This window comes from Acinetobacter tandoii DSM 14970 = CIP 107469, from assembly GCF_000400735.1.
GTDB classification, from domain to species: domain Bacteria; phylum Pseudomonadota; class Gammaproteobacteria; order Pseudomonadales; family Moraxellaceae; genus Acinetobacter; species Acinetobacter tandoii.
In genome coordinates this window covers 59,434-111,892 of record NZ_KE007376.1, presented here as the reverse complement: position 1 = coordinate 111,892, position 52,459 = coordinate 59,434, and the positions used below count along the sequence as shown (strand labels likewise).

53 protein-coding genes and 6 pseudogenes are annotated in these 52,459 nt (G+C 41.2%); 41 read left to right on the top strand and 18 right to left on the bottom strand.

Annotated elements, in window-relative coordinates:
• Window positions 1-391 (top strand): alkaline phosphatase (locus I593_RS19180; RefSeq protein ID WP_016165500.1); only part of this gene is annotated, 391 nt, incomplete at its 5' end.
• A 541-nt stretch (window positions 392-932) separates the two neighbouring features.
• Here I593_RS19180 and I593_RS19175 read toward each other — a convergent pair.
• The 5 genes from I593_RS19175 to I593_RS20230 form a co-directional block, all read right to left on the bottom strand.
• A complete protein-coding gene (locus I593_RS19175; RefSeq protein WP_016165499.1) occupies window positions 933-2,198 on the bottom strand; it encodes a type II toxin-antitoxin system HipA family toxin in 1,266 nt (421 codons plus the stop codon).
• Entirely contained in the window at window positions 2,198-2,503 is a 306-nt protein-coding gene (locus I593_RS19170) for a helix-turn-helix domain-containing protein (protein ID WP_000366814.1), read from the bottom strand. The genes I593_RS19175 and I593_RS19170 overlap by 1 nt, the downstream gene beginning before the upstream one ends.
• Before the next feature lie 919 nt (window positions 2,504-3,422).
• Window positions 3,423-3,680, bottom strand: a complete 258-nt coding sequence (locus I593_RS19165; RefSeq protein ID WP_004726728.1) for a hypothetical protein — start codon at window positions 3,678-3,680, stop codon at window positions 3,423-3,425.
• A 349-nt stretch (window positions 3,681-4,029) separates the two neighbouring features.
• Window positions 4,030-4,626 carry a putative adenosine monophosphate-protein transferase Fic gene (locus I593_RS19160; protein WP_004826955.1) on the bottom strand — a complete coding sequence of 199 codons (597 nt, stop codon included), beginning with the start codon at window positions 4,624-4,626 and terminating at the stop codon, window positions 4,030-4,032.
• A 12-nt stretch (window positions 4,627-4,638) separates the two neighbouring features.
• A complete protein-coding gene (locus I593_RS20230; RefSeq protein ID WP_002125865.1) occupies window positions 4,639-4,806 on the bottom strand; it encodes a YhfG family protein in 168 nt (55 codons plus the stop codon).
• 274 nt (window positions 4,807-5,080) lie between these two features.
• Between I593_RS20230 and I593_RS19155 the strand changes: the two genes are divergently transcribed.
• From I593_RS19155 to I593_RS19130, 7 genes and pseudogenes are all read left to right on the top strand, one after another.
• Window positions 5,081-5,545 (top strand): hypothetical protein, encoded by a 465-nt coding sequence (locus I593_RS19155; RefSeq protein ID WP_000911011.1) that lies wholly within the window; start codon window positions 5,081-5,083, stop codon window positions 5,543-5,545.
• 12 nt (window positions 5,546-5,557) lie between these two features.
• The gene (locus tag I593_RS19150) at window positions 5,558-7,897 is read left to right on the top strand and encodes a hypothetical protein (RefSeq protein WP_016165498.1); all 2,340 of its coding nucleotides are present in this window, start codon (window positions 5,558-5,560) and stop codon (window positions 7,895-7,897) included.
• Between the two features lie 4 nt (window positions 7,898-7,901).
• On the top strand, window positions 7,902-11,096 hold the full coding sequence (locus tag I593_RS19145) for a site-specific integrase (protein ID WP_016165497.1): 3,195 nt from the start codon (window positions 7,902-7,904) through the stop codon (window positions 11,094-11,096).
• A 454-nt stretch (window positions 11,097-11,550) separates the two neighbouring features.
• The gene (locus I593_RS19140) at window positions 11,551-16,707 is read left to right on the top strand and encodes a DUF4011 domain-containing protein (RefSeq protein ID WP_016165496.1); all 5,157 of its coding nucleotides are present in this window, start codon (window positions 11,551-11,553) and stop codon (window positions 16,705-16,707) included.
• A 213-nt stretch (window positions 16,708-16,920) separates the two neighbouring features.
• Window positions 16,921-17,022: pseudogene (locus I593_RS20950) on the top strand (TIGR02391 family protein); the annotation flags it as partial.
• A 3-nt stretch (window positions 17,023-17,025) separates the two neighbouring features.
• Window positions 17,026-17,121 (top strand): TIGR02391 family protein, encoded by a 96-nt coding sequence (locus I593_RS20945; protein ID WP_228130596.1) that lies wholly within the window; start codon window positions 17,026-17,028, stop codon window positions 17,119-17,121.
• Between the two features lie 13 nt (window positions 17,122-17,134).
• On the top strand, window positions 17,135-17,902 hold the full coding sequence (locus I593_RS19130) for a hypothetical protein (protein ID WP_016165495.1): 768 nt from the start codon (window positions 17,135-17,137) through the stop codon (window positions 17,900-17,902).
• A gap of 167 nt (window positions 17,903-18,069) precedes the next feature.
• On the opposite strand, the gene I593_RS20940 is transcribed toward I593_RS19130, so the two are convergent.
• The 3 genes from I593_RS20940 to I593_RS19120 form a co-directional block, all read right to left on the bottom strand.
• Complete coding sequence (locus tag I593_RS20940; RefSeq protein ID WP_228130595.1) at window positions 18,070-18,264, bottom strand: hypothetical protein; 195 nt, start codon at window positions 18,262-18,264, stop codon at window positions 18,070-18,072.
• A gap of 83 nt (window positions 18,265-18,347) precedes the next feature.
• Window positions 18,348-19,136: a hypothetical protein gene (locus tag I593_RS19125; protein WP_016165493.1), complete on the bottom strand. Its 789-nt coding sequence runs from the start codon at window positions 19,134-19,136 to the stop codon at window positions 18,348-18,350.
• Between the two features lie 6 nt (window positions 19,137-19,142).
• Window positions 19,143-20,045: a BrxR family helix-turn-helix transcriptional regulator gene (locus tag I593_RS19120; RefSeq protein WP_016165492.1), complete on the bottom strand. Its 903-nt coding sequence runs from the start codon at window positions 20,043-20,045 to the stop codon at window positions 19,143-19,145.
• Between the two features lie 89 nt (window positions 20,046-20,134).
• Here I593_RS19120 and I593_RS19115 point away from each other — a divergent pair, with 89 nt between their 5' ends.
• The 13 genes and pseudogenes from I593_RS19115 to I593_RS19055 all read left to right on the top strand — a co-directional run bounded on the left by I593_RS19115 (window position 20,135) and on the right by I593_RS19055 (window position 30,137).
• Window positions 20,135-21,328: a ComEC/Rec2 family competence protein gene (locus tag I593_RS19115; RefSeq protein ID WP_016165491.1), complete on the top strand. Its 1,194-nt coding sequence runs from the start codon at window positions 20,135-20,137 to the stop codon at window positions 21,326-21,328.
• On the top strand, window positions 21,325-23,580 hold the full coding sequence (locus I593_RS19110) for a ThiF family adenylyltransferase (protein WP_016165490.1): 2,256 nt from the start codon (window positions 21,325-21,327) through the stop codon (window positions 23,578-23,580). Before I593_RS19115 ends, I593_RS19110 begins: the two co-directional genes overlap by 4 nt.
• A 45-nt stretch (window positions 23,581-23,625) precedes the next feature.
• Window positions 23,626-24,696 carry a ComEC/Rec2 family competence protein gene (locus I593_RS19105; RefSeq protein WP_016165489.1) on the top strand — a complete coding sequence of 357 codons (1,071 nt, stop codon included), beginning with the start codon at window positions 23,626-23,628 and terminating at the stop codon, window positions 24,694-24,696.
• 8 nt (window positions 24,697-24,704) lie between these two features.
• Window positions 24,705-25,654: pseudogene (locus I593_RS21070) on the top strand (DUF6685 family protein).
• Between the two features lie 264 nt (window positions 25,655-25,918).
• Window positions 25,919-26,269 (top strand): helix-turn-helix domain-containing protein, encoded by a 351-nt coding sequence (locus I593_RS19090; RefSeq protein WP_016165486.1) that lies wholly within the window; start codon window positions 25,919-25,921, stop codon window positions 26,267-26,269.
• Window positions 26,270-26,272: 3 nt separating this feature from the next.
• Entirely contained in the window at window positions 26,273-26,806 is a 534-nt protein-coding gene (locus tag I593_RS19835) for an ImmA/IrrE family metallo-endopeptidase (protein ID WP_016165485.1), read from the top strand.
• A 155-nt stretch (window positions 26,807-26,961) separates the two neighbouring features.
• On the top strand, window positions 26,962-27,114 hold the full coding sequence (locus tag I593_RS20695; protein ID WP_016165484.1) for a hypothetical protein: 153 nt from the start codon (window positions 26,962-26,964) through the stop codon (window positions 27,112-27,114).
• Window positions 27,115-27,177: 63 nt separating this feature from the next.
• Entirely contained in the window at window positions 27,178-27,408 is a 231-nt protein-coding gene (locus I593_RS20225) for a hypothetical protein (protein WP_016165483.1), read from the top strand.
• 24 nt (window positions 27,409-27,432) lie between these two features.
• Window positions 27,433-27,678 (top strand): hypothetical protein, encoded by a 246-nt coding sequence (locus I593_RS19080; RefSeq protein WP_016165482.1) that lies wholly within the window; start codon window positions 27,433-27,435, stop codon window positions 27,676-27,678.
• 7 nt (window positions 27,679-27,685) lie between these two features.
• Complete coding sequence (locus I593_RS19075) at window positions 27,686-27,937, top strand: hypothetical protein (protein WP_016165481.1); 252 nt, start codon at window positions 27,686-27,688, stop codon at window positions 27,935-27,937.
• Window positions 27,938-27,970: 33 nt separating this feature from the next.
• Window positions 27,971-28,207, top strand: a complete 237-nt coding sequence (locus I593_RS19070; RefSeq protein WP_016165480.1) for a hypothetical protein — start codon at window positions 27,971-27,973, stop codon at window positions 28,205-28,207.
• A gap of 475 nt (window positions 28,208-28,682) precedes the next feature.
• The gene (locus tag I593_RS19060) at window positions 28,683-29,882 is read left to right on the top strand and encodes a tyrosine-type recombinase/integrase (protein WP_016165193.1); all 1,200 of its coding nucleotides are present in this window, start codon (window positions 28,683-28,685) and stop codon (window positions 29,880-29,882) included.
• Between the two features lie 33 nt (window positions 29,883-29,915).
• Window positions 29,916-30,137 carry a hypothetical protein gene (locus I593_RS19055; RefSeq protein WP_004758958.1) on the top strand — a complete coding sequence of 74 codons (222 nt, stop codon included), beginning with the start codon at window positions 29,916-29,918 and terminating at the stop codon, window positions 30,135-30,137.
• A gap of 269 nt (window positions 30,138-30,406) precedes the next feature.
• Here I593_RS19055 and I593_RS19050 read toward each other — a convergent pair whose 3' ends face one another.
• Complete coding sequence (locus tag I593_RS19050; RefSeq protein ID WP_004758991.1) at window positions 30,407-30,658, bottom strand: hypothetical protein; 252 nt, start codon at window positions 30,656-30,658, stop codon at window positions 30,407-30,409.
• Between the two features lie 194 nt (window positions 30,659-30,852).
• On the opposite strand from I593_RS19050, the gene I593_RS19045 reads away from it, so the two are divergent.
• The gene (locus I593_RS19045) at window positions 30,853-31,074 is read left to right on the top strand and encodes a helix-turn-helix domain-containing protein (RefSeq protein WP_004658364.1); all 222 of its coding nucleotides are present in this window, start codon (window positions 30,853-30,855) and stop codon (window positions 31,072-31,074) included.
• Between the two features lie 310 nt (window positions 31,075-31,384).
• Here the strand turns inward: I593_RS19045 and I593_RS19040 are convergent, their stop codons facing one another.
• The 3 genes from I593_RS19040 to I593_RS19025 form a co-directional block, all read right to left on the bottom strand.
• On the bottom strand, window positions 31,385-31,714 hold the full coding sequence (locus I593_RS19040) for a hypothetical protein (protein WP_016165192.1): 330 nt from the start codon (window positions 31,712-31,714) through the stop codon (window positions 31,385-31,387).
• 69 nt (window positions 31,715-31,783) lie between these two features.
• Window positions 31,784-32,948 (bottom strand): IS3-like element ISAba22 family transposase gene (locus I593_RS19035; protein WP_087537534.1). Its coding sequence is split into 2 segments (ribosomal slippage): window positions 31,784-32,687 and window positions 32,686-32,948, totalling 1,167 coding nucleotides; the frame shifts between segments, so codons are not numbered across the junction.
• 92 nt (window positions 32,949-33,040) lie between these two features.
• Window positions 33,041-33,352 carry an ArsR/SmtB family transcription factor gene (locus I593_RS19025; protein WP_016165477.1) on the bottom strand — a complete coding sequence of 104 codons (312 nt, stop codon included), beginning with the start codon at window positions 33,350-33,352 and terminating at the stop codon, window positions 33,041-33,043.
• Between the two features lie 122 nt (window positions 33,353-33,474).
• Here I593_RS19025 and I593_RS19020 point away from each other — a divergent pair, with 122 nt between their 5' ends.
• The 8 genes from I593_RS19020 (at window position 33,475) to I593_RS18985 (ending at window position 38,545) form a co-directional block, all read left to right on the top strand.
• Window positions 33,475-33,891, top strand: coding sequence for a YeeE/YedE family protein (locus I593_RS19020; protein WP_016165476.1), 417 nt, complete (start codon window positions 33,475-33,477; stop codon window positions 33,889-33,891).
• A gap of 1 nt (window position 33,892) precedes the next feature.
• Entirely contained in the window at window positions 33,893-34,309 is a 417-nt protein-coding gene (locus tag I593_RS19015) for a YeeE/YedE family protein (protein ID WP_016165475.1), read from the top strand.
• Window positions 34,310-34,311: 2 nt separating this feature from the next.
• Window positions 34,312-35,184: an MBL fold metallo-hydrolase gene (locus I593_RS19010; protein ID WP_016165474.1), complete on the top strand. Its 873-nt coding sequence runs from the start codon at window positions 34,312-34,314 to the stop codon at window positions 35,182-35,184.
• Window positions 35,185-35,255: 71 nt separating this feature from the next.
• Complete coding sequence (locus I593_RS19005) at window positions 35,256-36,038, top strand: sulfite exporter TauE/SafE family protein (RefSeq protein WP_016165473.1); 783 nt, start codon at window positions 35,256-35,258, stop codon at window positions 36,036-36,038.
• 264 nt (window positions 36,039-36,302) lie between these two features.
• Window positions 36,303-36,698: a rhodanese-like domain-containing protein gene (locus I593_RS19000; protein WP_026441234.1), complete on the top strand. Its 396-nt coding sequence runs from the start codon at window positions 36,303-36,305 to the stop codon at window positions 36,696-36,698.
• A gap of 50 nt (window positions 36,699-36,748) precedes the next feature.
• Window positions 36,749-37,084 (top strand): carboxymuconolactone decarboxylase family protein, encoded by a 336-nt coding sequence (locus I593_RS18995; protein ID WP_016165471.1) that lies wholly within the window; start codon window positions 36,749-36,751, stop codon window positions 37,082-37,084.
• Window positions 37,085-37,111: 27 nt separating this feature from the next.
• A complete protein-coding gene (locus I593_RS18990) occupies window positions 37,112-37,732 on the top strand; it encodes a class I SAM-dependent methyltransferase (RefSeq protein WP_016165470.1) in 621 nt (206 codons plus the stop codon).
• Between the two features lie 69 nt (window positions 37,733-37,801).
• Window positions 37,802-38,545: an SDR family NAD(P)-dependent oxidoreductase gene (locus I593_RS18985; protein WP_016165469.1), complete on the top strand. Its 744-nt coding sequence runs from the start codon at window positions 37,802-37,804 to the stop codon at window positions 38,543-38,545.
• Window positions 38,546-38,850: 305 nt separating this feature from the next.
• On the opposite strand, the gene I593_RS18980 is transcribed toward I593_RS18985, so the two are convergent.
• The 3 genes from I593_RS18980 to I593_RS18970 all read right to left on the bottom strand — a co-directional run bounded on the left by I593_RS18980 (window position 38,851) and on the right by I593_RS18970 (window position 40,231).
• Window positions 38,851-39,150: a NifB/NifX family molybdenum-iron cluster-binding protein gene (locus I593_RS18980; RefSeq protein WP_016165468.1), complete on the bottom strand. Its 300-nt coding sequence runs from the start codon at window positions 39,148-39,150 to the stop codon at window positions 38,851-38,853.
• Window positions 39,151-39,263: 113 nt separating this feature from the next.
• The gene (locus I593_RS18975; protein ID WP_026441235.1) at window positions 39,264-39,524 is read right to left on the bottom strand and encodes a helix-turn-helix domain-containing protein; all 261 of its coding nucleotides are present in this window, start codon (window positions 39,522-39,524) and stop codon (window positions 39,264-39,266) included.
• 254 nt (window positions 39,525-39,778) lie between these two features.
• A complete protein-coding gene (locus I593_RS18970; protein ID WP_016165466.1) occupies window positions 39,779-40,231 on the bottom strand; it encodes a hypothetical protein in 453 nt (150 codons plus the stop codon).
• 339 nt (window positions 40,232-40,570) lie between these two features.
• Between I593_RS18970 and I593_RS18965 the strand changes: the two genes are divergently transcribed.
• The 9 genes and pseudogenes from I593_RS18965 to I593_RS18930 form a co-directional block, all read left to right on the top strand.
• Window positions 40,571-40,918, top strand: a complete 348-nt coding sequence (locus tag I593_RS18965; RefSeq protein WP_016165465.1) for a rhodanese-like domain-containing protein — start codon at window positions 40,571-40,573, stop codon at window positions 40,916-40,918.
• 49 nt (window positions 40,919-40,967) lie between these two features.
• A pseudogene (locus I593_RS18960) lies at window positions 40,968-41,834 on the top strand (MBL fold metallo-hydrolase).
• Window positions 41,835-42,085: 251 nt separating this feature from the next.
• A complete protein-coding gene (locus I593_RS20220) occupies window positions 42,086-42,496 on the top strand; it encodes a DUF2946 family protein (RefSeq protein WP_081401333.1) in 411 nt (136 codons plus the stop codon).
• Between the two features lie 273 nt (window positions 42,497-42,769).
• The gene (locus I593_RS18955; RefSeq protein WP_016165460.1) at window positions 42,770-44,215 is read left to right on the top strand and encodes a cytochrome ubiquinol oxidase subunit I; all 1,446 of its coding nucleotides are present in this window, start codon (window positions 42,770-42,772) and stop codon (window positions 44,213-44,215) included.
• Window positions 44,212-45,216 carry a cytochrome d ubiquinol oxidase subunit II gene (gene cydB / locus I593_RS18950; RefSeq protein ID WP_016165459.1) on the top strand — a complete coding sequence of 335 codons (1,005 nt, stop codon included), beginning with the start codon at window positions 44,212-44,214 and terminating at the stop codon, window positions 45,214-45,216. Before I593_RS18955 ends, cydB begins: the two co-directional genes overlap by 4 nt.
• Before the next feature lie 253 nt (window positions 45,217-45,469).
• Window positions 45,470-45,787: a hypothetical protein gene (locus I593_RS18945; RefSeq protein WP_016165458.1), complete on the top strand. Its 318-nt coding sequence runs from the start codon at window positions 45,470-45,472 to the stop codon at window positions 45,785-45,787.
• Between the two features lie 343 nt (window positions 45,788-46,130).
• Window positions 46,131-46,385 (top strand): annotated as a pseudogene (locus I593_RS20215) (transposase); the annotation flags it as partial.
• Window positions 46,386-46,458: 73 nt separating this feature from the next.
• Window positions 46,459-47,618 (top strand): IS3 family transposase gene (locus I593_RS18935; RefSeq protein WP_154653758.1). Its coding sequence is split into 2 segments (ribosomal slippage): window positions 46,459-46,693 and window positions 46,693-47,618, totalling 1,161 coding nucleotides; the frame shifts between segments, so codons are not numbered across the junction.
• 5 nt (window positions 47,619-47,623) lie between these two features.
• Window positions 47,624-48,139: pseudogene (locus I593_RS18930) on the top strand (IS5-like element ISAba31 family transposase); the annotation flags it as partial.
• A gap of 43 nt (window positions 48,140-48,182) precedes the next feature.
• On the opposite strand, the gene I593_RS18925 reads toward I593_RS18930, so the two are convergent.
• From I593_RS18925 to I593_RS18915, 3 genes are read right to left on the bottom strand one after another with little or no spacing between them, the layout of a single operon-like run.
• Window positions 48,183-48,887 carry an ABC transporter ATP-binding protein gene (locus I593_RS18925; RefSeq protein ID WP_016165454.1) on the bottom strand — a complete coding sequence of 235 codons (705 nt, stop codon included), beginning with the start codon at window positions 48,885-48,887 and terminating at the stop codon, window positions 48,183-48,185.
• A gap of 3 nt (window positions 48,888-48,890) precedes the next feature.
• Complete coding sequence (locus I593_RS18920; protein WP_016165453.1) at window positions 48,891-50,099, bottom strand: ABC transporter permease; 1,209 nt, start codon at window positions 50,097-50,099, stop codon at window positions 48,891-48,893.
• The gene (locus I593_RS18915; protein ID WP_016165452.1) at window positions 50,096-51,247 is read right to left on the bottom strand and encodes an efflux RND transporter periplasmic adaptor subunit; all 1,152 of its coding nucleotides are present in this window, start codon (window positions 51,245-51,247) and stop codon (window positions 50,096-50,098) included. The genes I593_RS18920 and I593_RS18915 overlap by 4 nt, the downstream gene beginning before the upstream one ends.
• A 403-nt stretch (window positions 51,248-51,650) precedes the next feature.
• On the opposite strand from I593_RS18915, the pseudogene I593_RS20210 reads away from it, so the two are divergent.
• Window positions 51,651-51,837, top strand: a pseudogene (locus I593_RS20210) (beta-ketoacyl-ACP synthase I); the annotation flags it as partial.
• Between the two features lie 80 nt (window positions 51,838-51,917).
• Window positions 51,918-52,370, top strand: coding sequence for a protoporphyrinogen oxidase HemJ (gene hemJ / locus I593_RS18910; protein WP_016165450.1), 453 nt, complete (start codon window positions 51,918-51,920; stop codon window positions 52,368-52,370).
• The last annotated feature ends 89 nt before the right edge of the window (window positions 52,371-52,459 follow it).

Here is a 52,459-nt window from a genome sequence, read left to right as displayed (position 1 = left end):
AGTAAATAAAAAGATTGATAGTCAACCAAGCTTGGCGATGATGACCAGTAAGGCAATTGATGCCCTTGAAGCGCAAAACCAAGGGCAAGGATATTTCTTAATGGTTGAGGGCGGACGTATTGATCATGCCTTACATGGCAATAATGCCAAACGTGCCTTACAAGAAGCCAAGGCTTTTAATGACGCTATCCAGACAGCTCTGCATCAGGTGGATATCAGCAATACTTTAATTGTAGTGACCGCAGACCATGATCATGTCATGACCTTCAATGGTTATGCTGCACGTACAGGGCGCAGTACAGCAGACAATCCTGGGATTTTAGGTCTCAGCTATGATTACAACGTCGCAAAAGAGCAAATAACACTAAATATAAAAAAAATGGAAGAATAATTTACTAAGTTATTGTTTTTAAGTTGATCCTTGTTTTATATGGGGGTGATAATAACTTCTGATTACTAGTTTTTACCTTAAATATACCGATTGAAAGATTCATTTAAAGGCTATGAATATATGAGTTTTACAGTTTGGCTAGGTCAGCATGAGTACTTTTCACAAGATTTAAGATCGACCATGAACGTGATTAAGTTATAGGGGATTGATGAAATAGTTTTTATGAATTTCTGGCTTTCTGGGCTGATTTTATCAAATTCATGTCTATGCAAAATTGCGACATATTTCTCGTGCTGGTAGTTATCCAGAGTTTGGTCTGCATCTATCCATAGTGCAGACCTTTTTTTGGTGACAGTTTTTTCTTAGTGATTTTCGATCTGGATGTAGTGATTTCACGTTTGCAGAATATATCTTGGCGGTGATCCATCTAATATTCGTGATTATAAAGAGAGCTAATTCACAGGTTCTACAGATTATGTAGCGACTAACTATATCAAAGTCTATTTGCAGTTGATGGTTGGCGCTTAGTTTATATTTACGCTTAGGTTTCAGTTAAAAAATCAATATTCTGTTGAATCCGTGATTGAATCATCTGTAGGGTAGATTCTCGAATTTGATGGGGATACAGGCGCTGCGCAATTTGACTAAATTGAAGTGCAATTTCACGCATGGTCAAGATGATCTCATCGACTTCTAGAGTAGTCAGATTAGCTTCTGAAGTACCGAGTTTATGTATGTCATTTCGGGAAATATTGAGCGCTTCTCCCATAATGTCCATTTGATGATAACCACCTGGACCCTCGCAGAAGGTCACATCATAGGCTGGAGCCAATTTCCATTGACCATTTTTCTCCATGAGAAATGAAAAGTTCTTAGTATGGTCATCCCGATTATTGAAAAGCACATTAAACACAGCACGTTTAAAAGCATGCAATCTTTCTCGTACATCTTGCGTACACATCAAGGTTGCCCGGAGAAAATTGCGATAGTCTAGGCTACCTGGAACTTTATAGTCTGCTCCTGTATATGCAGCCAAACTCTGCATTGGAATCCGCATACCATTTTGACGATCGAATCGTTTAGAAGCAAAAGCCGTTAAACCATTGGGCAAATTAAAGAAATGGGTATCTGAAGTCTCAATTGCACAAAGTCGCAAACATTCTGCATAGACGGCTTCAATGGCGCAGACTTCAGGATGCTCTTGCTGAGCAGGAAACTTAATCAGCCAGGCTTCATGTTGATCAGAATCTTGAGTCGAAAACTCTAAATTGACAGGATCTCGGTAAACCAACGCTTTTGGTCTGGCACCTTGAGGGGAGCCACCCATGACCAATAAATGCTGTAGAAATTCACCACCTTCACCTTTGAGTACTTCTTGAACTTCCTGGGCCAGTTGTTGTAAAGGGATATTTTCTGAGGTTTGCATGTCAGCAACACAAGGTTCAAAGGAGAGGGCACCCATTGCGTGACTACTAATATAGGTCAGATGCTCCAAAGGTCCAATTCGTGCTGAATTTAAGCCAATTTTTTTGAAATATCGATCCATCAACATCATGCCCCAACCATCTGGTAAAGCGTCATAGACTGGACCTGGGAGTCCCATTTGATGAGTAGGAAAACCTTGTCTGAATGGTAGACCTTTTAAAGGCAGCAAGTAAGAAGAGAGCTCAACACCTTGCTGTATTGCTTCTGGACTATATTCAAAAGCAATGGTGGGTCTACCTGTCGTGGCTGTTGAACTAATCAGCGTTCCCCATAACCATGATTCGCCCCAACCGTTGTAATAAACATTAAGTCTATTGAGCATTATCCCTTCCTCTTAATACGGTGGCGCTTACTTTGACTCTCATAGCGAAGAATGTCATTCACACTGTTAAGCTGAGGTTTAAATAGTTCCTGAAGTTCGTTTAATCGACCCAAGACCATTGCAATACGGACTAAATTTTCAACAGATACATTTCGTCCCGCTTCAAGATTCGAAACTGTATTCACGCCGACACCAGCGCGTGCTGCTACCTCAGCTTGAGACATCTCCAGAAAGAGTCGTTGCTTACGTAAACGCTCACCTAAAAGAGTCACAACTTCTTCTGGTTTAGTGAAATATAAATCCATTAAATTGGGTCTTAAGAATGAATAATTTAATTAAATCACAAAATAATGGAATTAATCTATAGCTATAGTGTGGCTAAGGAGGGCTTTGTTGCACAGCACATCAGAAGGGTAGGTATAGTCCTTGGGTATCGGTTACAGAAAATCATCAGGATGTACTTTGACTGATTGTTGATACGGAGATTTCAGTATTTTCATTTTTCCTAATAGGTCACATTACTTAGAAAGGGTTCTTCGAAAATTAGTTCATACTTTAAAAATCCTATAAATATTGAGGATATTTTCTTAATGCTTTCAATATAGCATGCGGCTATATGTAACTCGAACGGGCTTAATCTGCCTTTCAGTATAAATTTTTTGGGCGTGAGAGGGGAGAGGTGTGAGGGCAAGCAATTTATATCGTGGATACTTCTAAATTACTTATGTAATAGAAGGTGGTAAACATGGATTTAGAGGTAATAACACTAAATATAAAAAAATTGGAAGAATAATTTATTAAATTATTGTTTTTATGTGGTTATTGGTGATGTTATGAATAATAATAACTTTTTCTTGATGAATTTTACCTAAAAAAATTGATCAGATAATTTTCTTTAAATGTCATGCATACATAAATTTGACAGTTTGAAGGGATCGGTATGTGCATTTTTCACAAGGTTAAAGATCGACCATAAATGTGATAAACGGCAGAGGATCATTGAAAAATGAATGGATTTAAACACTACATGTATGCACGAAAAAAAGTATCGCTGCGGTTCTGCTGACAGGCTGTATTGAGCATTGAATGTAAATGATGTAGTAATTGTCTACAGGCTATAGGACCAGCATGAAGAAGAATGAAATGTAGTTGCCAATTTATAACCTTGGTTGAAAAGCATAGCATTGTTATTCGGAGAAGTGAGGTAAGCCATCCTTCTCTTATTCATTTAAAATGATTCTTACTCAACTGATCTCGACTCATGGGCTGGTTCCAATTAGACGGATAATAACTTCCATCCCCTATCTTTTTCTTACCACATTTCTTGCATTTAATCCCTTCTTTGGAGATTTGATTCAGCATCACTGTTGTCGGTTGAATCAAATCAATGACATAGTTCGTTGGTTCAGGAAAAGCAGAAGAGGCTGCTTTATTGCAAAAGAGAACATTCGGATCAAATGGATTGGATTGCACAAAAGCCATGATACAGCCACAGAGTAATTCACCTGCATGTAATCCGTAACATCCATTCAGGTCATCAGACGAAGATTAATCTGAAATTTAAGCACTAAACGCCATAAATCTATGTATGGGCAGACTTTTTTGAGACATATGTTGATAAACATGCGGCAAGTTACATTGCTTAAAAGTCTATCTAAGTTAACGATCTATTCAATTCTGGATAAGTAATCTGAATATTACGATCCTAAATTACCCGAAGAGTATTAAGATTTCTAAGAATCGTGATTGTTGGTTTATTTGGGAAATTAATCAGTGGATTGAAGCAAAGATGATGGCTCATTAAGGATTGTGGGCTTCGACTACTTAAATTTTAGGTATTTTGAATAAAGCATATTTCAAAAATCTTAATTAATGGATTTAAATTACCATAAAAACCTTCAATATTGGCTTGAATCCATTGTTGTTGAGAGTCAATGCGAGACCAATCAATACCATAACCACAATGAGCAATCAGATGCTCAAAGAAAATCCGTTGTGTACGTCCATTACCTTCACGGAATGGGTGTATGACATTAAGCTCACAATACAAGTCGGCAAGTTGAGGAATCAGTTGTTGTGGTGCTAAGCCTTGAAAGTATTTTTTTTCTTGAAGCGTTTTGAGTAGTTTATTGGTTTCAATTTCAATACGGGAAAAATTACAAAAACGGGTGTCACCTTTGGAAATATCGATTTGTCTTAACTTTCCTGCCCAGTCGTATAAGTCGCCAAAGAGCTGCGCATGAATTGATTTTAAGTATTGTAAGTCGTAAGGTGGTTCAGCATATTCAATTAAGTTACTTGCCAATCCAGACAGTTCTAGTTCAGCTTGTTCTAAAATTTGTTCATCATGAATATTGAGTTTGTTCTTTAGGATATTTGTGCCAGGGTAACAATACAGGCTGTCACCCATTTCCCCATATTTATCCATACATGCACCTGACTAAGTTTCGGGTTGCGAATACTTCTTATATTTTTGCAAGATTTCAGCTTTACTTTGTTGAGTTGTTTGAGCTGTCGTTGTAATGCCTTCAAGCTTTAGGCTGGCTTGATAGTTTTGCGCACGTGTCGCTTGAATATATTTTTTTTTCTGTTCAGTGGTTCTGAGCATTTCGAAACTCCATTGATGCTACACGTGAAGTAAGTATAGCAGAGAATCTTTTTGATCAATGCTGCATACACAGCATTTCAAAATGTAATACAACGGTATTGTTTCATGTAATAACAGAAAACTAAAAAAAAGTGGAAGAATTTTTAAAATTTAGACCACCCATGATAAGTAAACCATATGTATTTGTTGATAATTGTAATTTTGAGAAAATTTAGTTGATAAATTAAATGAATTTTAATATACAAAGATATGCTCATTTTTTATATCGATAAAAATGTTAAAATTTGACTATTTAGTAAAAAATATAGAGATATTTATGGGGCAATTTATCATGCCCTTTTGCTTTGAGCGACAAAATGTTCAATTTAAGATAGTAAAAATTAACTCAGAACTACTGAAAATCAAAAAGATTAAACAGAGCCAGAAAGTAGTAGTACAAGCAAAGTTCAAAATAATCTATGTGAAAATTTGGCAAAAAATATTGCTATTAATGCAAACGGAGCCATGCTTACGTGTACATTCTAATTATGTTGCAATCTTACAGTTGATACATAATCTTGATGATTTTATCGAAAAATCACAGCAACACTTGTGCTTTGAGAGAAAAGCTCAGAAAGAGCTGGATGCTAAATTTTTTGCTAGATTTTTTAAGCTGACAAAGAGTTCAATAAAAGATCAACTTTTACCAAATTGTTCAGATCGTAATGAATTTAACCAATGCAATTTGATAAAAAATTAAGCGAAAGCGAATATGCCAAAGATTGAAACAGAAGAGCAATTCTTAGATTTAGCAGAAAAATTCCAAAAAGATTATTGTTTATTACGCAATCATGTTGTGAATACACAATTTGTCGATCTATCAGATGATTTACGTGAAAAAGCCCATGCTCTAAATAAGGAAGCACAACAGATATATGGCTATATATCTAGTTCTAGACAATTAGGTAAATATTATTATCTAGCTTCTTTAAGTTATTTTGCATGCCCGACTACTAGTAATACTCAAGAGCTGTCGTCTGAACGTTATTTGATTCTACAAGCGAGTTTTTTAACATATCGGCAGTATCAAGAATTTGCAAAAATTGATAAAGCTGAGAATAAGCAAAAACATGTTTGTGATCTCTTTCGCTATGTATCACGATATGTTCTGGATTCTAATCATGCTGAATTATTTCAAGAATGCAGTGAGCTACTAAATCGCTATGTCATGTACGAACGTAACTTGAAAAAGGAGGATCGTAATCAACTTTTTAATATTAAAGATTTCAAACAAGTACAAGCCATAGAGTATTTATCGGCTCTATTAATAATTTTTAAAAGACTTGATGATCGTCGTGTTGTTCATCGTCAGCGTAAGTCAAAAAAAAGTAAAGTTTTGCAATGGCCGACGAAAAATGAACTCAAAAAATTTCGTGAAATTAAAACGGGTAAGCAAGTAGATATTGGACATAACGCAAAGATCAGTATTTATGATGCCGCTCTTCACAAAGATGAAGAGAGTGAAGTTGATCTATTAGATCCTGAAATGGAGTTTTATTCAGAAGATGAAAAGTCTAAAAATTTAAATTATATACTCAGCGATAATGCGACGCATCTAATGCGGCATCGCCAGCGCCGTCATGCTCCTTTTGTTACAAATCCACATTATTTGGCGCCAGATATACTGAAGCAAATTGTTTATGTGTTGAGAACCGAGTTATCCGGGCACTGGAGGGATGCTGCAATCGCTGCAGCATGTTTATTGTCACTTTTGACGGGATTATCACCCGTCGCACTGATGGATTTTAACGAGCTTATTCAAGATGGAATTTTGATCCAGAATGGTTCAAGTAGACGTCGCGAATATTTACTCAAATTAAATCTTAAAATTACAGAGCAGAAGATTAAGAGCTTAAATCATGTGCGGTGGAATGAAGTGATGACACATCAACTACATTTACCTTCTGCTTGGTTTGACTATATAGAACAAGCATCGAATCCACTAATTTCATCAACACACATTAATAAGAAACTTAAGAATTGGCTTGATAATCGGTTTGTAGGTTCGATCACTGTAGAAAAACTGCAGGCTCAATTATATTTTCATATATATTATGAAACATATAATGAATATCTTGCTCATGTAATTGCTGGGCGGGATAGTCAGCATCACATGCCTGGTATCTATTATGGCGGGCTACCGAAAACTCAACTCAGTAGCACATATCTAGCCTTTTTAGAAAAAGCACTTACACCACATTCCACACATTTTACTGAAGACACGGCTGAACTAAAAATATTGCAACAACAATTCAAAGTGCAATCTGCATTATCTATAGGAAGGATAGGGAGCCAACTGGCACTTGAACCCAATTTTGTGAAAGAGCAATTCCATATTTTACATAGACATTGTCACGAAAACATCCAAGAAGATAAGCACATTATTAATCAACTTAATGCATATGCGTGTTGGATGTGGCATATCAGTTTGTTGAGTTTGGCAAGTCGGCCTAAAAAAAACCTGTTGGGGAATTTGGATGATTATTGTGTTGAGCTCAAGCTTTTATATGTGAATGATAAAAAAAATAGTAAAGCAAGAAAAGATGGTCGTTTTATCCCTTTATCTGATTTTTTCATAAAAACACTGCAAAATTACACTGCCTTTTTAGAACAAATTATTGAAGCGTACGGTTCATTTTTTAGACAAGTCTTTGCAAAGAAGAAGATAACTGTAAATGATCTTTTTGGTAAGGTCATTTTTAGTAAAGATATCTTGCCGATAACTGTCAAAGAATGGCAGAGCAGGAAAATTAAGTTAATCCCTTTATCGAGAAAATGGGTGAATTCATATATGCAAGGAGTCTTTCCAAAGAATATGTATTCGAATTGGTTACGTCATTTTGACATGAACTTTTTGATGCATGAGCAGCAAGAGGGTAAACCAGCATTAGCTTTTCACTTAATTCAGGCCCTGTATGGTCATGACCAACGTGACCGAGAGGCTTTTCATCCGCATTCTTCACTTATCCCGAATGTCTATGTACAGCAAGCCCGCCAGCAATTGCAAGATAATGTCAAATCTTTATCGATTAAACACTTAGAGCGAAAATAGTTGTATGCAAAAAATCAAAGAACTAATAAAACCACAACTAGATGATCTATTTGTTGATATTCATAAAATGGTGAAAAAGTCGCTAGATAGACAGCCTTCTCCACCTGAAGTATTGACGAAAGAAATGCAGCAAAAACTTGATCAGCAGATCGCTGAAAAATGGCATGACATTAAAGATAGTGTTGATTGTTTGAGTCAAAAGTTGAGCCGAGACGAACAATCAAAACTGATGCAATTTACTGAAGATGAATTTAATAAAAGAAGGAAGCAATTCAACCAGAATGTAGATAAAAAATCATACAGAATTAAGCTAAATCCACATACTAAACGGATCGTACTGCCTAGAAAAATTGAGAGTACAGAGTCACGGTTAGAACAGGGGCATCTACATATCCATGTACTTAAGGAATTAAGGCAGTATTGGCAAGATTCATTTGAATATTGGAATGAACCAAAGTACTTATGGGGAAATTTATGCTTAAGTTTTATATATATTTCAGGCTGTGCAGATGAACAGCATTTGATTGCTATTCAGAAGCAATTGCAGGAGGCCATTGAGCTTGGTACAGATCTGAATTGTTTTCGGTTATACCATTCGGACTACAAAAAAATCACTAATCCATTGTTACTACATTATCGTGTTGAAAACTCTCAATATGGCAACGATGTAGAACAGGGAAAGTTGTACCAATGGAAACATGTTTTTTTTAACCCATATGCGCAGTTCATTTTGCAATATTTAAAAAAGTTGAAAGCTACTCAGAAAGAATTTTGTCTGCAACATTCAGTTGAAGATTGTATTTTAGAAAGCTTGAGTAAGATAGGCAGGAAAAAAAGTCTTGGGGATCTGCAATATCAAATTAAACGCCGTGGATTTCGTGCATTTAATGATGTGCAAATGGTACTCGAATTTAATCCAAACCTCAGCATAGATATATTTTTGAGTAATGTGCTTCAGCAAGAGATTAATACTGTTGCTTTAAGGCCATCCGAATTTAGATTGCTGTGGAATAATGATTACAATCAAGTCACAGAACCAGATAATCGCCCTATTCATTTTGAACAAGAGCAGTTACTTCCTGAAGTTCCGACTGTTCAAAGCAAATTACAAACGATTCCGTATGAGTTGATGTTGTTTGGTCAAAAGAAACGTAAAGGTCAAAAAGTTGAGCGTTTAGATAAAAAGAGGAATAAAGATGAACGCACGCTACGTTTTTGGCAAGAAACTAGAAGGGTGTTAGAGGAGAAGATAGTTGATGCTAATACGGAGGAAAAGTCTTTAATTGATGCTCAACTACGCTTAATTCACTGGTTAATGCATTTAAAAAAACGAGGGCTTCAATTATCAACTATTGAAAGCTACTTAGGATCGTTTGGCAAAGAATTTATATTTGAGATTTGGCTCAATAAATTAGATTTAAAGCAACAATCCATAGATGACTATGAGGATTTATATCGGCAGCTATTGAAATACAGCAGTGAACGTGATGAAAAAGCAGTTCAACGAGATTCGGTGAAAGGAAAAACCTCTCGTAAGATGCACCAAAGCGCAGAATACCGTTTTGGTCGCCTAAAAGATTTTCATCAATTCTGTATAGAGAATTATGATGCTCCAGGGGTATTGGTGTTACAGAATTCAAGTTTTAAGCATTTACAAATTTGCAATGCACGGCTAGTGAGTCCTTTGCTATTTGGCAAATTATTGGAAAAACTAGAAAATTTAAGTCAAGAGCCAACGGCATCAGAGTGGGTCGATCATCTGAGTTGTTTAAAGCTGATGTATTTATTGAGTTATAGAACTGGACTTCGATTAAATGAAGTCCGTTGTCTTAAAATACAAGATGTTATCTGCCCAGAATTACTCTTTAAGGATGGTAAAAGTTCAATTTTTAATAATATAACGCTTCATATCCGAGACAATTCATATCGCCGTCTGAAAACGCGAAGTGCGAATCGTCAAATACCATTGAAAATTGCATTGTCAGAACATGAGTTTTTAGTAGTACAACGTTACATACAACATTGTTATGAGCAATATTTGGTTAATCAGCAGGATGATCTACTTTTTAGTGTGAATCATCGTGTATTAACTGATCAATGTATCAGCAAAATTACAGTAGATTTGTTTAGTCAAATATTAGGTATGCATCATGGCTTTAGTTTTCATACATTACGCCACAGTGCTGCTAACTATCTAGCAATAACTTTGCTCGGTTCAAAAGAAATGATCAAGACCTACACAGATTGTCCTTGGGTAAAAGCAAAAAAGATGCGGGATTTATTGTTTGGTATGAAAGCACGTGCTCAAGAAGAGATTATTCAACATAAATGGCAGGTGCTCGCCTCTTGGATGGGGCATAGCAGTATTGAGCAAACGGCTTCAAATTACCTTCATGTTTTGGATTTATTAGCAGTCGATCGAATTTATAATTTGCCGTGTATCATTTCAAAAAAAGTATTAGAACAGTGTTTTGGTCCAGTGAAGTCAAGTACAGAGTACATAAACTTAAATCGTTATACTCAGCAGCAGAAATGGTTTGATTCTTATCATCAGCAAACACAGCCATTCACAATGGTTGGCCAACAAGAGAAGAAGTTTAGTATCGAGAATAGTACTCTGACACCTTATCAACGTTTGATAAATTTTAGAGATGCCCGTAGCAAAGATCCCCAAGCTCAAGTATGGCTGCAGCGATGTCAATTGATGTGCACTAAATGGATGAGCCCCCAAAAATTTAACTTAAAAGTTGAAAATATTGAGGGAGAGATTATAGATGAAGGTTGGTTTGAGGATCTTCACAATAAAGCCAGGAAATTGTCTCGTTCTAATGAACGCAATACCTTCCTTGATTTGTACGATCAAGAAGAGAATAGGCCTGACATATATCAAAGAAAGAACAAGATTGATGCTCTAAAAATATTATTACACTTTGGTAAGTTACGTAAGAATTTTTTGCATTTTGTATGTCGAGATCAAGACGATGAGCAACGAATTAGAAGTTTTATTGCTGGAATGAAGCCAATATTAGGAGAAGAGCTAAATTTAGGTATACAAAATTATCCAGTTAATATGAATGCACCTGAGCGAAGAGTTCAATTCAGTTTTCAAAGAATAGACTCTAATAAAAATGTGACAGTTCTGGTTTTATTTAATCTAATGTTAAAAATCATGCAGGAAGATGAGCTTTGGATTAAATAGCCTAAGCTAACTAAAAGGTATTGTTTAAAAATTTCTTTGGTCATAAGTAAACGGCTTTTTTGCTCAAGCCTATACCTTAAGTCTACCGTACAACGAATTGGTGCTCTTACAATAAATCCTTGATCAATCGAGGAAACATATCGATAGGGTAAGCTCAACCACAAGATAAACAGGGATCAAATTAAGCTTATTCTGAGGCAGCTTGGGCAAATTTAATCTTCAAATCTTTGGGCAACAAAGCCGAGCGTTACCGAAATCGAGGTAAAAGACTGCGTATGGGATTTCTTTTAATTGTTGGAATTTACAATATAGAATTGAGAAAGAAATGATTTGTGTAAGAGAACTATTGTTATTCGTATAATTTTAAAACAAGATATCAACTATTTAAAATTGTGATTTTAGCATTTTAAGCATGCCATTAATTCGGTTTGATTAAATTGCAAAGGGGATAATAATGCTAGAAGATGAAAATAACCAACAACTTGATCCAAAATATTCATTGCAGGTTGATTGTGCTTCAGCTTTGAATTTTGTTTTACAGCAAAATTCAGTTCCTCTGATTCGACAAATCCTAATCTCTTCAACTGAAACGATTTCTGGTTCTCGAATCGTTATTCGTTCTAATCCTGATTATTTCAAAGAACACACTATCAATATTGCGAACTTGGAAGGCAATCAATTCTTGGCTCTTGATAAGCCAAAATTAGTTTTTGATATCAAACTATTGCAGGAGTTACCTGAGAATCTTAAAGGCAGTATTGAAATCCTTTGGTTGAATGAAAAGGAAGAGATACTGGCAGAGCAGCGGGCAGAGATTGATTTATTAACCATTGATACTTGGGGTGGGGAACGCCAACCCATAGAATTATTGGCGAGTTTTTCACAACCCAATGCTTCAGCACTCAGCCCAATTTTGGTTAAGGCCAGTGAAATTTTAAAAGCAAAAGAACTAGGTTCATTAAGTGGTTATCAAGAGCGAGATAGAGATTCTGTGCTATCTCAACTGAATGCCTTATGGGAGTCTTTATTACAACAAGATATTCATTATATTGTTAACCCAGCAAGCTTTGTTAAATCGGGCCAAAGAATACGTTTGGCAAAGCAGATTTTTGACGAGAAGTTAGCATGTTGTTTAGACACGACAATACTTTTAAGTGCCTTGGCTGAACAAATAGGCTTAGATACTTTACTTATTATTGAAGAAGGACATTCGTATCTTGGGGTTTGGTTAAATGAGACGCCAAATGTTGACTTGATCATTGATGATATTCAAGCATTAAGAAAGCGTTATGATTTGGGTGAAGTTGTTTTTATAGAAACAACGCTGCTCACACAACAAGTAAAGTTTGCATCCGCACTTGAAACAGCAAAACAGTACATTAAAGATGAATCCCGCCAGCATAAGTTCTATCTTGCGATTGATGTTCGCCAGTCCCGGTTGCGTGGCATTAAACCAATTTCCTCATATCAGGATAAGAAAAATCATCTGGATGAAACAGAAATTGAATGGGCGCCTGCATCTATTCCTGTATATGATGTTGAACGTCCTGTAGAAAGTAAAGCCACGCGGGTTGACCGCTGGTTGCGCCGTTTGCTTGATCTAAGTCTCCGTAACAAGCTCTTAAACTTTAAGGACAATCGTTACAGCATACCCTTACAATGTTCTGAGTTAACACTGGGGAAACTTGAAGATGCATTGGCGAACCAAGAGGGTTTCTTATTTAAGGGGATTGATAGCATCTCGCTAAAAGATGTCCAGCGTGACAATGAAAGCCAACATATCAATCAATATGTTGATGATAGCCTGTCCAGAAAACTATTGTTTAGTCCACTTGATACACCCTTACTGGAAAAGCGCCTAATTGAGGTTTACCGTGCCTCACGTACTGCTTTAGAAGAGGGAGGAGCGAATACACTATTTCTTGCTATTGGCTTTCTGGAATGGAAAGAGTCAGAGCGTTCAAAACGCACTTTTAAAGCGCCACTACTACTTATTCCTGTGCAGATCACCCGCGAGACCGCTAAAACAGGTTATCGCCTGTATATGTATGATGATGAGCCTCGCTTTAATTCAACTTTATTACAATTATTAAGACAGGATTTTGAACTAGATATTTCGGGTTTAAACCCTTTGCCGGCAGATGATTCTGGGATAGATGTTAACCAAGTCTTACATATTGTGCGTAAGGCTATTGTGAATATACCAGGATGGGAAGTTAAAGCTGAGGCTGCCATTGGTCAGTTCTCATTTTCAAAATATTTAATGTGGCTTGATTTGTCTACACGAATGGATCAACTTAAAAATCAATCTGTAGTAAATCATCTGATTGAATCACCACGAGAACCATTCATTAAACAGGATGATTTTCCGCAACCCGCTCAACTAGACCAACGATATCAACCTCAACAATTATTTACACCGTTATCATCTGACTCGTCACAGTTAGCAGCAGTTATGTCCGCCGCATTAGGACGTACTTTTGTACTTTCTGGCCCTCCTGGGACAGGTAAGTCCCAGACCATTACAAATATGATTTCACAGTGTCTAGCAGATGGTAAATCTGTGTTGTTCGTTTCTGAAAAGATGGCAGCTTTAGAGGTTGTCTATCGTCGTTTGACACAGATTGGCTTGAGTGAGTTGTGCTTGCAGTTACATTCTTCCAAAGCGCAGAAAATGCAGGTTTTGGATCAACTGCGGGAAAGAGCACAGAAGAACAATGACCCATATTTTCTAAGTGCTCAGCTAAAGACAACAGAATGGCAAAAGTTGTCGGACAAATTAATCCAGTCTCGTGATGAACTGAATCAGCATGTAAATAATCTCCATACCGTACATGCGATCGGTTGGAGTCTGTATGCCGCAATGAGTGATGAACTTTGTTATCGGGATACACCACATCTACGTTTTCCTGAGATTGAAATTTCAACACTAACATCAGAAAAGCGTGAGTTGCTGAATAAGACGGTGACACAAGCAGTAAGCTTGCGTCAGCTAGTAAATGAAAATGCTAAAGACGTATTGGATGGATTTGCGGAGGGCTTGTCCGAACCTATCTGGAATCTGGCATGGCAGGAGCAATATCAACTATTACAGGACCAACTTGTAGGTCAGATACAACAATTACAAAAGTCTATTTCTGCTTGGCAACAGGTTTTTGGATTCAGTGAGAAGCAAAATCTGAGTCTGGTTAAGCAGGATGTTTCGATTTTTAAGGCAATATCTAAACTGGTTCAGCAAACAGATTTAAAACTATTAAATACTATTAAAGATATCGATTTAAAAACCATTACCCAGACAAAATACTTAACGCAGGATCTTAAACAACAGCGTTCTTCATTAGTAGGGCAATACCAATCTCAAATTTATCAAGCAGATTTAAGTCAAATTGGCTTTAAATGGCGTGAAGCAGAATCAAAAATGTTCCCATTTTCATGGTTCGCTAAATTTCAGTTGAGAAACTTAGTCAAAACTTACCAAGACTCGACTCAACGCCCAACAGCGTTGGCAGTTGCACATGACTTACCTATCTTGCAACATATCCAAAGCCAACAACAACAGTTTACTGAATGTGAAAAACAGTTAGCGAATAAGCTTGGTTCTTATTGGCAGGGTGAAGATAGCGCGTGGCAAAGTTTTGAAACTATTCACAATCAGTGGCAAGAAATTAAGCAGATAGTTGCATCGTCAATTACCGATCAAGCAACTTTATTAAAAGCGTTAGAGTTCAGTAAAAATCATGATTTAGATGAACTGACGAAAAATATAGCTCAGGTGGAGAATACATTCAGTCAATTGCTGAATGATCATGTACTGAAGGGTGATACTGAGATTACCGCATATTCAGATATTGATTTTAATGAAATTATCGAAAGACAACAGCAATTGCAGCAATATGGGCTAGCTTGGAGGCATTGGTTAAGTTGGCAGGCGATTAAAAGCCAGCTTATTAAAAGTGGTTTAAAACCATTGGCGTTTGAACTTCTGCATGCCCCACTGGATTTGGATGCTGCCCTAAAACGCCTGAATATTAATTTAGCGAGACACTGGATTACACATGAATTTAGTCAGCATCCAGAGTTAAACCAATTTAACAGCCAACAACATGAACAGAAAATAATGTCCTTTGCCCAGCAGGATAAAGAACACCAACTTTCTGCAAGTCAGGAAATTATTCACCGTTGGAATAATATTTTTATAGAACAAAACCACTACAAAGGGCAATGGACTGTTCTTAACAAAGAGTTGGGTAAGAAACGCCGTCATATTCCTGTACGAGAGTTGATGCGTCAAATTCCTGATGTTTTAGTTGGCTTGAAACCATGTTTATTAATGAGTCCATTATCAGTTGCCCAATATCTGGACACAGAAGCAAAATTTGATGTAGTAATTTTTGATGAAGCATCACAGATTCCTGTATGGGATGCAATTGGTGCATTAGCGAGAGGTAAACAGTCAATCGTGGTGGGTGACAATAAACAAATGCCACCAACCAGTTTCTTCGGTAAAGGCGATTCTGAAGAAGAGGTTGATGAGGAGGTGACTGAAGATCTGGAGAGTATTTTGGATGAATGTCTTGCTGCTCAGTTACCAGAATTAGCTTTGAATTGGCATTACCGTAGTCGTTATGAAAGTCTCATTCAATTTAGTAATCAGAAATACTACAAAGGTGGTTTATTTACTTTCCCTGCACCTGTTGCTAAGGATACAGCTGTAAAACTACATGTGGTTGAGGGTGTATACGACAAAGGTGATACACGTACCAATAGTAATGAAGCAAAGGCAATTGTTGAATTTATTATTCAGCATTTACAGTCACAGTTAGGGCAAGAGAATCCTTTGACTTTAGGTGTGGTCACTTTCAATATGACTCAGCAGAAGTTGATTGAAGATTTGCTGGATAATGAATTGGCTAATCACCCTGAGTTAGAGACATTGAGTAAGTCAGGCATTGAACCTTTATTTGTTAAGAATTTAGAAAATGTGCAAGGAGATGAACGTGATATTATCGTTTTCTCAATTACTTACGCAGAAGACCGTGATGGTCGATTATCTATGAACTTTGGCGCGCTTAATCGTCAAGGTGGTCAGCGCCGTCTAAATGTAGCAATTACTCGCGCTCGTCAAGGATTACATGTTTTCTCTGCTTTGAGTCCTGAAGAAATTAATTTGGCACGCACTAATAGTGAGGGTGTAAGGGATTTAAAAGACTTCTTAGTTTTTGCTCGTAGTGGTCAGTTGCATTTAAATTATGCTGACCAAAGTAAACAGCAGGCTAAAAAAGAATTCCTACAGTACCTACAAACTAAGTTGCAAGAACAAGGCTGGAGTGTGGACCTTGGTATAGGTCAGGGAGATAGTTGTGTAGATATAGCAATTAAGGATAATTTGAATTCAGGTAGTTATCTTGCAGGTATTATAGTAGATGGTGAAAACTACGCTAAAGCAGCTACAGCAAGAGACCGTGATCAGCTCAGACCAACAGTATTAAATGGGTTAGGCTGGCAGGTATTATCAGTGTGGACAGTTGATTGGTGGCTGGATCCAGAGCAGAACTTAGCTAAATTGGTAAAAGAATTGGATGAGATCAAAATTAATCAACAGGTTGCTTAAATTGTCTGAAACCTTAGGGATGAAAAGCATGCTTTAAATCAACTCATTGACTTGGGTTGCATGGTCCATGCGAGTCGTAAATTCTATGAACTATATGTGACGGGGAAAAGTCAGATCAATGAACAGGCATTTTTAAGGGTCATCAGATTAAGTGCATTTTGATAATGAATAAAGCGCCGTTTGGCGCTTTATTCATCCTAGGGACCGCTCACCACCGAGTCCGAGAAGAGCGAGCAAAAAGGCTTTGCCAACCTGCTGATCGGCCTGTTCGGCGCCGTGCGCAATCCGCTGACTCATGCGCCCAAGGCGAATTAGCCCATGTCCGAACAGGATTCACTGGACATCCTGACGCTGGTATCGCTGATTCACCGCAAGCTGGATGGCACCACGAAATTAGCGGCCGTATCGCCATAAGGGAAAGACAAGAATGGACGAGGCGATCGTAGTCTTCTCTCGGAAAGGGATTTTCCAGACTACGATTGCCGCGCGTGACGTTCGCAGCCGGGAACATGCACGCAAGCTGTGGCCCCTGGTGTCTCCCGGCGCATCACGGCAGATGGTGACATGGGTCAGCCCCTCCTTTGAGAGCGGGAAGTTGCGTCGGAGATCCCACTTCCGCGTGCTTCCTGCCCAACACACCTTTAATCCGAAAGCGCACTTCGACGATGAAGAAGCCAGCCGGTGGCGCGCTGTGCAGGAAAGCCCCGAACACCGACAGGCGAAAGAACTTGTCGCTGCCGAACTCTCCCGACGCTTGAATGCCGGGCTTGCGATGCCGTGGGCGTTCAAAGATACGGATGCGTCGGACTATGCGCTGGAAGGCAACTTGTTGCTGGGTGCCGACCGGGTGGCAACCGAGCATCCTCTGGAGACGCCATTCGGCAGCAAATTCCGGCTCGACGTTGCCGTGCTCGGGCCGCCGGTTCAGGTCGAGCCGATGGTGCTTGGCGGCGTTGAAATCGAACTCAGCCACGCCTTCGACGGCCGCAAGGCGCTGATCGGGAAGTCGCTCGGATTTCCGTTGATCTCCATCGACATCACGGAGATGATGCTGGACGAACTCACGCCTGAGTGGGCACAGCGGGTACTGACCACAACCACGCGGAGCCACGAGCAAGGACGCCGGCAGACCTACATCTATCTCCACGACCTGCTGTACCACCTCTACGCGCAATTGCCAACGATGAGACGCTGAACAAGCTGGTGCGCTGGATGAACCTGCTCGCGGAGAAGCTAGAGTACCCGAAGGGTACGGTCGCCGTTGCCTTGGTCAATGGAAAGAACTAACAGTCGCGCAAGATGCTGGAACGCGCGGGACAAGTCGTTGGCCCCGACTGGAGTGAATTCAATGACCAGCGCTGCTTAGGGCTGACCTTGCCGCGCCCCAAAGGCCCAGCCGATCTCCAAGCCCATCGCTTCCACATGACGATGGCGCGCATCCTGCTGTCGCACACTGATGCGCACGTTAGCTACAAATACTGCAACTGCGTGGACAACAACCACCCCGAAGAAGACGTGTGGGTGGCGCATCGCTGGATTGCCGACCTGAAAACCCATACCCGGCACCGCGTATTGCCGGAGTCACCTTGCGGGCAAACACTACAACGGAGCCAGGCGCCTGTTTGCTTGTTGGACAGTTCTCAGTCCGTCGTCGGTTTTGGTGCTCTTTTCCGCGGAGCCGAAGAAGGCAAAGACGGCAAGCACTCGAATAGGCGTTCTGCATAGACGAACCCCATCCGCCTGACTGCGCTCTGATCGAAATACAGTAGCCAAGCGGCCAGTAACGCCAGCGAAATGAGCAGCGTTAGGCCAGCAGCCAGCCCCGGATCAGCAAAATGCACAGGGTCAAAATGTGGAGGCGCAACCTGCAAGATTTTTGCAATCAGCAATCCATAAAGGATACCCAAGAGGCACGACAAAATGCCAACAGGTTTCATCGCTAACATATTGCGATGGAATCCGTATGCAATATTCTCTTTGAGTAGGAGCTGCTTGTTGGAACGGGTGAGTTCACGAAGTCGCTTGGTTGCCCCAATGTAGGTATCGTCCGCCTTGTCCTGATCTGCTGATTCCTCCTCTGCGTTCGGCATGGCAATACCCAGCTTAGCTGTAATCGCGGTGTGATATCGCTGCTTGCTGACGCTATCCAGAAATTTGTCGCGATGGCGCAGGGCTATGGTTGTTGGCATTCCGCCCCATTTTTTCACTAGGGATTCTTCCAACTTTTTTCCCCGCCCACGGGCTACGCTTGCGAGTGCATAAATGGCACCGCAGCCACCCAGCAGTCCAATCACGCCTGTAAGTACCGGGTGCTTTGCGCCGTAGACACACAACAAGGGAACGAGCAGCGGCAAAGCTACAAGAAGTCCTGGAATTACGCGCGCCTTGCGCTCGTAGGGGTCTTTGACCAGTTCAAAAATATTCGTCATAGGTGCTTAGCTTTGGGCCGACAAGGCATCAATATAGGGTTGAATTTCATCGCGGTTTTTCAAAGTGATCTGCTGCGCGAGGGGGTCGGGTGCTTCCTTGGTATGCAAGCCCAAACGCCTCAGTGTGTAGTACAGAAACGCTTGGCGGCATGGAAGTTTGACCTGTCCACCCTCCATTCCATAGTCCAACTCCAGGACTCGTTTCTTGGCAGCGGGTAAATCGGGATGCGGTGCAAGCACCAGCGTCAATACAGTTTGCCAATGCGAATCCTGGCTGGCGTCCACTTGGCTCGCCTCGAAGCCATCGATGCGCAGGATTCGGGCGAGGACGAAATCGCTGAAGCGCTGGCGCTTATGGCAAAACGCGCGCATGTGCCAGCGAAAACCGTCGTTGCCCAGAGCGTGCGGCGACAGCAGACGAACCGATTCGTCCAAGGACGTCATGGACTGGTAGCTCACCCAAATGGCTTCCTGCTGCCGAATTGCCCGGACCACTGCTTCGACGGTTTGTTCATTGATGGTGCGCCAAGGGGACGGTGCCCAATCTGCCTCAGGCGCTGAGCCAATAAAGCTGGACGCTGGTTCGATGACGCCCATCTTGGTGGCCAGCAGCTCCGCTAGATAGTGTTGCACCGAACTTCGCTGGTAAAGCGGGTGAAAACTCGGTGCTGCCGTGTAAGTCTTGGAACTGCGGTCATAAATCAGGTTGTTCGGCGCTAACTCCGTGTACTTGGCAATGTCCAGTGAGGCCTGGGGAATCGATATGCCGAAGTGCTCGGTGAGATCCATTCGATTGATGCGCCGCTCCCAGCGCAAACGGAAATCGATGAATTGAAGTCTGCTCTCTAACCCCCAGCTTAGCCCTTTGGGCTCAGCGGGATCGGCGGCAGTTACAGGAGGCTCTTGCATTATTTGCGCCTAATAAGTAGACGGATATAAAAAATAGTCGTACATTAACTATACGCGATCATCCTTCGGTCGTCTACCCGGAGACCTCAATGCCCACAACCATCACCTTTTTCCCCGTCGACAACGGGGACATGACACTCATCAAGTTCGGCGATCTTGACGCGACGACCCTGCTGATCGACGTAAACATCAGACAAGATGCCGATGATCCTGGGAAGGACGTGCGCGATGTCGCCAAGGATCTGCGCGAACGACTGAAAAAAGACGAGAACGGCAGGCCATATGTCGATGCCTTTTTGTTGAGCCACCCGGACCAGGATCATTGCCGTGGGCTGACGCGGCATTTCTACCTGGGACCGCTGGACAAGTACCCGGATGACAAGAAGGACGACAAGGACAAGAAAATCGTGATCCGGGAGATGTGGTCGTCTCCCATCGTGTTTCGACGCGCAAGCAAGACGCACACTTTGAGCGACGACGCCAAGGTATTCAACACGGAGGCGCGTCGGCGGATACAACTGAACCGCGACAAGAACTTCGCCGTCGGAAACGGCGACCGCATCCAGATCATGGGCGAGGACATCGATGGAAAAACCGATGATCTCACCTCGATTGTGCGGAAGGTGGACACGCGCTTCTCGACGATCAACGGCAAGAGTTCCGCATTCTTCTCTGCGTTTCTTTTGGCCCCCCTGGATGCCCAGGACGACGAAGAAGAGGAAGAGTGCCTGGTCAAGAACCAGTCCAGCGTGATCCTGAACATCACGTTAGCCGCTGATGCTCAGACGCCGGATGGCGCAAAGTTCCTTACTGGTGGCGATGCTGAGGTGTTCATCTGGAACCGCCAGTGGCAGCGCCACGAGACCGAAGCCGATGTACTTGAGTACGACATCATGCAGGCACCGCATCACTGTTCTTGGCATTCGCTGTCCTATGACAGTTGGTCCGACTACGGCGAGAAGGCCAAACTCGATGCCGATGCCCGCAAGGCGCTTTCGCAGACCCGTGACGGCGCCGTCATCGTCGCCAGTTGCAAGCCGATTGCAGACGACGACAGTGATCCACCCTGCATCCGCGCAAAGCGTGAGTACGTGGCGATCGTAGACGAAGCAAAGGGCGAGTTCTATTGCACGGGCGAGTACCCGAGCGAGAAATCCTTGGAGCCCCTCGTTTTCACCGTCACCGCTCAGGGAGTGCAGCCGCCCTCGAAGAAGGAGTCCGGATCGAAGGCCGCTGCCGTGATCACCTCCGCGCGCACTCCGATGCCGCACGGGGCATCATGACGGGCGCCATCGCTGACGCACTACATCAACTTCAGCGGCATCGGGGCCTGATTCGCGTTGGCGAGCCCAAGGCAAGCGGTGCATCGACGCAAATAGAAGTCGATGTTGCCGTCCAACTGCCAAACAGGTCACGGCGTAACGGCGTCTCCGAAACCGGAGTGCGCGCTGTCGAGACATGCGTGCTGGTATTCGGCAGTGATTGGCCCCTGTCCGCGCCCAAGCCTTTCTTGCGTGCGGACTTTCCGCTCAATTTGCCGCACATCAACCCCCATCGCGAAGGTGAGCTGGTCTCGCCTTGCCTGTTCGAGGGGTCCTTGGACGAACTGCTGCATCGGTTTGGTCTAGACGCCATTGTCGATCAGTTGGTCGATTGGCTGCACAAGGCTGCGGCCGGAACATTGCTGGACTTGGAACAGGGGTGGGAGCCGACGCGCCGAGACAGTTGTCCTTCGACCATTGTATTCAGTGCCGAAAAGGTTGCGGCCTCCGCACCTGCTGACGGCACGATTCTGGTAGTTCCCGCAGGCTACGTGACGATTGATGGCGGGCTATACGCCATCCTCAATGCCGAACTGACCGCACAAATCGATGCAGTGTTCGTCCATGATGTTCACAACGACAAATTGGGCAAGTGGGGAAATGGCCATACTGCGGCCTTCATTGCGCGGGCTCCAATGACCGACGGCCACCCGCACATGGTCGGACGCTACCAACCGGAGACGGTTGTCGATCTCGCGACGCTGCTTGATCTAGCAGCGGAACTTGGCATTGATCGCGACGCGTTGGCCCAAGGCTTGGATGGTTATTACGGACGCTCGATCCTGGATATGCAGCAGGACTCGCGCGGCTGGGTGCATGGCTTGTACGCGATTGTAATTCTGACGGTACAACGGCCAGCGTCGCTTGTGGGTTCACCAGGGAGAAGTGTCGAGGTATTGCCCTACGCGGTGCGCTATGAACTCAACGCTAAAGCGCTCCTGGAGCGAAACGCCACGGTTCACCCAGCCTTTCACGCGCATGCGTTGTCTCCTGAGTTGCTAGCAAGGACATCCGGCATTCCACCAGCAGCCACATCGCAGCCGCTAGTCATACTCGGCTGCGGAAGTGTGGGATCGAAAATCGCGATGCAACTGGGGCGAGCAGGTTTCGGCTCAATGACTTTCGTCGACAACGAGTCCATGTCACCTCATAACGCGGCACGGCATGCACTCATTGAGCGGACATCGGTACTGGTCCCACCTCGGAAGTCGGCGCGGATGAAGACGGCCTTTGAGGAGCTGTCGCATCTTCAATCGCGCGCGTTCGACACCGACGCCGTGACCCTTCTGGTCGATCCGGCACAGTTCGCCACAGTCATTCCGCAGGATGCGGCTCTCATCGTGGATGCGACGGCCTCACTTCAGGTGCTGGCCGCAGAAACACAATCAGCAGTACTGAACCAGTCTCCTGCCCGCCTGGTACGGATCGCGATGTATGGTCAGGGCCGCTGTGTCGCGGTTTTGCTTGAAGGACCTAGTCGCGCCGGTCGGGTTGACGACCTCACGGCATTCTTGTTCGAGTGCTGTCGGTTTGTGCCGGAACTGCGGGCATCGATTGCTGGGGATACGTCGGAGCCGACGCGCATTTTTGTGGGCGACAACTGCCGTTCACTGACGATGCCAATGTCTGATGCCGTTGTTTCGCGTTCTTCGTCACTGGCCGGTCTGCAACTGGAACGCTGGCTCGTTGGCGGGCTTCCGAAGGAGGCGATGCTTTGCACCGGGATCTCGGATGCCGAAGGCCTCGGCATGGCATGGACCCGCGCCAGTCTTGGCCCGACCACTGTGCTCGACGTAGCTGATGATGGTGGCTGGAACATTCGGATTCTGCACCCAGTCGTGCAAGCGATCCATGCCGATGCGCTGCACTGGGGCGCTCTGGAAACAGGCGGAGCCTTGGTCGGCCGCATCTCGTTTGAAAATCGAACCATCACCATTGCGGGCATCGTGGACGCGCCGCCTGACAGCATTCGAGAGGCCGCCTGCTTCGTCCTCGGAACGGATGGACTTGTTCAGAATTTGCGTGCGGCAAATGGAGCCTCTTTAGGGTATCTCACCTTCATCGGAACTTGGCACAGCCACCCGAAAGGCGGCCCACACTCGGGCATAGACCGAAACACATTGCGCAACATCGCCGAGGATGCTGGTGGTCTTCCCGCCGTGTCGTTGGTATGGACTCCGACAGGACCCACATGTGCGGTGGATCGCTGGTAGGGGTAAAGCCACCAGCACTTTATTGGCATAAAACAAGAGGGATGTATGGCTGACTACTTCGAGATCGATTTTCTTGGCGTCGAAACAGCAAAAAGCGGAGATGCGATCACGCTTCGCTATTCTGTGAATGGCACTGAGGGCGTGCACGTCGTTGACGGAGGATATCTGGATACGGGAGATCAGATTGTCGAGCACCTGAAGACCTACTACGGAACAACAGTCATCGACCATGTGATTCTCACGCACCCTGATCGCGATCACGCAAATGGTTTGCGAAAAGTTCTAGAGCAGTGCACGGTCAGAAATCTTTGGATCAACAGGCCGTGGATCTATGCAGATCAGTTGATTGATCGATTCGAGACCTATGAATCGGTTGAGGCGCTGAGACGGAAGTTGCGCTCCATCTACGATGCCACGGCAATTCTTGAGGATCTGGCGGTAGAAAAGGGAATTCCAATCCATGCCCCCCTTCAGGGGCAGAGCATCGGCCCCTTCACTGTGATGGCACCAACCCTGGGGCGCTATTTCGACCTGATTGTGGACTCCACGAAGACACCGGAGGCTGTTGAAGAAAGTGCTTTGGACAGCGCGTTGAGCGGCATATTCCGGGCAATGAAGGCCGCGACCGCCTACATCAAATCCCTGTGGGGCGAGGAGTATTTTCCGCCTGAGCCTACCAGTCGTGAAAATGAAATGAGTGTGGTCCAGTCGGCTGTCCTGAACGGTCATCGTGTCATGCTTACTGGCGATGCCGGGCGTGAGGCGCTGCAAGAGGTTATTGACTACGCGCCATTTGCCGGACTCGCGTTGCCAGGCATTCGGTATTTTCAGGTGCCCCACCATGGCGGGCGGCACAATGTCTCGACTGAAATTCTGGACCAACTGGTTGGTTCACGGTTGGACAGTATGCCGATCCAGCATACCTGGAATGCCATTTGCAGTTCTGCCAAAGCCGATGAGGATCACCCGCGGAAGTCCGTAATTCGCGCTGTATTACACCGGGGTGGGCACTGGGCGGCAACCGAAAGCAAGAATCTCCGCATCGGGGCGGGCATTACCCGCGATGGTTGGGTATCAATTCCTCAAGCGGAGTACCCCGAAGAACAAGAGAGTTGAGTCTATGAATGCGATGTCGCTCTCTGAGTTACCAACTTCAGTGCTCGAACTCCACACATGGCCGTGGTGGCGAAGATATTGGAATCGACCGCCGGAACTGGTTCGGAAGCGGTGTGAAGCTTGGTGTGAACTATTGGAGCTTAGGGAGGCGGCAGGAAAAGGCGTGCGCCTCAACACCCCAAAATCGAAGATTTTTGATGACTCACGCCGTCGATGGAGCATCCTGGATAAACTCGACCGTGGCAACTTTACTTTGCGGAGTCGCTTTCCGGTCTCAGCCTGGGGCGCTAAGGAGGATTTTCCAAAGTCCACATGGATCGCTAGTGCAAGTGACGATGGCGCCTCACTTTGAATGCGACGCAAGCGATATAGAGGGCATCTCCTCAAGTAAGTCAGCAGGCATGCCGCACGAAAATGTGGATGTCTTTGGTGCCTACTATATTGATGAGCAGAATCGATATGCCAGAAAAGGAAAGCCCTCGCTCTGACTGGATGATGCGAGCTTAAAAGAGCTTTGTTCACATGGCGAAATCCGGCTAATGCACGGACGTGGCTCCGACACGTTTAGCGTGCGAGCTTGGGATGGCCGTTTTTCCTTGATAACAGTGGCGGATCTCACCATCTTGCGGGCGCCGTGCATGTCGCCACGCGCATTGGCGCGAGCATTCACCACGCCTCGAAACTCTATCTCTACCAGCTCAACCATTTGACTGTGCAATGGCTGCTCGATGGATTTCATCTGGTATTGCTCCCCAGGTATTTGGATGGACAGATGCTATGGACTGTGAAGAGCTTGGTAGGTTCTGGTTCGAACATGGAGTTCCCACCTGTACTGGGCGAAGGTTCGCTTTTGGCGTTCCCTCGGGGTTCGCAAATCGCCGAGTGCGTGATGGCAGAACTATTGAGTCAGGGGCACCACGATTTAGGCAATGATTTAAGGGAGGCACTGGCTGCGTAACAGCAGTTCTTGACTGAATCGACGACTCCATGGACAAAGCAATTTTCATCTCCAATCTGCTGACAAGGATGTCTATGAATCACAGATAGTTGGATTTCATGGCACAGTATCTATTCTTAGTAGTAATATTAAAAAATTAACCTTTAGGTTGAATATTTAATCCAATATGTTGAATAAAAGATAAAGTTAATATAAGATTGGTTAATACTGTAAAAAGTATTTACTCTTTCAATAATGAATGAGTAACGCAATAGGGTTACGAAAATGTCTAAACTAACAGATTTTGGAAAAGCGATTAGGAAACTTAGGATTGATTATGATACCAATCTTAATGAACTAGCGACTTCAATTGGCGTTAGTTCAGCTTTCTTATCAGCTGTGGAAACAGGAAAAAAGCCAATAAGTGCTGAATTAATTACAAAAATTACAAACGCATTAGGTTTAAGTAAAGCAGAGGAAAATTTGCTTACACATGCTGCTAGTCAAAGTGTTGATAATGTTACTGTTCGAACAAATAGCCCAGAAGAAGCAGAAATTGCTTTGATGTTTGCTAGACGAATTCAAGACGATACTTTGAATATGGCGCAACTTAGAAAAATTCTTGAGGAGAATTGATATATGACATCTGGATGTATGCCTAGAGGTGTTAAAGTCGCGCCTTTAAGTAAACAAAGCATAAAACAAAAAGCACTCATTATTCGTGACAAGATTTTTAAACTGTCACTAAATCAGTCAATAGATTTAAGTCGAGGCTTAGAACATCGATTGCATGAATTAGGTGTCATTTTAGAAGTCTGGGAAATTGAGGATATGCCTGATGTTGAGGCTTTAACTAATCCAGATGCTATGACTATTATTCTTCGTGCAGATACTTATGATGCTTTATGCGATGTATCTGATCCAAAACATTGCCGTGCGCGATTTACTGTAGCACATGAAATAGGGCACTTAATTCTTCATGAGGGTTTTGCCTTAGCACGTGGTGCAGTCAGGCATAAACATTATGAAGATTCTGAATGGCAAGCTGATACGTTTGCGGCAGAGTTACTGATGCCAACACAAGCATGTATTAATTTGTCTATTGAAGACATTCAAGAAAAATTCAAAGTTGGTTATAAAGCGGCTAGAAATAAATTTAGTTCTTTAAAATGAAAAAACTGATATGAAAGCTATCTTTCATATCAGTTTCGGATAGTACACCCAAGGGCTATTCGGCTTACTCAGATGACTACTATAAAGCGTGAGAACTTCATTGTAGATCATTTAAGTCAGCTTTTCAAATCTCCTTGGGAGAGGAGGTGAGCTATGTGCTTAAGAAATTAGGTACTCAAGAACCGCCGAAAGGCATGAAATGGATCTTTTGTAGATTCCGTAAAGTACGAGGCAATTCTGGCAAGGTGTTAGATGCGCATGAGTATGGTTATGAGGCATGGGCTTTTTTAGTTCCATGTGCAACTTAAGTGATCTGGTGCACAGGCATTCGTGCTTGTGTGCTTTCTAAAATTAACAATGGAGTATTAAATATGTCTAATTACTTAATCAATCACAAAAATTGCCCTGAATGTGGTGGGCGTATCAAAGGTTATTATTATTACTGTGGCCGTTGTGGGAATCAGGATGTCGTAAATTGGAAATTTACAGGCATATTCCTGATGATTGCAGGTGCTATTTTCTTTCTTGTTATGTATTTCTCAACAAAAAAAATCTGTGAAAATACCTTTTTCTCGCAAGCTATATTCTGCAATTTTTTTTAAATAATTTATAGGTTGAGTATTAACATGTTTGAAGGATTCATACCTAATTATTCATGTTTATTGCATGCTAGAGATCTTGAAGGAAATATAATCGAAATCCATTTTTTTTCGAAATATACGCCAGAGCAAGCAATTGAAAAAAGCAAAGATTATTGGACTTATGATCTTATAAGGTTTATAGATTTTCCGACTCCTCAAAGATTTGAGTGGGGGAAAAAGACTATAGTCCATCCATTGGATAAAAAAGAATATACTGTTATATATAAGTAGGTTAGGAATGAAAGTTAAAGATTTAATTGAAAAATTAGAAAAGTTTGATCCTGAATTAGAGGTTTTAATTGCCAATGAGGATGATGAGATCATTGGCCTAAACAACATGGTACGATTCTTTGATGTCAGTCATGTTTCTTCTGTTCATGCGGAAACACGAAGAAATGATGTAGAAAGGAATGTTGAATTTACATTCGTAGGAATGCCAACTAAACATTCTAGAGAGTTTATTTTCATTGATGTCGTTTCACAATTTTAGAATTTTTTTTTGAAATTACTTATAGAAGATTGTATGAACAATAATTGTGAAAAATGTACTGTTTTATCTATAGATAGTATGCCGTTAGGCTGGAATACAATAGTAAAAGAAGATTGGGTTGACGATCTAAGTGGCGGTACGGAATGGAAGCAATTTGAGTGTATCCATTGCAAATCTATTCATAATATTAAGTATCGTGATGTGGGTGCTAGTCGCTCACGTTGGTTTTTCAAAAATGAATTGCCAAAATACTTAGGATTTAATGATTAAATTCATGCAAAAATCTGAAAGAAAAAAGCGCCGTTGGGTGCTTTTTTTAATTGTTCAAACCCTTCCTATGATCCTAGACACCTAATTTCAGGGCGATTGCAGCTACAGACTTGTGTGAGGTTGAAAGTGCATAATCAATTGCTTGCTTTTTAAATTCTGGACTAAAGCCTTTAGCCATTTTTACATCTATAAAGTTAACGTTACGTTATCTTTAGAAGTAAGCATTGTCCATATGGGCTGGGCTAGGATCAGTATAAGACTTATTTAACATTGATCACAGATAAGTAAGTTGTTGGGAAATTAAATTAGAGGTGGTACTCATGATGGTTACTAAAACTAAAATATTTTCAATAATAAACATATAAAACAATATATTACAAATATATATGATGCGTAATATACGCATCATATAAAAATCGTCATATTTTGATATAATTGATCCAATCAACCCTCTGATAGGTTTCATTTAAATTTCATGAGTCTTACAGAAATTAAAGTTCGCCAAGCTCATTGCAAGGAAAAAACTTGTTTTTTATCCGATGAAGATGGACTTAGCCTGAAGATTGAGCCGAGTGGAAGAAAATCTTGGTGCTATCGCTATACAGATCCACAAACAAAAAAACGTCGCCGCATTCAGTTAGGACTTTATCCTGAATTATCACTGAAAAAAGCACGACAAGTCAGAGATGACTTTAAAGACAATAATTTTTGTTTTGAACATGATACTGTTTCTAATGTCATCACCTTTCGTAAGGTAGGGGAGGAGTGGCTGCAGTTCAAACTGAAGAATTCATTTAATGATTTACCCCGCTGCGGTGTACTACAGTTAGCAGAAAGATGTTTACAGCAAGATATTTATCCAGACCTTCAGGATTTACCTTTTCAAAATATCAAGCGCTATGACCTGGTTTCAGTAATTAAAAAAATAGAGGGACGCCAAGTAAAAGAACCTGTCAAAAAAGCTTGTAGTTATTTGAACCAAATTTATGACTACGCTGTAGCGATGGGTTATTGTGAGTTCAACATCGCTCATGGTTTAAATAAAATCACCATTAACAGCAAAATCAAGAAAAATTATCCGTATTTGAAAGCGGAGGATATATCTGATTTTAAGAATAAATTACAAAAATTGGATGCCCATCCCATTATTAAAAAAGCATTGATGTTCAAATTGCATACTGGCGTACGAGGAGCTGAATTATTATTATCTGAGCCCCATCATTTTGATTTAAAAGATAAAATTTGGAGAATACCAGCCTTACATATTAAACAGTTTCGACGAAAAGTCATATTAGGCCATGAGATTCCAGATTTTTTAGTTCCACTTTCAAATCAGGCTTTAGAGATTTTAAAAGACGTCATGCAGTGGTCATACGGTGAAAAATACCTTTTTGCTAGCCCACGCAAATACAATCAACCGATTCATTTTAATACTCTAAATATGGCCATACGTAAGATGGGGTATGGCAAACATCAATTATCTTCTCATGGATTACGTTCTACTTTTAGTACCATTTTGAATGACTCAGGTTTGTTCCAAGATAATTGGATTGAGGCACAACTTTCACATATTGATAAGAACCGTACCCGTGCCAGCTATAATCACGCTGACTATTTAGCTCAACGGACTGAAATGATGCAGTGGTGGGGTGATTATTTAAGTACTACTAAGTGAAAATCGTACTTTTATACATAAACTTAAAACATTATGGGGTGTCAAATGGATAGTAAACAATATACTTACCGTGTTATATGGTCAGCAGAAGATAATGAGTATGTTGGGTTGTGTGCTGAGTTTCCATCATTGTCTTGGCTTGATGCGGATCAGTCTAAAGCATTCTCAGGAATAGAGGAGCTCGTTGCTGATGTTGTCGCTGATATGGTTAGCAATAATGAAAAAGTTCCTACACCACTCTCCGGAAAAATATAGTGGTCAGTTTATTGTCATTGTTCTCAGTGGTTTAACAAAAACTAGCCCTCGAAGCCGCAGAACGTAGTGTGGACATGAATCGTTTAGTATCAGTAAAAAGAGCGATGTAATTTTAGTCTGTACTAATGTCTAGTAGGAGTGAGTGATAGAGCAGGAACAAGAATTTATGCTTCATATATTCTGTAAATCGTATGAATTAATAGGTATTTTTAAAGAAAGTTTCTTTGATTTAGTGCTTTTTATTTAAAAAATTAATTTTTAAATACAACTTAGGCTAATTGATAAACACTATCTGGAAAGATTAAAAGAAAATATTTTTTAATTTCTGCTAATTCATTTAAGGCAGGTTCCCTTTCAAGCAGTTGAAATGTCCAAATAAGTACAGCCTGATGATTATCATAGCAAGTATTTACTCCAAGAAAATTAGCCATTCCATAACTTCTATTGATGTTCATTTCTTTAATTAATTGATTTCCTAAGTCACGAGCTTGCTGGCTGATCAATAACTCATTTGTTAACACGGCGGTCATCTCCACAAAATAATCTAATGCAGGTTCAATCCTTATACTTAAAAAGTTATAATTTAGTTGAAATGGATAAAATATACTTTCTATAAGTTTTAATAACCTGCTGTAGGTTAATTTTAGCAAAGTATTACTCAGGCAACAACTTTAAATAACCCGCAGCAAGTTATTTTTTGTAAATTAATTTAAATATGATTACTTGTAAGTTATCTAGCCTCATGGGCGATAGAAAAATTTTAAAATTAAGTGAAGTGGTGCATGCAACAGGTATCAATCGCAATACGCTCACAAGTATGTATTATGACCGTGCTGTACGTATTGAATTACCAGTCGCCGATAAGTTGTGTAAGTACTTTAACTGTACGATGAATGATTTGTTTGAGTTTAAGGAAGAAGTTGAAGAAAAGGATTAACTAATACTTCGTTTGATAAGTTTTCCCTACAGGTCTAATACTGAATTTTATAAAGCTTCATCGAAAACATATATTTACTTTATTATTTATATAAAGGAATCAATCGAATGATAGAGGTATTTTTCTTATAACTTAGTTAAGAAGAGGGGCTAATGACCCACAATAGCGGTAACTATTGTGGGTTTGTTCCATGTAATGCAAATTGCCGTACAAGGAATTTAAAATGACTTCACTCCTCATCTTACGTTGCCCTTGTACTTATTGCAAGATTTTGAGTCTTTTTACAGGATTTTTCATTACACCATTTAAATTACTTCTTTTTATCATGTCGATAATGTTGGGTGCCAAGGCCTGTCGCCATAACATTTGAAATTGAAAGTTCTATAGATGTCCGCAATCCATCGAATAATTGAACCTCATTTGATGCACGAAGATAGTCCAATATATTTTCGCTCAAGGACTCTATGATTGCTTTGGGATTTCTAATTCTAAATTGATCACTTTCAGCCAATTTAATGAGATGTGACAGGTCTGGAAATGCTTTACTACCCGCCAGTTTGAGTGCAATTTTATGATCAATGGATTCATAAATGAGTGTATGCGTAATATCGAAAGGTGGCGAAACAAAAATGTTCTTCATATCTGAGGAATATTGCAGAGCAAAGTTTGATATACGCTGAATTATCAGGAGACTTTCCCTTGGGAGATTCTAGGCAGCCAACTTATAAAAGTCTTCGGCCATTTGATTTGGTGTCTTAAAACCCAAACCCTTTTGAATTCTTCGATGATTATAAAATAACTCAATGTATTTTATAATATCTGCTTTGGCTTCTTCTCTGGTTTGATAGTTGTAATGATGCACTAACTCATTTTTCAGTATTCCCCAAAAGCTTTCAATCGGTGCATTATCGTAACAGTCTCCGCGCTTGCTCATTGAACCTTGAAAACCATATTGCTCAAGTATATTTCGATATTCATGGCTGCAATATTGACTTCCTCTGTCTGAATGCACAATCAGTTCTTTGGTTGGTTTTTGATTGTGAATAGCCATATTTAGCGCATTACAAACAAGCTGTGCTGTCATGCGCTCATTTAAGCTATAGCCAACCACTTGCTTCGTGTAAAGGTCTTTTACCGCTGCTAAGTACAGCCATCCTTCAACAGTCCATATGTACGTAATATCACTTGACCATGCTTGATTTGGTCTAGTCATTGAGAATTGTTGCTCCAGCAGGTTTTCATAGATCGCTCGATTATGGTCACTATTCGTAGTCCTTTTAAAACGCTTGTGTCGCTTACAATACAGGTGGTTCAGCGCTTTTATCTGACGTACAGCGTACATACTCATTTTTATGCCCTGAGCTTGTAAGTATTTGGTTAATCGAATATAACCATAGCTCTGCCTTGTCTCCTCATGGGCTATTTTCACCAATATCGTCTGTTGATTTCGTTGAATCGTTCTTTTGCTCACGCCTCTCTTGAGCCAATCATAAAAACATGAAACTGAAACATGAAGTAATCGAGCCATTAAGGTAATTGGAAAAGAATATCTTTTTTGTTTCATATAGGCGTACCTTACTGACTTTCTTTGGCAAAGTACGCTGCTGCCTTTTTAAAAATTCACGTTCCATTTCAGCTATTTTGAGCTGTTGTTTGAGTTTTTTATTTTCTTCGAGTAGAGCGTTTAGATCAGGTGAATACTGTTTTGTACCTGCTAAAGTTCCAGCCTTTGCTTTGGTATTCCAATTTGAAAGAGTTTGCATTGAAATGCTAAGTTGTCTAGCTGTTTCCGAGACATTGCCTTGATTGGCTTCAATTAATTTGATGGCTTCAGCTTTAAATTCTGTGGTGTAAGTCTTGTGTTTCTTGCTCATGGTAAACTCCTGATGAGTGTGTTTAGTTTACCAAGTTAAAACCTCCTGTTTTTTCAGCACACATCAGGTACAAGTTAGAGTGAAAAATAGGCTTAAGCAGCACAATATAACTGATGCAGGGTTTGCATAATCGTCAGGATTCTGGGGTCAGATACTTGATAGAAAATCTGTTTACCTTCACGACGAGTGCTGACCATATTATTTTTACGCAGTACAGTCAGTTGTTGGGACAGTGTTGGTTGATGAATATCAGTGCTTTCCTCAATTTTCTGTACATTGAGTTCGCCTTCTACCAAGACACATAAAATTTTTAGGCGGTCAGGATTTGATAAGACTTTTAAGTAGTTTGTGACTATATCGACTTCCGAAAAATCAATTTTAGCCTGATTAGTTCCAGTATTCATTACGATCTCCTTCAGTCCTGCATAGTTAAAAATCATTTATGAAAGAATATCACAGAGTGCTTGATTAATATTATATATTATATATTATATATAAATATATTGTAAAGTTAAGTAGACTCGCTATGCATGATTTCCTGATTGCTTTTCTCGGCGGTTTGATGCTCGGTGTATCGGTCGTTGGTTACCTGTATGTGCATGGTCGTATCGCAGGCATCAGTGGCTTAATCGGACAGGTGCTGAATCCTAAAATGATGTTTAAAACATCTGCGATTTGGTTCATGGCGGGTTTAATCACTGTGCCATTTATCTATGGACTGTTTGTTCAGCCAGAAATTGAATTGAATGCGAGTCCGCTGATGCTGGTGGTTGCGGGTCTCTTGGTCGGCTTTGGTACCCGCTTAGGTTCAGGCTGTACCAGCGGTCATGGCATTTGCGGGATGAGTCGTTTGTCTAAACGTTCCATCGTGGCCACCATGAGTTTCATGTTTGCTGGTTTTGTCACTGTTTATATTGTTCGTCACGTGACTGGAGCATTTTAAAATGAAAAATATTTTAGCTTTTATTTTTGGTGCTCTTTTTTCTGTCGGACTGATGGTTTCAGGCATGTCCAATCCGGAAAAAGTGCTGGATTTCCTGGATCTGTTTGGTGACTGGGATGCAAGTCTGGCCTTTGTGATGATGGGTGCAATTGCCGTGGCATTTATTCCCTTTCAAAAAGCCATGCGTTCTGCAGCACCGAAAACCGTATTTAACGAACCTATTGTATTGCCCACCAGTCAAAAACTTGATCCACGCTTAATCATTGGCAGCCTGTTGTTTGGTATCGGCTGGGGGATTGCTGGGGTATGTCCAGCACCAAGTTTCACCTTGATTGGCCTGGGGCATTACCAGGTCTTCTATTTTATTATCGCGATGTTGATTGGCGTATTGCTGCACCGTAAATGGGCTGGAGAATAACGATGACAAAACACCCACTGGTACAGGATTTTTTTGACGAGGCGACCAATACCTTCAGTTACGTGGTATCCGATCCAATAACAAAGCGCTGTGCCATCATTGACAGTGTGCTGGATTATGATGCGGCATCTGCAACCACTTCAACCACACAGGCAGATCGTATCATTGCCTATGTCAAAGCACAGACTTTAGACGTGGAATGGATTTTGGAAACCCATGTTCATGCAGATCACTTGACTGCAGCCCAGTATTTGAAACAGGAACTGGGCGGAAAAATTGCAATCAGCCAGAAAATCGCTGTGGTGCAGCAGACCTTTGCTGCAATTTATAATCTGGATCTCAAGCAGGTGAATGCTAGTCAGCCATTTGATCATTTATTTGAAGATGGTGAGCATTTCAAAATCGGTGAGCTGGATGTCTATAACATAGCAACACCGGGGCATACGCCTGCTTGCTTGAGCTATGTGGTTGAAGATGCCGTCTTTGTCGGCGACACGCTGTTTATGCCGGACTATGGTACGGCACGTTGTGATTTTCCAAAGGGCAGTGCAGAAACGCTTTTTGATTCGGTACACAGCCTGTATCAGCTACCAGAAGATACTCGGGTCTTCTTGTGTCATGACTATCTGCCTGAGTCACGTCATGCGTATCAGTGTGAAACCACTGTTCAGATGCAGAAACAGCATAATATTCATGTGCATAGCGGGATCAGTAAAGCCGATTTTGTCGCAATGCGTCAGCAGCGTGATGCGGGACTTAGTATGCCGAAGCTGATCCTGCCTTCCATTCAGATCAATATGAAAGGTGGACAGTTTCCAACGCCAGAAGAGAATGGGGTTTCTTATTTAAAACTTCCGCTCAATTACTTCAAATAGACATGTTTCAAGATTAAACAAAAAGTTTGGTCTTTTGTTTAATTGCATTAGCAAAGAGAGGAACAGTGGCTATGTGGGTGTTAATACTGGAAGGGTTGGCCATCGGTGGCTTGCTGGGTTTAACCGGTGCTGGTGGCGGTATCCTGGCTGTACCGGCACTGATGGCGAGTCAGGGCTGGACCGTGGCACAGGCTGCGCCTGTGGGCTTGCTGGCAGTGACTCTGTCTGCCTTGGTCGGAACGTTCGAGGGTTTATTCAAGCGTATTGTACGTTATCGCGCTGCGCTCTGGATCGCCCTGATCAGTATTCCTTCAGCACGCTATGGCGTAAATCTGGCTGGTATTGTTTCTCCGGTCTGGCTGACGATGGCTTTCAGTCTAGTCATGTTGATTGTGGCTTACCGGATCTTCTTTAACAAAGTTAATGACCATGAGAATCCACCGTGTAAGGTCAATCAAACGACCGGTCGCCTGATCTGGAATGTGAAAACGGCCTCGTTCCTCGCCGGTATTGGCGTAGTGGCGGGTTTGCTGACTGGCTTGCTCGGGGTGGGCGGCGGTTTTGTGATTGTCCCGGCACTGCGTAAATTCACCGACCTCGATATGCGCAGTATCGTCGCGACTTCCCTGATGATTATTTTCCTGATTGGCGGTGTCAGTATTACTGCACACGTGCTGGATGGTTTTCAATATCCTGTTTCGGTCACACTGACTTTTGTTCTGGCTTGTATTGTGGGAATGTTGATTGGACGCAGTCTGATGCACCGGATTGAAAGTAACCGGGTACAGAAAATTTTTGCCACGACTGTGATTGGGGTAGCTGTGTATTTAATCTATTCAGCACTCATGGGCTAGTCCCGTGAAGTGCTCTCCGGACGGAGATAGAAAGTCTGCTTCTGGATGACAGATGAATAGCCTGTTTTTCTGTCATTTGAATGAATATCCAACCGGTGTAGAGTCTGAAATGGCTTTAACAAATAGATGGTTTGCAATAGCAGTGATCACTGCAACAGTGCTGAAACAGCCGCGGTGGTAGCTACAACAAAGCGCTTTTAAGCTGCTGAACTGGCATTTATAACAAATGAAGCTGATTTTGATGAGCGAGGAAGAATGAAAATGATGAAAACTGCAGAGCAATTGATCCGGAATGCGAAAAGCCGGATTCAGGAAGTGAGCGTAGATGAATTGTTTGAGGCAATGAAAAACCATAAAACCATACTGATTGATGTCAGAGAACCAGATGAATTTCAGGCAGCAGCAATAGATCGAGCAATCAATTATCCTCGTGGTGTTTTAGAAATGAGGATTCACCAGCATCCTTTAGCCAGCCATCATTGTGATACCTTGCAAGCACTGGAACATCTTAAAGATCAGCCGATCTATTTGATCTGTGGCACGGGTGGACGTTCCGCATTGGCAACCGATACCTTACAGAATATGGGATTTACCCAGGTGAAGTCGGTTCAAGGTGGCTATCAGGCTTGGCTGGAACAGGGCTACCCGGTAGAAAAATAAGCTGTTGAATATAAAAACTTGATTGTTGATTTTTAATTTGAGAAAAAGTTATGAAATACAAAGAATTAACCAAAAATATTTCAGGCAGTTTAAGAACTCTAAGCCAGGATTCACCGGATTTAATGAAAAGTTTTAATCAGCTGTCCCAGACTGCTATGCGTGATGGCGTAATTGATCCGAAAACCAAGGAGCTGATTGCCTTGGCGATTGGTGTGGCGGCACGTTGTGATGGCTGTATCGGTTTTCATGTCAGAACGCTGGTCAAAATGGGCATGACCCTGCAGGAACTGGAAGAAGTGCTAGGCGTTGCAGTCTATATGGGTGGTGGACCTTCATTGATGTATGCCGCAAATGCCCTGGAGGCATTTAAAGAGTTTTCCAGCTGATTTGATTGTAGTAAATGGAGAGATGAAATGAGTCAGCACTGGAATGAATTGTATGCCCAGACGCAGGACCTATACGGCACAGCAGCAAACCTGTTTATCCAGGAGATTGCAGAAAAAATCCGGATAGAAGGTAAAACACTGGCAATTGCTGAAGGAGAAGGACGGAATATCCTGTACCTGGCTGAGCAGGCAAGACAGCATAATTATCCTTTTTCGGCGGAAGTTTGGGATTATTCCGATGTTGCTTTGAAGCATCTGTCCAGCAAAGCCGAAGCCACAGGGATAAATCTTGAACTCAGACATGTTGATTTAACAGCAGCTAAATGGCCGTCCGAGCGTTATCAAAACGTGATTTGTGTATTTGGTCATTTCGATACAGAAACACAAACAAAGGTTTTAGAAGGCATAAGAGAATCTTTGCTAAACGGTGGATGGTTTATCGGTGAGCTGTATTCCAAGGAGCAGATCAACTATAAAACTGGTGGCCCTAAAAATATCGAATATTTATACTATCCGTGGGATATTTTGCAGGTTTTCAAGCAGGATCATATCCATCATTTTTATGTTGGAGAGCAAGAAAGACAGGAGGGAGAATTACATTGTGGTAAATGCCATGTTATTCAATTTGCGATACAAGTGAAGAAGTAAAAACAAGTGAATTCTTAAATGTGATGCAAATATTCAGCATTGCAGCACTTTAAAAAAAGAGATTTTATTATGTCAAATCGGTTCAAAAATAAAGTTGCCCTAGTTACTGGTGCGGGTTCTGGAATTGGGAAAAGCACAGCTATGCTTTTAGCGAAGCAGGGTGCAAGTGTCGTAGTCTCGGATATTAACTTTGAAGCAGCACAGAAAGTTGCTGAGGAAATTGTATCTTTAGGTGGTAAAGCGGCTGCGAATAAAGCCAATACGGCTGAACCTGAAGACATGAAAGCAGCGGTTGAATTTTCAATTAGCACGTATGGTGCCCTTCATTTAGCTTTTAACAATGCTGGAATATTGGGTGATGTTCAGCCAATTGCAGATTTAAGTATTGAAGCTTGGCGTCATGTGATTGATATTAATTTGAATGCGGTCTTTTATGGCTTACATTATCAAATCCCTGCAATATTGGCAGCCGGCGGTGGTGCAATTGTGAATACAGCATCAATTTTAGGTTTAGTTGGGACTGAAAATATTTCTGGTTATGTTGCAGCTAAGCATGGTGTAACCGGGCTTACTAAAACAGCCTCGCTAGAATATGCTAAAAAGGGTATTCGTATTAATTCAGTACATCCTGGTTATATTAAAACGCCTTTAATTGGTGAGTTTGATGAAGCTGAACTGATAAAATTGCATCCAGTTGGTCGTTTAGGAAATCCGGAAGAAGTTGCACAGGTCGTTGCTTTCTTACTCTCTGATGATGCATCTTTTGTAACGGGCAGCCAGTATGTAGTAGATGGTTCATATACTTCACAATAGTTAATTTTAGGAAAGGCTTTCATTTGATTAAGAAGGTTTTCCTTTTGGAATTTATTAGAAGCATCTGTTTTACAAATAAAAAATGCCTGATGAAATTCGTCAGGCATTTATATGAAATATAGTGTCAATTTGTTCAAACCTAGGCAATTTAATGTTTTGATCAAATATCAGTTAAGTAAGATGTATTTTATCAGCGAAAGTTCCCATTAACTTTTAATGGAAACTTTAACTCTGGTTTCAGATTTTATTCAAGCGTACACAGAAAATAATCTAAAGCATTTAACGAAAGCATATAGGTAGGCGAGTTAAACTAAACTGTTAATAAAGTTATCAGGATCAATTTCGCCAGTCACAATAACATGTACGCCAATATTTTTGAGTTTTTCTCGTAATCTGTCCCCCATCCCTGTAGTTACGAAAATATCCATAGGTAACAGTTTTTCTAGCACCTCACCCGACTGAGAAAATGATGCTTCTTTCTCCACCTCAATGAGCTGTTTGTCCATAACTTTCCCATCTTTGAGCTCATATTTCCAGAATTTTCGGCATTTTCCAGCATGCGGAGTAATGTGACGTCGGTTCTGTGATGTAATTACAATTATCATAAAGATTTCTCCCAAATGATACAGCCACTCTTTATAGGCATGTATCGGTTCATGATGATTCATAAGTTAAGCTTGTAGCGACAGAAGCTATTCAAAAACATAACTAATACTATTCAAGCAAGATTTTCTAAAACAAAATGAGGTGACTTGATAAAAAGTTTTAGCAAAGCTTGGGCTGCGCTTGAGGGATTACGAACTCCACGTTCCCAGCTTTCTAGGGTACGGGAAGAAATACACAGCTTGGCCGCCAGTTCTGTCTGTGAAATATTGAGAGCTTGCCGGATCCTTACAATTTGTTGTGCTAAATCCAGACAACAGCTGTTATTAAAATCACTTTTTAGGTGATGTGCCTGATCATGCTGAAGTAGATTCATCATTGTGTCCTCCTTATCGATATACTAAAAAGTTGTAATAACACTTTGAAAAATTAGAAAGTCATTGAGACTGTGATAGTTGGACTTCAAAAAGATTTAGATACAGACAAATCAAAAGTCATATTCACTATTACGGATAGGATTACGGTGACTGAAGATGTCGATTGTGAGCTGCCTACATATTCTGGATAGATGAATATTTTCGACCATATCGCAAACTAGGAAGACTGCTCAGCGATATCACATCTGCTGATTTAATGGATGAATGTTAGAGGAGGAGCACGGCTCTGAGGAATAAGGAACCAGGGAGTAGGTGGGGACAGCATATGCAAGACAACTGTACTGAAGAACAGTAACAAGGTCTGATTTCTGACCAGTACCAGTCTGAGTTTAGTATCCAGTAGCGGTAAGGTATAGCTATACACCAAGCAAAACTGACAGTCATCCTGCTGTTGATGTTCATGTCGATCCTGCACATGTGCGAGGATATGTGCATTGCTTTGGTCTGCTCTACTGGCTTGATTGCTATGCGGGTGTGATGTTGCGAAGCTATGTTGTGGGTGAGCGCTAGTAACTTCTAGATCTAATGCTACAGCAACAGTTTTACATACCAGAAAAACACTATGTTTTTCTGGAAATAAAGGCTGCAGGAATACAACGATCTGTAACAAGATTGCTGATAGCCCCAACAATCTTCCCAACATCATGAGCACTTCATTACACTTTTATGAACATTACATAAGTTATAATATAACAAAATATAAAATTTATAATTGAAAAAATAGATGATTAAATCGATTTAAATCTGCTACTCAACATAATTTTATTTTTTCTTTATATAACAGGAAACGTAAGATTCTAAAGCCAATGAGGTCTTACACAGTAAGGTTATATTAAAGAATCGATTATTGAAAAATCATCATATTCTATGAAACAGATTTGAAGTTTAACCTGAGATTGACTTATATTAATTTTACTGCTGATTTTTATTTTAAACTCTTATAAATATAGGTCACGGATAACCACTGTTCTAATAGAGGAAAATCATGTTTAACATTCTGATGTATCTACCTTGGGGCAAGGTGCCTGAAACTACCTGTCAGGAATTATGGCAGAAACTGGAAATTGTACAGATTGTTGATGTCCGAAGTGCTCAAGAGTTTAAACATAGTCATATAGAAGGTGCTGTCAATTTACCTATTACACAGTTGAACGAATCTACAATACAGTCATTAGGGCTTGATCCGGATCAGCCTGTGGTGACCATTTGTCTATCGGCACACCGGAGTATTCCTGCAACACGCAGATTGGCCAAGATGGGTTATTCAGTCACACAGTTAAAAGGTGGTATGAAATCCTGGTGGAAAAACAACCTACCTTGCATCAAAAACTAAGTTTTAAATGTGCTCTGTGAGCTTCTAAATTTTAAAAAGGAGTAAGACTATGTCGACTCAACCAAATGTAAAAGATTTTTTTGATCCTAAAACAAATACATTCAGTTATGTAGTTTCAGATCCAGCCACAAAACAATGTGCGATTATCGACAGTGTTCTCGATTATGACTCTGCTTCAGCAGTGACATCTACCACGCATGCCGATCAAATCATCGCGTATGTCAAAGAGCAGGGCTTACAGGTTGAGTGGATTTTGGAAACGCATGTACATGCACATCATTTAACAGCAGCACAGTATTTAAAACAGCAACTCGGTGGAAAAACAGCGATGAGCGAACGAATTTCACTGGTACAGGACACCTTTAGCTAAATCTATAACATTGATATCAAACAATTCAATGCTTACCAGACATTTGATCATGTATTTCAGGATCACGAAGAATTTCATATTGGCAACCTGAAAGCCTATAATATTCCTACTCCTGGCCATACACCTGCATGCTTGAGTTATGTGATTGGGGATGCTGTTTTTGTGGGTGATACCTTGTTTATGCCTGATTATGGAACGGCACGATGTGATTTTCCTAAGGGCAGTGCTGCGACTTTATTTGATTCTGTACAGACCCTCTATCAGTTGCCTGAAGACACTCGTGTTTTCCTATGTCATGACTATTTACCGGAATCACGTCATGACTACATCTGTGAAACGGATATCAAAACTCAGAAACAGTTTAATATTCATATTGGCACAGAAAAAGCGGAGTTTGTTGCAATGCGCCAAAAACGTGATGCAACCTTGAGAATGCCTGAGCTGATTCTGCCATCCATTCAGATTAATATGAATGCGGGACGCTTTCCCCAACCAGAACAAAATGGCGTATCTTACTTAAAATTGCCTCTCAATTATTTCAAGTAAGCAAAGTCTTCTTCTGAACACTCTTTGTACAATACATAACTTTCTCCTGCATCAACTGTAAGAGAAAGTTATTTTATTATCTTAAGTGTTTAATTTAATCAACTTTTTATTTATTTTTTTTGCTTTTCAAAAACGAATATATATTATATATTTATAGAATGAAAAGCTGAGTAAATAAGTAGGAATTTATCTTTAAATTTCATCTTTTTATCCAGCGTATCCCTCTTATTCGATGCCAGTCGAGAGAAAACTTGCTGAAGCGAAGTGGAATCTTTATTGCATTTGCAGCCATACTTTTGCAAATTGCAGTATATTTACAGCCTCTGCTGCCGGAAAAATTTCATATTGCTCCGGTCTGTATGTCGATCACCCATAATCTTCTTTCGCCTGCTGATCATCATCATATCCACTCGGTTCATCATGAGCTGCTACAGGATTTGATGCTTCAACATTCCCACGATCACAATGAACATAACCATCAATGCCAATATTGTAAGGTCTATGGTGATTTGGTGCTGCCATTTAAGTTGGGGATTGATGAAGTTCTGGACCGGATTCAAGTCAGATTAAATTTCTATCAGACTGTTTTCCGGCATGTCTATTTCAGCTTACAGAAGCTGTATTTGCTGCCGCAGGGCAGAGCGCCTCCTTTGGCTCTTTAAGACACGATTTGTCACATCAAACAGTTGATCTGTTTGTACCACACAACATCTTAAAGAGTTTTAATCATGAAAATTAATACTTTGTTGCCTGTTAGCAGCATTATGAGTTATCTCAGCCTTAAAAAAGTAATGTGGGCATGCAAACGTGAAGGCTTACGTATTTACAATACTGTAAATATGTGGACACACTTAAATTTAAATATACATAAAACGATATTTCAGAGTGTTTTGCTGAAATCTTTTCACCCATTAATAGAAGGATAAGGTGACAACATGGACTTAGGGTTAACCGCGCTAGAACTGGCGCGTATCCAGTTTGCATTTACCGTATCGTTTCATATCATTTTTCCTGCCATTTCTATTGGTTTGGCCAGTTTTCTGGCTGTTCTGGAATGGCGTTGGCTTAAAACTAACGATCCAGTATACCGAGACTTATTTAAGTTCTGGATCAAAGTCTTTGCCCTGTCCTTTGGTATGGGCGTGGTCTCTGGCGTGGTGATGAGCTATCAGTTTGGTACCAACTGGAGTGAGTTTTCACGGATTTCCGGCAGTGTGACTGGACCATTATTAGCTTATGAGGTTTTAAGTGCTTTCTTCCTTGAAGCTGGTTTTCTAGGGATTATGCTATTTGGTTGGGGCAGAGTGGGACCCAAAACCCATTTTTTCGCAACGCTGATGGTGGCTGTCGGTACCTGTATATCCATGTTCTGGATTCTGTCCTCAAACAGTTGGATGCAGACGCCACAAGGCTTCACCATTGAAAATGGGATCATCATCCCGCAAGACTGGTTTGCGATTGTCTTTAATCCATCTTTCCCTTATCGATTGGCACATATGGCAATGGCTTCCTTTCTGGTCTCTGCTTTGCTAGTAGCTGCCACAGCCGCATTTCATTTATTAAAAGGCCGTCGTGATGCCTTGGTGAAAAAATCATTTTCCATGGCCATGTGGATGATTCTCGCATTGGCACCATTGCAAATGTTTGTCGGAGATCTACATGGCTTGAATACCCTAGAACACCAACCGGCCAAACTGGCAGCTATGGAAGGACACTGGGAAACCAATAAAGATCATGGCATGCCACTGTATTTATTTGGTATTCCAGATATGGAAGCTGAAGAAACCAAGTATGCGATCGGAATTCCGAATCTAGGTAGCCTGATCATGACACATACCTTAGATGGTGAAGTCAAAGGCTTAAAGGAATTTGCACCTGAAGACCGTCCAAACTCGCTGGTCGTGTTCTGGAGTTTCCGGATTATGGTCGGACTTGGTGTACTGATGATTTTAATGGCGGTGCTAGGTGCATGGCTAAGAAAAACTGACAAGTTCTATGACTCGGTATGGTTGCATAGATTTGCGCTATACATGGGACCTTCAGGATTTATCGCTTTACTTGCAGGTTGGTTTACCACTGAAGTCGGTCGTCAACCATGGGTTGTTTATGGTGTATTGCGTACCAAAGATACACTTTCTCCAGTTTCAGCGGAACAGGTAGGTTTAACCCTTATTATTTTTGTGATGGTCTACTTTATTGTGTTTGGAGTCGGCATTTTCTACATGTTGAAATTGATGCGCAAAGGTCCAGAATTTATACATTCGGCACCACATAGTGAGCAGGCAGTTATACAGGCATCAAAACGTCCATTAAGTACGATTGATGATGAGAACGACCTAAATAAAGAAAATCCTAAACAGGATCAGGAGAACCAAAAATGATCGATTTATCATTGATTTGGATTCTAATTATTGGATTAGGTGTGCTGATCTATGTCGTGCTAGATGGTTTTGACCTCGGCATCGGTATTCTATTTCCCTTTATTTCCGATCGTCAGGAACGTGATGTCATGATGAATACCGTCGCGCCAGTCTGGGATGGCAATGAAACATGGATGGTACTTGGAGGTGCGGGATTATTTGCAGCATTTCCCTTAGTGTATTCCACTGTACTGTCCGCCCTGTATATGCCGATTATTCTGATGGTGATCGCGTTGATCTTCCGTGGTGTTGCGTTCGAGTTCCGATTTAAGGCCAATAAAACTAAACATCTATGGGATCAAGCTTTTATATGGGGTTCCATTCTGAGTTCATTTTTACAAGGCGTAATTTTAGGTGCCTATATTCAGGGAATTGAAACCACCAATGGGATATATACTGGCGGTGGTCTTGACTGGTTAACACCTTTTTCACTCTTTACTGGTATTAGTGTTGTTGTTCTGTATGCAACGCTAGGATGTGGCTGGTTGATCTTTAAAACCGAAAAAATGCTGCAGAACCGCATGTTTGAATTGATGCCAAAACTGCTGATTTCATTACTGATGATTTTTGTTTGTGTCAGCATCTATACGCCTTTGGCTCATCCTCAAATTGCAGAACGCTGGTTCAGCCAACCACAACTCTTTTATTTTAGTCCAGTGCCAGTATTGGTTCTGCTGTTTACTTTCCTGGCAATCAAAGCCTGTAAGCAGCGCAAAGAGTTCCTGCCATTCATTTATACCTTGGCTTTGGTAATTTTGGCCTATACGGGCTTTCTAATCAGTCTATGGCCTTACGTCATTCCACCATCAGTCACCATTTGGGAGGCTGCGGCACCTGCTAGTAGTCAATTGTTTGCCCTCATTGGAGCGTTGATCTTAATTCCGATCATTCTTATTTATACAGGATTATCCTATTGGATTTTCCGAGATAAAGTGCGTGTGGGTGATGAGGGTTATCATTAAGGAGGCAGAATGAAAATTTCTGAATTGAAATGGTTTATTGGCTTATGGCTGGCTGGTTTTTTAAGTTTGGCATTGGTCGCAGGACTATTTAGATTTCTGTTAAAATTGGCTTATTAAGTTTTAAACACAGGTCAGTGAGGTTTTCCTTACTGACCTATTTTCTATAGAGGTTCAGTTTTTTAGATGTTAAAAGTTGCTGGATCTGAATAAGTTTGATGAGAGATTTGGACTAAAAATAAATGAGGAGTAAATGATGAAAAACCATCTTTTTTGTGTAGGCATTGAATTTAAAAAAGCATTGGATCCATCGGAATCCTATGCGTATGTGACAGCTTATTTAGGCGCAAAAAACATTGATGAAGCAATTCAACGGGTAGAAAAACAGCTGGAGCAAGAAGGAAATGAAATCCTATTTGTCCGCGGCTGCTGGGTCGTCGATTCAGACTGTGATGATGGTTTCTGTCCAACAGATGAGAGTAGGACGCTAGCAAACAATGATTTGCTTTTTAATGACCAGATCAAGTTTGGAAAATTACAAGAATGGTCAATCAATAATAACTACGAATACTAATTTCGTAAGTGATGCATCAGTTGGTTTTTTCTTTCTGATGCTGTAGTACTGTTTTCAATTTAATATATTAATCTAGGCTCTTAGCACATACTAACCAAGCATCAAAAAAGTGATTTAATGAGATAAATTTGTATATAATTTAATCTGCTTGTAAATAAAAATATAACAGGCTAAAAGAACCTATACAAAAAATCAGCATCAGGATTGATCAATTATAGTGCTTTGGTCGGCTATAAAAAATTTTGTTTTTTAAGCAAAATCAACTAGGGTGTGTTGACACTTTTAGCTTAAAAAATAGCGAAGTAGTAAAATCAAATCGCCAAACCCAATTTTACTATTCGCTATGCCTCGTACCATGCTGACAGATCAACACTGGCAAAAGTTGAAAGCTATTCTGCGTAATTTATCCATTCACCACAACTCAAATTTACGCAATTTTATTGAAGCTATTCTCTATAGAATTAGAACAGGCTGTCCGTGGCGAGATATTCCTTCTTGTTTTGGTCATTCAAACTCTATTTTCAAACGTTTTAATCGTTGGTCAAGCAGCGGTAAGTTACTTAGATTATTCAAATTGCTAGCCTCATGCCCCGATATGTGATCCTAGCCAAAATAATGGACAGCACGTCCCTCTAAAGATAACGTAACTTTAATCTTTGGAGATTCAAGAAATGGCTAAACGTTTTAGTCCTGAATTTAAACAGCAAGCGATTGATTATGCACTTTCAAACTCCCACGAGCCTATAGCTGCAATCGCCCATAAATTAGGTGTGGGTTATTCAACCTTAGATAAATGGATTCGTGAAGCCAACCCAGTAGGTTCAAGCAAACGTCAACTTTCACCAGAACAACAGCGGATCTTAGAATTAGAGAAAGAAGTCAAACAGCTCAGGGAAGCCAATGACATCTTAAAAAAAGCGCATGTGTACTTTCTGACAGATCATGCCAAGAAAAGTACACGGTAATTCAAGATCTGGATGTGAATGAAGTCACTGTATCTTCTGCCTGTAAATGCCTGGGTGTCAGCACTTCAGGCTATTGTGCCTGGCGAAAACGCCAGGCCAATCTAGCGCAGAAATATAATGATTTAAAAGCCGTATATTGGCAGCATCATGCACGATTGGGTGCACCTTCATTGGTACATGACATGCATGATTTAGGTTACAGCATGAGCGAACGAACCGTTGGAAGAATGCTTAAAAAGCTTGGTTTACGTAGCAGGATTGCACGTAAATACAAGTATACGACTGATTCAAACCATCGTTTGCCTACAGCGCCTAACTTGTTGGATCGTCAATTTACGGTCAATGAACCCAATAAGATCTGGACAACGGATATTACCTATATCCGTACTAAGCAAGGTTGGCTGTATTTATGTGTGATGCTGGATCTATTCAGCCGTCGTATTGTCGGTTGGCAAACCAGCCATCGAATAGACCGTCAATTGGTGTGTGATGCGTTTCATTATGCAATGGCTCGTCAGGGGTATCCAATGGGTGTCATGGTGCATTCGGACCAAGGCTCACAGTACTGTAGTCGTGATTTTAGGGCGCTATTATTTACGAATAACTGCGTTCAAAGTATGTCACGCAGGGGAAACTGTTGGGATAATGCAGTGACCGAAAGCTTCTTTCATACATTGAAAGGTCATGTGGTCCATGGCAGTGTGTTTGCCACTCGAAAAGAAGCGAATACAGTCTTGTTTGACTATATTGAGATTTATTACAATCGGGTCAGAAGGCATTCCGCAAACGGCTGGTTAAGCCCAGAAGCCTTTGAACAGAAATATTTTAAGAATTTAGAGGGATTTGTTGTCCACGATACTGTCTAGGATCAATGGAGTGGATTTTTATTGATGGCTCTCATGTACGTGCTCATCAACATTCTGCTGGCATAGCGAATCAATCTATTTCTAAAAGTGTAGGAGGAAACTCCTCAAAAATACATTTGATTGTTGATGCACATGGCAATCCTATTGATTTCATAATTACCGATGGAACCACACATGATGTTAAAGTTGCACCTGATTTAACACATCAACATTAGATTTAAAAGAGACAAAAGTGGTATGCGCAGATAAAGGCTATGATTCAGAACCACTGCGTGAACAGATCAGGAAAACAGGGACTAAAGCGAATATACCAAAGAAAACGAATAGCCAATCTAACAATGACCATATGGACTGGTATTTATATAAAATCAGGCATTTAGTTGAAAATATGTTTTGTAGATTAAAGCAATTTAGAGGAATAGCTACTCGATATGACAAGCTCAAAAGAAATTATCAAAGTTCTGTTGCTTTAGCCTGTATATTTTTATGGCTACCTTTATAGGGTTAATTATGAACAGTAAGTGTCAACAGACCCTAGATAAAATACTTTAAATTTCTACGCTTTTAGAAACTACGACCCTCTCCTTTTTCTTCATACGTTATTCCCTCACGAATATGATATAGTCGCTGGAAAGTCGGAATAATTTTATCGTCATGTGTAACAACAATAATTGCTGTTTGAAATTTTTCCGCCATTTCGTGCAACAAACGAATTACAGTCATGGCACGAACGCTGTCTAAAGGTGCCGTTGGCTCATCTGCCAAAATGACAGGTGGCTTATTAATCAAGCCGCGTGCAATAGCTACACGTTGTTGTTCACCACCTGATAATTGCCCAGGCATGGCATGAATACGATGCTGAACATCTAAAGCCGTTAAAATTTCTAAAGCACTTGCACGTGCAGTGTCATTAGGAACACCTGCAAGCATAGGTAATAGCGCAACATTATCTAAAACATTCAAAAAAGGAATCAAATAAGGTGTTTGGAACATAAAACCAATTTTGTCACGTCGCAATGCACTTAAATCTTTTACCAACCAGTGTTGATCAAAAATCACTTCACTCCCTAAAGTCATACGTCCTTCAGTGGGATCAATCACAGCGCCTAAACATTTTAATAAGGTACTTTTACCTGAACCTGACGGACCAATCAGTCCAACAACTTCTCCTGGATCCACCCACATATTGACATCTTTTAATGCATAAAAAGCATTATCACCTTGCCCAAAACGTTTTTTTAAACCCTCAATTAAAATTCCGTGGGTCATGTGTTATCCTCCAATTGCTTCGGCTGGATCAATACGTAATGCCATACGAATAGCTACTAGACTTGCCAACATACAAATCAACATCACAGCAATAAATCCAAGAATAGAATCCTGAGGAATCAATAATACATACTTTGGAAAATATGGCGCAGCAAAGGTTGAAGTGATTTTACCTATAGTAAATCCAATTAGACCAAGTGCGAGCGCTTGCTGTAAGATCATCCAGGCAATCGTTCGGTTGCGTGTTCCAATTAGTTTCAGAACTGCAATTTCTCGAATTTTATCCATGGTTAGGGTATAAATAATAAATGCCACAATTGCCGCGCTCACCAAAGCCAAAATTACTAAAAACATCGCAATCTGCCTTGCTGACGTTGCAATCATCTTGCTAATTAAAATATGTTCCATTTGAAGACGCGTGTAGACAGTCAGTTGCTGCCAACGTTGGATGTGTTCAGCAGTATCTTCTGCGGAAGTACCAGTTTTAAGACGGACTAAAATTGCATTTACATAACGATTGCTGGTTTGAGCACTCAGAACACTGTCTAATAAATCTGGATAAGCAGGCCGATTGTAAATTGGATTTTGTGCGGTACGTCGGCGGTCTTGTAAAATTGCCGCATTATCTTTTTGAAATTGGGCTTGTTGTGCATCTTTAATCGGAATAAAAATCATCGGGTCACCACCTGATGACACCATTCGTCGAGTCAATCCTACTACAGTAAAATAATTACGACGGATTTTGATGCGATCACCTAATTTAAGTCCTGAAGTGATGTCTACAACAGCTTCATAGTGCCCTCGAGTCAATTGACGTCCCGCTAAAAGGTAAGGTGGCCAGCCTAAATTATTCCAGGCATGTTCACCTGTATGGATTCCAACCACCATCGCACGGATATCTTTATCTTTATAATGAACTTGTGTGGTCAGATAAGTAATATTTGAGGCATGTTCTACTTCAGGTGTAGTCATGACACTACGATATAAATCATCACGCACACTAGAAGGTTCAGCATATGGACCAAGCGTATCTTGTTGTACTACCCATAAATCTGCACCGCTATTATTTAATAAAGCCTTGGCATCATCCACCATACCACGGTAGACACCCGCCATAATTAGAGTCACGCCGATCAACAAGCCAAGTCCAAAACCAGTAAAAACAAACTTACCCCATGAATGGAATATATCCCGACCGGCTAAGCTAATCATTCAGATGTTCCTGCAAGATTTTTTACAATACGCAAACGGTTTTTCGCATTAAGTGGTTTTTCACTATATAAAACGATTTGATCATTTTCTGATAGACCATCGAGTACTTGAACATCACCCTCTAAATTAGAGCGACCTAGTTTAATTTCAATAAATTGTAGTTTTTGATCTGTCACTTTCCAGACACCGACTTGGTTATTGATGCGGTGAATAGCAGCATTTGGAATAGCAAGGCTGCGAGACAGTGGTGCTAGTTTAATTGTCACTTCTGCTAATTCACCTAAAGGGGGTAGAGGGTTAGGTTGTTGACTAAAGACTACTTTGGCTAAGATTTCTTCGGTAATAACATCTGCACGGGGCTCTACCCATAAGACTTGACCTGAAAGCGTGTTACTTTGACGCGAACGTAAATGAATTTGTGCAGGTAAACCTGAGGCTAAGCCAATCGCACTAGATTGATCGAAGCGTGTATTCAACCAAATAGACTTCGGGTCTACAATTTCCAATACGGTTTGCCCTGCAACTACAGTAGAGCCAGGTTCTGCATAACGGGCTGTGACTATACCTGGTGCTGTTGCCATTAAATTTAAATTGTCGCGCTGGGCTTGTAGTGTATTGAGGTCTGCACGGGCTTTATTAAGTTCTTGCTGCATTGAGCCAAGTGCCGTTGTAGCAAGATCAAGTTCCTGCTGCTTAATGGCGAGTGACTCTTGACTGGTGGCATTGATTTTGGTGAGTTGCTGATAGCGTTGAACTTGTTGCTGTGCAAACTTTTGACGAATTTGAGTATCTTGTTGCTGAGAGATGATTTTTTGGATAATGGCACGTTGCGCAAGTATTTTTTCTTCTAAATCAACGGGATCCATTTCCCCTAAAAGTTGTCCAGCTTGTACAGCATCTCCTATATCGACTCGAAGGTTTTTAAGACGACCTGCCGTTGTGGGACCAATCTTGTAATTATGACGAGCTTCAACAGTCGCTATACCAAATAGACTAGGCTGAATGGATTTATACTGAACTTGTATCAGAGTGACCTTGACAGGTGCAAAAGGTCCTGTACGCAATAGGACATAAACCAAAAATAAGATTAATGTAATAAGCACTACAAGAACGGAAAGAGCCCTCTTTCCTAATAAAAATGTTTGCATCTGTATTTTGCTTATCTTATTTAATTAAGAATAATATAATCTATTTTTAAGTATTATGTAAAACAATTCCTTCCTAATTTAGATACCTAATCGGTTCGGACTGCCACTATCTAAGCTCATTCCACTGAATCATCACTTTCTAATGAACTAATTCTTTCCCCAAAAAGGATTGTAGCAACCTCTCTAGTGAACACACTTTACCAAGCTATCCGATAAGCCTTAATTAAGTTCCCACTTAAAAATAAATGGGGACTTAATTCATGACTACAAATACCCATGCATGGGACGTAAAAACTGGCTGTTTTCAGGATCACTACGCAATGGCTAATGAGCTGTGAACATATGACGCTTACAGTCAGCGAAACTGAATGGACTGTATCCGTATCGTATGCCTATATGAGTGATTTATTCAGTATTGATGATGAAAAAATGACTTTATTGCACCAAACATCAACGTGACTGAACTGGATGAAGGCGCAAAACGATTTGATATCGTACTTGAAAAACGTGATGCAAAATTGAATACTGTGATGAGTAACAGTTTCGGTTTTGGCGGTGTAAATGCCTGTCTTCTTGTTTTCAAAAAATAGGAAGGCTAAGCTAAGAAGTGTTGATCATTCAGCCATGGATGATCAACTTCTGCCACACTGCCCTTTAAAAGGGTGAATGGATGGATGCTCCTTCTGATGCTTTCTTGTGGGTAAAAGCATTACATATTATTGCAGTCGTTTGTTGGTTCGCGGCATTGTTCTACCTGCCACGTTTATATGTTTATCATGCGATGAGTGAAGATGGCACGAGTCATCAGCGTTTCCAGATTATGGAACGAAAGTTGTACCGCGGCATCATGTGGCCGTCAATGCTTGCCACTCTCATCACAGCGCATTTTTTAGTGGATTGGGGTGATGCAACTCGGCATTACCATGAAGCACTCTGGTTTTACCTGAAAGTTGGATTAGTGGGCTTACTGGTGATTTACCATTTTGTTTGTGGTTATTACCGTAAAAAACTGATGGAAAACCCGCATTACAAATCACATAAGTTTTGGCGTTTCTTCAATGAAATGCCAACGCTTATTTTACTCGCAGTAGTGATTTTAGTGGTGGTTAAACCGCAGTTTTAATCCAGTTGATTTTAAAAAACCTCCTTAAGGAGGTTTTTTGGCACTGTTGCAAATAGTGATTTGAGTCGATGATGTTCCCTTTAAAAAGT

Coding starts and splice junctions, on each gene's coding strand:
- I593_RS19175 (WP_016165499.1), bottom strand. CDS start 2,198: ATGCTCAATAGACTTAATGTTTATTACAACGGTTGGGGCGAATCATGG.
- I593_RS19170 (WP_000366814.1), bottom strand. CDS start 2,503: ATGGATTTATATTTCACTAAACCAGAAGAAGTTGTGACTCTTTTAGGT.
- I593_RS19165 (WP_004726728.1), bottom strand. CDS start 3,680: ATGGCTTTTGTGCAATCCAATCCATTTGATCCGAATGTTCTCTTTTGC.
- I593_RS19160 (WP_004826955.1), bottom strand. CDS start 4,626: ATGGATAAATATGGGGAAATGGGTGACAGCCTGTATTGTTACCCTGGC.
- I593_RS20230 (WP_002125865.1), bottom strand. CDS start 4,806: ATGCTCAGAACCACTGAACAGAAAAAAAAATATATTCAAGCGACACGT.
- I593_RS19155 (WP_000911011.1), top strand. CDS start 5,081: ATGTTAAAATTTGACTATTTAGTAAAAAATATAGAGATATTTATGGGG.
- I593_RS19150 (WP_016165498.1), top strand. CDS start 5,558: ATGCCAAAGATTGAAACAGAAGAGCAATTCTTAGATTTAGCAGAAAAA.
- I593_RS19145 (WP_016165497.1), top strand. CDS start 7,902: ATGCAAAAAATCAAAGAACTAATAAAACCACAACTAGATGATCTATTT.
- I593_RS19140 (WP_016165496.1), top strand. CDS start 11,551: ATGCTAGAAGATGAAAATAACCAACAACTTGATCCAAAATATTCATTG.
- I593_RS20945 (WP_228130596.1), top strand. CDS start 17,026: ATGTCCGAACAGGATTCACTGGACATCCTGACGCTGGTATCGCTGATT.
- I593_RS19130 (WP_016165495.1), top strand. CDS start 17,135: ATGGACGAGGCGATCGTAGTCTTCTCTCGGAAAGGGATTTTCCAGACT.
- I593_RS20940 (WP_228130595.1), bottom strand. CDS start 18,264: ATGGGTTTTCAGGTCGGCAATCCAGCGATGCGCCACCCACACGTCTTC.
- I593_RS19125 (WP_016165493.1), bottom strand. CDS start 19,136: ATGACGAATATTTTTGAACTGGTCAAAGACCCCTACGAGCGCAAGGCG.
- I593_RS19120 (WP_016165492.1), bottom strand. CDS start 20,045: ATGCAAGAGCCTCCTGTAACTGCCGCCGATCCCGCTGAGCCCAAAGGG.
- I593_RS19115 (WP_016165491.1), top strand. CDS start 20,135: ATGCCCACAACCATCACCTTTTTCCCCGTCGACAACGGGGACATGACA.
- I593_RS19110 (WP_016165490.1), top strand. CDS start 21,325: ATGACGGGCGCCATCGCTGACGCACTACATCAACTTCAGCGGCATCGG.
- I593_RS19105 (WP_016165489.1), top strand. CDS start 23,626: ATGGCTGACTACTTCGAGATCGATTTTCTTGGCGTCGAAACAGCAAAA.
- I593_RS19090 (WP_016165486.1), top strand. CDS start 25,919: ATGTCTAAACTAACAGATTTTGGAAAAGCGATTAGGAAACTTAGGATT.
- I593_RS19835 (WP_016165485.1), top strand. CDS start 26,273: ATGACATCTGGATGTATGCCTAGAGGTGTTAAAGTCGCGCCTTTAAGT.
- I593_RS20225 (WP_016165483.1), top strand. CDS start 27,178: ATGTCTAATTACTTAATCAATCACAAAAATTGCCCTGAATGTGGTGGG.
- I593_RS19080 (WP_016165482.1), top strand. CDS start 27,433: ATGTTTGAAGGATTCATACCTAATTATTCATGTTTATTGCATGCTAGA.
- I593_RS19075 (WP_016165481.1), top strand. CDS start 27,686: ATGAAAGTTAAAGATTTAATTGAAAAATTAGAAAAGTTTGATCCTGAA.
- I593_RS19070 (WP_016165480.1), top strand. CDS start 27,971: ATGAACAATAATTGTGAAAAATGTACTGTTTTATCTATAGATAGTATG.
- I593_RS19060 (WP_016165193.1), top strand. CDS start 28,683: ATGAGTCTTACAGAAATTAAAGTTCGCCAAGCTCATTGCAAGGAAAAA.
- I593_RS19055 (WP_004758958.1), top strand. CDS start 29,916: ATGGGGTGTCAAATGGATAGTAAACAATATACTTACCGTGTTATATGG.
- I593_RS19045 (WP_004658364.1), top strand. CDS start 30,853: ATGATTACTTGTAAGTTATCTAGCCTCATGGGCGATAGAAAAATTTTA.
- I593_RS19040 (WP_016165192.1), bottom strand. CDS start 31,714: ATGAAGAACATTTTTGTTTCGCCACCTTTCGATATTACGCATACACTC.
- I593_RS19025 (WP_016165477.1), bottom strand. CDS start 33,352: ATGAATACTGGAACTAATCAGGCTAAAATTGATTTTTCGGAAGTCGAT.
- I593_RS19020 (WP_016165476.1), top strand. CDS start 33,475: ATGCATGATTTCCTGATTGCTTTTCTCGGCGGTTTGATGCTCGGTGTA.
- I593_RS19015 (WP_016165475.1), top strand. CDS start 33,893: ATGAAAAATATTTTAGCTTTTATTTTTGGTGCTCTTTTTTCTGTCGGA.
- I593_RS19010 (WP_016165474.1), top strand. CDS start 34,312: ATGACAAAACACCCACTGGTACAGGATTTTTTTGACGAGGCGACCAAT.
- I593_RS19005 (WP_016165473.1), top strand. CDS start 35,256: ATGTGGGTGTTAATACTGGAAGGGTTGGCCATCGGTGGCTTGCTGGGT.
- I593_RS19000 (WP_026441234.1), top strand. CDS start 36,303: ATGAAAACTGCAGAGCAATTGATCCGGAATGCGAAAAGCCGGATTCAG.
- I593_RS18995 (WP_016165471.1), top strand. CDS start 36,749: ATGAAATACAAAGAATTAACCAAAAATATTTCAGGCAGTTTAAGAACT.
- I593_RS18990 (WP_016165470.1), top strand. CDS start 37,112: ATGAGTCAGCACTGGAATGAATTGTATGCCCAGACGCAGGACCTATAC.
- I593_RS18985 (WP_016165469.1), top strand. CDS start 37,802: ATGTCAAATCGGTTCAAAAATAAAGTTGCCCTAGTTACTGGTGCGGGT.
- I593_RS18980 (WP_016165468.1), bottom strand. CDS start 39,150: ATGATAATTGTAATTACATCACAGAACCGACGTCACATTACTCCGCAT.
- I593_RS18975 (WP_026441235.1), bottom strand. CDS start 39,524: ATGAATCTACTTCAGCATGATCAGGCACATCACCTAAAAAGTGATTTT.
- I593_RS18970 (WP_016165466.1), bottom strand. CDS start 40,231: ATGATGTTGGGAAGATTGTTGGGGCTATCAGCAATCTTGTTACAGATC.
- I593_RS18965 (WP_016165465.1), top strand. CDS start 40,571: ATGTTTAACATTCTGATGTATCTACCTTGGGGCAAGGTGCCTGAAACT.
- I593_RS18955 (WP_016165460.1), top strand. CDS start 42,770: ATGGACTTAGGGTTAACCGCGCTAGAACTGGCGCGTATCCAGTTTGCA.
- cydB (WP_016165459.1), top strand. CDS start 44,212: ATGATCGATTTATCATTGATTTGGATTCTAATTATTGGATTAGGTGTG.
- I593_RS18945 (WP_016165458.1), top strand. CDS start 45,470: ATGAAAAACCATCTTTTTTGTGTAGGCATTGAATTTAAAAAAGCATTG.
- I593_RS18925 (WP_016165454.1), bottom strand. CDS start 48,887: ATGACCCACGGAATTTTAATTGAGGGTTTAAAAAAACGTTTTGGGCAA.
- I593_RS18920 (WP_016165453.1), bottom strand. CDS start 50,099: ATGATTAGCTTAGCCGGTCGGGATATATTCCATTCATGGGGTAAGTTT.
- I593_RS18915 (WP_016165452.1), bottom strand. CDS start 51,247: ATGCAAACATTTTTATTAGGAAAGAGGGCTCTTTCCGTTCTTGTAGTG.
- hemJ (WP_016165450.1), top strand. CDS start 51,918: ATGGATGCTCCTTCTGATGCTTTCTTGTGGGTAAAAGCATTACATATT.